Raw genomic sequence first — 52,080 nt, forward strand, 5'->3', positions numbered from 1 at the left:
TTATTTCTCCCAATGCCAAGGCGCAAATCTTATCCTATGAACCAACGGAGGAAAACTATGCTAATGGCACTGCAGACGAAAGAAAGTGGAAAATCTATGGTTTAGGACAGAAAGCAAGTCTGGAAGGTGTTATTTTCGAAAAGGGTATTCATTGGGATATCGTTAAAGAAGTTCCAGAATACGCTAAAAAGGTGCATAGGTACGGACTTGACTTTGGTTATACGAATGATGTAACTGCAATTTCGGATATCTATTGGGGTAATGACACACAGAATGTTTACATAGATGAAATCGTCTATAAAACGGGAATGCTCAACCCTGATATTGGAAGGACTATCATTCAAGAAGGTCTTTCAAGAACCAAGGGATGGGCGGATCGAGCGGAACAAAAGAGTATCGATGAAATCCATTTGATGGGGGTAGACATCCATCCGGCTGATAAACCTCCTGGTTCTGTAAATCTCGGTATCGATATTATGAAACGTCATAAGATTTGGGTAACGGAACGATCAGAGAGATTCATCAAGGAGTTTAGGAATTACACTTGGAGACAGGACAAGAACGGCAAATGGCTCAATGAACCAGTTGATAGGGATAATCACGGTATGGATGCCACACGATACGTTTTCTTCATGGAAAAAGGTCAGGAAATGAGCCAAGAAGTCAAAGACAGAACAGCTAAATCACTCCAACGTTTACGGATGGGCGGTAGAAGATCAGTAAGGAGGTAATATGAGACCTAGGACAGAACAATTTGCTCTATATTATGAAGAACATCCAAGGGCTAAGGAATGGTTTAAGCGAGGAAAGTTTAAATCTTATTATCGGAAAAAGTGGTATAGGTATCTATTTAGGAATCATGAAAAAGAGTAAAGGCGAAAGACTGAATTGGCAAAAGGAAAGTGAAGTCACAAATCCACAAATCAATTTTAAAGAATTGAAGCCTAATAAAATTAAAATTCTTAAACGTAAAGGTTATAAATATTTGATACCATGAAAAAACGTAGATACAGGAGCATTAAGATGCGAAACTTCAATAAAGAAGTATTTGACCATATCAACAAGGATTATATCGATTGGGAAAAGAAAAGAAGGAGTTTATACACCACAGGAATGGCAATTGTCTTTGTAAGTGCTATTCTGTTCATTGGTTTTATTGTTCACTTGCTAAATAAATAAGATTATGAAAAAAGACATAACAATCTTAGGCAGAAAACAGGATGTTATCCTTGGAAAAGTCCAAGACATAATTGCGGAACGTGGGATTGATGAGTTATCGGATATCATTGTTGAGGATACAATAATTATTTAGTTATGGAAGATTATACACATTTAGCAGAAATATATGGAGTCCGCTGCTACTTCAACGAAGATAACAATGGAGTAAAAGGCACAAACTGGATTAATGAAAAATTGATTGATTTCTTTGTTTGGTTTGATACCATTTTCAGCATGAATGATGGATTTTATATTAAATTAATTAAACGGCTATGAAAGCGATACATTACGCAGGAATACCCTGTAAGACTGAGGAAGTAGGCGGATTGACCTACACTTATGTAAACAAATTGGTTACCTGTAAGGAATGTAAGAGCATCCTCAATGGAGAAACCAAAGAAATCAAAGTTGAACAACCCGAAATAGTGAAGGATGACAAGAGAGGAAATAAACGCAGTAGGATCAAGCGATAATTTTAAGGAAATCAAGAATAAGATGACCAAGAAACGGATCATTAAGGTTGGGAAAACTGAAATGACCGTCGAGGATATCCTAAAACAGTACAATCCATATCAGCACGATGTAAATGATCCATCCAAGAGACCTGACAAAATATTATCTGAAGATGGTGAGGAAATCCATGATGCCGTAAACAATACTATTCGTAGGACTGTTGACCATGCCATTGTTAAGGTTAACCGGCTACCTATTCCTATTCAAAAGAGAATCGTTCTCATTGCTTCAACATTCTTGGTAGGTGAGCGTATCAACATTGAATCAGATGCAGAAAGTGAAATTGACAATAAGCTTGAGCAACTTGTAAGAAAGGTTTGGAAAGATAATAAGCTTGATTACCGTAGCAAAGAGGTTGCAAAGCTCATGAAGTCGGAAACCCATTGTGCAGAACTTTGGTATGACTTCGAGAATGCCGATTATTGGAAAGGTACAATAATTTCTGAATCAAAAAAGAAGCTTGGTGTTAAAGTGTTGGCAGAAAGCAAAGGTGATAAGCTCTACCCTATCTTTGACGAATACGATGACCTCGTAGCCTTTGGGCGTGGATATGACGTTACTGGAGAAGATGGAAAGAAGATTGAACACTTTGATATCTATACCGAAACAAAGATCATCTACGGTGAGAAAAATGAGCAGGAATGGACAAGCAAGACAATCGACAATCCATTTGGCGCAATCCCTGTTATCTATTATTCCCAAGATGCACCTGAATGGGCGGATGTTCAGCCATTGATCGATAGAAAGGAAAACAGGCTATCAGACTTTGCAGATACGAATGATTATTTTGGAGATCCTGCTTTGGTAGCTGAAGGAACGGTTGACAATCTTCCGAGCAAAGGTGAGATCGGGAAAACATTCCAGGTAACTAATGGCGGACAGGTCAAATACCTGACATGGGATAGCGCACCTCAATCTATCAAGATGGAATTTGATATGCTCGAGCAGGAAATCAATGCCGGTACTCATACTCCTAATATCTCGTTCGACAGCATGAAGAACATTTTGGGCAATACAAGTGGTATTGCACTTAAACTTTTGTTCATGGATGCACAGATAAAGGCAACTGATCAACAGGAAGCTTTCGGAATGCTTATCCAACGGAGATTGAATTTGTTAATCAAGATGGTAGTTTCATTGGCTAAAGGACATTTTGCAAATCATACATTGAGCCTTTACCCTATATTTAAACCTTATATGCCTGTTAACGATGTTGAGTATAATAACTTATTGCTATCAGCTTATAATGGTGGAATGATCAGTAAAAAGACGATGGTAAGTAAATCTACCCTTGTTCAGGATGCCGAAAGGGAAATGGAAGAAATGGATTTGGAAGCAAAGCAATAAAAATACTGAATAAATTATGTGATATTCACATTTTTTACATACTTTTATAAAAGTGGGAATGGTGAAGTTTTGATAATTTATTTTGTTTGGTAGAAAGCCGTTTGATTAAGTTCAGACGGCTTTTTTAATCTTATTTATTCCCGAAATTTTTTTCAATTTGATAGTATACATCATTTGTTGTAGGGTAAAAAGAATACAAGGTTTCAAAATTTGGGTTGTATTGCATTGTTACCCTATTAGATTTATTATCATCAGTAAGGTATGCTTTAAAAGTGATATTCTTCTCAACAATTTCTAAGAACTCGGTTTGAAAAGGAATGATTAATTCAACTTCTGGATCAGAAAAATTAATATTTACTTTAGCATCACATTCACAAATATTTTCTTCACCACTTTTTTTAACGGTAATTATCCTATTAATTTCAATTGAATTGTTTAACACATCAAATACCTTATTGTAAAACTCTGAATCTTTACCTTTTGATATGTGATTACTATATATATATTCATTATAGAAATCTTTCCGCTTAAATAGTGGTATTTCGTCAATGCAAGGAAAAGCACTACCTTCCGCATAACACCCCTCCCCCATTAGATTTTCAAACCAAATAATTGAATACTGTTTGGTTATTTCATGTTGTACGATCTGTTTGACTAAGGATAATACATTTTCATCTGTGCATTGAACTTTTTTTTCTTCTTCAGAACATGATAAAAATAAAAATGGGAGCATTAAATATGCTACTGTGGTTAAAAATTTCATTGTTTTGGTTTTGTGTCTGCTAATATAGAAAAATAGATCTTAAAATAATTTGAAAAAAAGTTAAACTTTGATTTGTTTTATTGTTTAACATTGTTTAACTTTGATACATCAAAAAAGAGGAAGTTATTTTAAACTTAAGATCATGAAATCACTAATCATTCTATTCATTTCGGCACTCATATTGAGTTCCTGCGGATTTAAGGAGTATAAACCTTTTGACAATGCTATTAATGTAGGACTTGCAAAGGAAAGTACAATCAAGTTAAACAAAGAGGTTAACAACAGTTCAAAATCTAAAATGGCTTCATTAAGATAATCACTCCCCCACCAGCGAGAAGCTAACCCTGCGAAAGGGGGATGGAGTTATCAAACACACACAGTTATGGCGCAATACAGAAACAGCTTTCACGACTCAATGAGCCACGATAGCAAAGAATTTATTACTACAGAGGCAAGTCCAATCGAATATAAGGATCATTTGATTTACGAGCGTATTAAATCAGTATGCTTTGATGTAGTAAAAGACGGAGTTTGCATCGGAATGTATGCGGGGATAAATGGGGCAAAAGGTTTTATTGATAAGATAGCTTAAGATGGAATACGTTAAAACAATTCTCACAATGAATCTAGGAGGCATTCAAAAAGAAAGAGAAATTCTGCTCGCAGGAATAGAGCTAAGCCCTTGCAATAATGATTTTCAAGAACATTTAGAGGTATTGGATAATCGGTCTAAAGAAATTGTAGCTGTATTGAATATGCTTGATGAACTCACAAGAGCAACCACTATTTAAATAGAAGAGAGATGGAAAACACACTAGAAAATAAAGCGAAGTTTTTCGCTCTTTATTGGGGATTGGAATTCACAGGAAGCGACCACTATGGCGAATACATGCCTGATACATGGTCAGAGTTCCCTAAGTATGTCGATAAACAGTATTTAATATTAAAACCTCTATCCTCAATAAGTGATGAGGATGCTATTGAGGTTGCTAAGATTATGACTTTCCACGATGGCAAAGGACTAATTATCGAAAGGAAAAAGAACGGTGAAATAGAAATGTATGATAGGTATAATGACGAACCGCATTTTTTAAACACTCTGTTTTTTGTTCCAGATCCTTTTGAAATTTTTTCAAGAGATGATAACCGAAATTGGTTTCAGTATGATGCTGAAAGAATTTCAGAAGCTTGTGATTATTTACGCTCAAAAGGGTATGCGCTTAAATGGTTGGATAAATCTGTTGAAGATCAATTATCAGACGGTTGGATTAAACTAAAGGAGGACTAACCATGCCAAACACCGCAAAGCAAGAACGAAACGAAGATTCAAAACTGATAGAAAATAGAAGGTATTTTCTCATTTCCTATGTACATGAAAAAGGTTTCGGAAACTCATTTTGGACAGGTCAGTTTCCTAACAATAAAGATGTCTTGAATTTTTTAACTAAAGAACAAGGCTTTGGGAATGCTGTCATTATAAATATTCTTGAGATGTCCAAAGAGGATTATGATCAATTCAGACAGTAACCCATTGTAAAACCCGAAAAGCCTATATACTAGGCAAGTTCTTTGAAGATATAAAGCAAGGTGGCGGAATAGAGACGCTAAAGCACGCCTTTAATGAGGTCAGTTCATAGATAGAGAAAATAGACTTAGGCTGGACGATTACTATCATGCAGGTATCAAACCCTGTCCTTGCTTTTAAAAATATTGAGGTGTGGCTGTTGGTTGCATTTGGGTATATGGAGTGCGCACGAAGTATATCACGGAAGCGAAAGTATTTTGGTTGCTCTTAATGCCGTAGTTTATAAAGGAATCGTCCTTTGACGTGGGGTCAGAACCCGCCGCCTCAACGATGACAGCACGGAAAGACGTGCAATTTGGAGAGATGGCGGAATGGTAGACGCAGGTCGGCAGGCGGTTCGCCAGTCGGCTGTACGATAAGGTAGTACGTGAAGGTTCGAGTCCTTCTCTTCTCCACATACAACCCCAAGCAGGATTGGTTTCAAATCGTTCTTTATTCCTGCTTTGGAAAGATATACGCCCCACGTGGGCATTTGGTTTGGTTAGATCCCCCGAGATAGGACAGTCAGGGGGATTTTTTAAACAATAGCACAGAACAATATGAAACTAAAAGTAAAGCGCGCCTTTTGGAAAATTAGCAAAGATGGATATTTCCATGCGCCAATCATTGGATTTAGTTACGGATCAACTGGATTTATCATCACGCTTCCGCTTATTGTGGTTAGTGTGGTTTGGAAGGAGGTGGAATAACAATGGAATTCGCATCAATAACAGCAGTAATAGCATTAGCACTATTCCTCTTGTTCGGAGACGATACACCAACACCTAATAATTTTTAATACCGGCACGGCATGAAACGTTTACTAACACTCGCCCTTCTCGCCATCCTCGTGACAGCGCAGGCCTGCACAGACAAAGACGATCCTCAGCCTTGCAAGGACCGCAAGCATATTGACGAACAACGTGGTCCTGGATTGCCGAGGTTGCGTAGGATTGGATGAACTTTACAGAAAAAAAATCAAACTTCTTTGCCTGTAGTTTGTTTAAAATACAAAACAAATAAATTTTAAACACTATGGCTACTGAAAAGAAATCATCATCACAAGGATCAAAAGTAAAAGCAAAATCAGATGCAGCAAAAGATCTTCAAGCATTATTTGAAGATGGATTGAAGGATATTTATTGGGCGGAAAAAGCCTTAGTTAAAGCACTTCCTAAGATGGAAAAGAATGCTACTTCAAAAGAACTGAAATCTGCCATCCAATCGCATTTAGAAGAAACAAAAGAACATGTATCCAGATTGGAGGAAGTTTTTAAATCAATTAAAGTTAAAGCAGAAGCGGAAAAATGTGATGCAATGGCTGGATTGTTAGAAGAAGGCGAGGGAATAATGGAAGAAACCGAAGTTGGATCTGTTAGAGATGCGGGAATCATTTCCGCTTCTCAAAAGGTAGAACATTATGAGATTGCCACCTATGGAACTTTAGCAGCGTTTGCAAAAGTATTAGGTCATAAGGAAGCGTTAAAATTATTGTTATCTACCCTTAAGGAAGAAAAAGCTTGTGATGAAAAACTGACATCAATTGCTGATACCAACTTGAATAGTAAAGCTGAATAAAGAATATCTATTCAATAATTCTATTTCTTTTAAACCATCCTTAGGGGTGGTTTTTTTGTTATTAAAATACCTAAAAGCGAAGGGAACCAAAAACCCCTCGGGATGGAGGGGATGGATTGCAGTCCATTATACTTTATTAAAAAAGAGTTCCAATAAGTTGGTTAAGTGATACAGATAAGTCAAAGTAATTAAAGCTTAACATACCATTGTTTTGAAGCGGTTTATACATTTTATTATAAGCCTTTGCGTCTTTGGAAATAAAAGCGTCAATTCCTCTTGATTGAATTTGAGCAAAAATCTTTAAATCGTTAATTATAACTTTTCTTTCAATCGTATCTCTAAGAGTGTTATCACCCTTTAAATAGCTATAAAATTCTCCAGATATTTTTGCATCATTATAATCAAATTCTAATAATCTGAATGTTTTTAATGATAATAGGTTGTCTGGGTCATCAGCAACAGAATATTCACTTACAACAATTGAGGATAAATACATTACAATCCCTTTATTTAAGAAATATTCATAATATTTAACTACATTATCGTGATATTCATCATCCCTTTTAAGGAGACGTGTAACAAATGAATTGTCTAACAAAATGGATTTTATATTATTTATCATTGCCTAAATTCCATCTGTTTTTAAATTCTCGATCCATTTATCAAGGTTTTTAATTTTTTGAAGATTTTTAGATGCGTTCTTAATTGCCCTTTCTAATAAAGTTTGGTCAAAGACTGGCTGATAAGCTACAAACTCAATTAAATTTAAGTCATATATTTTACCATCCTCTAAACTCTTCTTTCCACGAACCTTTACACCATAAGGTTTGTAAGCCTTCTTCTCCCCGTCAACTATTTGCTGTTTAGTGGCAGAAATAGCTAAATTTCCATATTCACTGGTTGTTATATGGATATTAGGTTTTTTGCCTCCCTCTTGATAGATCTCGCCATATAGATAAAATTCACTCTCAAAAAATTTAGGAATGAATAATTGAAAATCTGTTTTATTATCAATTATAAGAGTAGGATTTTGATTTATAGATGAATTAAATTCAATAGTTAATCCATTTTTAATAGCTGTTCGTTGAAATTTATCAATAATTTCTTGGCGTTTATAATCAAGAAAATCAATAGAATCTCTTTTATTTATTTCGGATGTTAAGCCGTTAAATAAAATGACAGCTGAAATAGGCAAAAAGAATTTATGTTTTGCTGATCCTTTTTCAATATCATAAGAAACATGTGGCCTGGTACGCTTATCTTCTTTGGTTGGATACAAAAAAGTCTCAATATCACTGATAATTGATTTTATATCAGTAATATCAATATCTTTTGGATCAAGATTTTTTTGAAAATTCTCAATCCTTATTTCTATATATCCTTGCTCTTCCACAATGCAAAATAACAAAAATACGTTCGAAAGACGAATAGTTTAATTAAAATATTAGGATCAAAAAATCCCTACACCTGGGAGATGTAAGGAAATGTTTAACAGATTATTTACCTGAGAAGGTTTATGCAAATATATAAATATTGTGAATGGTTGGTAATTTTATTTATTTAATTAATATCGTCTAATGCTATGCTATCCCAAGTCCACTTCATAAGAAATGACAAAATAAAAACTCTCATTATCCGTAACCTCACCATGTCCATTTTCCAACTGGTGATCTAAGTACTCAATAGCCTTATATCCATGAACTTCTTTCAGATCCTCTGCTATTACATCTATCTGACGCTGCAGATAACTCAACCCACCTTTCGCTAAAAATATGCTACTGGGGATCGTTATTTTTGCTGTAATTATCTCGCTCATATACCTATAACATTCAATTAAGCAATTTTGTTGGCAGAGCATATCATTCCACTTTGAAGTAAATCGAGTATATATAATGGTTATATTCCGGATGGAAAGAATAATCTTCGATTCGGTGATCAAGGTATTCTATATAGTGGTAGGAATGTTCATTTCTAAGATCCTCCTGTAAGTTTCTGATCAATGACTTGATGTTGGTGGAATCTTCACCATGTCCGTATGCATCCTTTTCAACTGAAATGGTATAAGTTATAATGCTTTTCATGTATGAAAGGTATTGTTTATTTTCCGGAATGGATTAATGACTGTAAATAAATATTAACGAAGCTCCACCTCATAACTAACCACAAAACTCAAATGATCAGCATCAGCCGTGTCCAAGTAACCTTCCTCTAGCTTGTGGTCTAAGTACTCCACGCTGGTATACCCATGCTCTTCCTTCAGATCTTCCGCAACTGTGTTGATCAGTGACTGTAAATAAGCATGGCCACCTTCCTCGGAAAGAGATGCTGTTGGGACTGTGAGACGGGTTGATATGGTTTGTTTCATGATGTAATATAAAAAATCCCTCCATTTATGAAGGGAATATGTATTAAAACTAAATATCTAAATCTTGATATTTGAACTCAACATTATATTCGCCAAGCATTTCCCAGGCTTCCTTAATTTTTCTTTCAATAAAATTCTGCTGTCCCTTGTTAGTTTCAGAGTTTAAATAAGATATTATAACATTATCCATCGTGACCTCAAGATCTCCTTTATGATCAATAATTGATATTATTGCTTTCATATCTATTGGAGATAAAGTTACAGACAATGTCCATAAAAGTCTTTGCAATCTGTGGTCTGGAAAATCCGCTCCAGTTTTTTCGTAATGAATATGATCAAATGTTTCCATAAATATTGATTTAATTTGTTTATAACAATTTACAAATTTACCTTTCATGTTTCAACAAATAGAATTTATTTGATAAGAAAGATTTTTCTATTAGTTTTTTTTAAAGCGTATTTATGGAGCTTTCTTTTTTCTTTCAATATTTTCAATCAAACTTTCAAAATATAACACTTTAGTGAATGATGAATCAATTATAAAAACATCAGAATTTAAAATTTTAGCTCCAAAACCATTGTTAATTCTATATTTATGCAGAACCTCAAATTGCTTTTCCTTATCACCTACCGCATTTAATCCAGTTGATGATTTAATGTTAAGTATTTCTATTGGTTCATAACTTTCCGGGTCATTCGCATTTTCAACAATAAATTCTTTGATCAATTCCTGAGCTTTTTCTTCTTGTGATCTCTGACATCCAAAAAACATAAGCAATAATATTATTTTAGCACAATACAATTTCATAATTTATTTTTTTTCGAAGTTAATACATTTCTCCGAAATAGAACGGCCGTTAATTTTCGTTGCACGACCCGCAATGAAGTATCAACAAAATCAACTGTTACTTGTAAATTGTAAATGTACTACGTTGTAGTAGTAAGCGACTAATACTAAATTGATAATTTGAGATTATCAAGTAAATAGTATTAAAATTCCTTAAACAACCTTTGGTAAATATGCACTTTTGTTTATGTGTTTATCACATATTTAACATAATCAACTACTCACTGTGAAAAGTGTATTAAGGGGAAAAATGAAAGAAAAACTATTATCAGCACTTAAAACTAAGTACTCAAACTTAGGGTTCAGTGATAAGGCATTTTCAGGGGTTGCGGAATATCTTGCATCAACTGTAACAGAAGAAGATCAGATCGACAACGGTATTTTAGGGGTCGAACCATTGCTAAAAGCTTTTCAAGGCGATGCAGATTCAAGAGTGAACAACGCAGTAGCCAAAGCCAAGGCGGAAAACAAAGGGGGCAATCCAGCGCAACCTGAAAAAAAGGAAGAAATCAAAGGGGATGAAACTCCTGTGTGGGCAAAATCTTTACTTGAAAAAGTGGAAAGATTAGAAAACCAAAAACAACAGGAAACATTAGTTCAAAAATGGAACAAAGCAGTTTCAGAAAAGGGAATCAAGAATGAGAAACTTTCTGAAAAATGGATGCCAAAAAATGAAGATGAATTTGAATCAAGTTTAAACGACTTAGTAGAATTCAACAAAACAATTTCCATCCAAGAAGCTAACGGGAACACTACCGGAAAACCTGCTAGTGCTTCAACATCTACTGGAAAGATTTCTAAAGAAACACAAGGTAAAATTGACGGATGGGTTAATAGCAAAGACCCCGTAAAGAAGGACTAAAAAAGAAAAAATGAGATCACAAAAAACAGATTATGCAGGATCTATTCCTGTTTTTCAAATTGATGATGCTACTCGTTCCGTTCAAGGCGGTTTCACTTTAGATAAGACTAATGTGGCTGTCGGTGATGTTATCGGACGTGGTTATGTAATCCAATTTGATGAGTTGACTCGCTCAGCCAAGCTGGTAAAAACAGCGAGAGTAACTGAAGCGGCCAATGGTACTGCTGTGGCATATAAAATCGCAAAAGGCAGCTTGTTTGCTGTTGGTGGAAAGTTTGGAGGAAAAACAATCGCTTCAATCGATAAGACCAATGCAGATTACGATCTGGTAACCGTAGATGCAACAATAGGAACCGCTCAGCCAGTTGGCGCAGTTGTAGTAGAAGAAGCAACAACGGATTATTTAGGTTTGAATTACCATGAGTTCCGTGTCCATGAGGGAGACAATGAGGTTACCCTTTTGAATAGTTGCACAGTCTATGAAAGACGTACTCCAGGTATCGGACCGGTTTTAGGCGCAAAGATGCCTAGGGTAATTCGTTCACAATCTTATTAATAGAAAATGGCAGAAGTAGAGAAATTAGATGGGTTTTTGGCAGAACTAGGGGTGCCATTATCCGTAATATTGGAAAGAGTAAAAGCTGAATTAGAAAGTCCTTTATGGTTTACTAATTACTTTTCATTCGCTCCAAAGCAAGTGTCGTTGGACTTCACTACAATCTTTGGTGAAGAGACGATTGAAGAAATGGCGGCAGTTATCCATGATGGTTCAGAAATTCCTTTGATGGGTAAAGATGCGATCAGCAAATTACAGGGTGAAATGCCTACAATTGCGATTGCCATCGATATGACCGCAAAAGAATACCGTGATTTGATTACATTGCGTTCATTAGCAAACGTTAACGATCAGGTAGCTTTCAATGCAATCTTAGATAAGATCTATGAGAAAGCAAGTAAGGTTGGAAATTCGGTGTTGAGACGTTTGAACGGTATGGCTTTACAGGCGGTTTCAACAGGAACTATCATTATCAACAATGACAACAACCCAAACGGTGTTGCATTCACTTTGGACTTGGGAGTTCCTGCGGAAAACAAAAAAGTTGCAGTCAAAAAATGGAGTGATCCTACTGCAAAAATCGTTACCGATATCAAGAAAATCAACAAAGATTTCCGCAACAAAGGTAAGGTGCTGTCCAAAATTTTGGTTAGCGACACATTGTTTGACAGAGTTCTGGAAAATGATGAGGTTAAGACATCATTGAAACAGTTTTTGAGACTGGAATCGGGTGATAATGTCGACTTCTTGACTACTTTCGAGTCGGTTAATAAGGTTTTTGAAAAATTACGTTTACCTGTATTTGAAATCGTAGAAGCAGTAACACCTATTGCGAAAGATGGTGTTAAGTCAGTTGTAAACTCTTGGGAAGAGGATAATGCTATATTTGTGCCAGCTGGTAAATTAGGTTTGGTTCATAGTGCCTACAACAATGAGGTGTTATTAGGAAATCCTTCAGTTTATCAATATGGTGAATATTTAGGAGTTCAGATCATGCAGTGGTTCCAACGTAGACCGTTGACCGAATACACTGCGGCTGAATTTATCGGTATTCCAGGACATCAGCAGGTCAAGAATGTGGTAATCCTTAATACAGAACCTGCATAATGACAATTAAGGAAGCTTTTATAATAGAATTGGGAGGCTTGGAAGTATCGGGTGGTTCAATAGACCGCTCTTTACTCCGTGCTAAGATTTCCGATTCCCAAGCTGATTATCAGCCGAACTTGCACGATGATGCAATCGAGGTTGCTTATATGTTTACTCTCTTCTCCATTTGGGGTACTTTCAAAAGTCTTTCAGAAGGAGATAAAAGCGTAACATTCAGCGATGATATGATGAAAAAGCTTCTATACTTGGCTAAGAAATATGGTCGTGACGACATCCTAGATGCGTTGGATGACAGGCCAAAGGTCAACTCGATAAGAAAATGGTAGGTGATGTTGGATTTCAGGCCTCATAGACTTATAGCAACATTGATTGACGGAGAGGGTGTTTACGATCCTGATTTGGCAGAAATGGTTTCCGGGGAAGAAAGAGTGATCGAATTTGACTGTCGTGTATCTCCAAATGGAAAAGGTGCTGAAGTCAAAAGACAGGACGGAAAAATGGTTGTCTATTCATACCTTATCCATGCATCAAAGGAAGTTGAGAAATTGCCGTATGGCACAAAAGTTAGGGTTTTTGAAGGAGATGTACTGAAGGCGGAAGGTGAAGTTATTCAATCATTCTCAAACCAAATGAATACAAGGATATGGGTTTAAAATTTTCTATAAAGATCAACAAAGGGGTTATCAACAAAGCTTTGAGTAAGGCGGTAGATGAGGTAATTGAAGTTGGTTTAAACCACTTGATAGATACTGGTAGAGAATTTATTAGATATGCAAAGGCTAATAAGCAGTTTCAGAATCAGACCCATAACCTTGTCACTTCAATGGGATTTGGGATTGCTCAGAATGGAAGGGTAATTTACATGGAGTTTGACGGAATTGGAGAAGAAGGAATGGCTAAAGGGGAAAGTCTGGTCAATGAAGTTGCCTCAACACTGATTGATCCTTCCTTGATTTGTGTGGCAGGAGAAAATTATGCTGTTCATGTAGAGAAGAATGGATTCAATGTCATGTCAAACTTTGAGCCTATGTTTTTTGATTTATTAAAGAATAGCAGATAAGGGTGAGGACTAATGTAGATGTAATCCAGGCTGTAGCAAGAATATTGCACAAAAGCAATGTTAAGAACATTATTTCAGGTGTAATACAGCCTCGTAGGCCTATCAACAGCACTAAAGAGGATGTAACCATCAATTCACTGTTCGTAACGTTAGATCAACTCCAAAAAGGATTGATAAATGTCAATGTGAACATTCCAAATATTAGTGTAAGGCAGAATGGCCTTGTAGATTCAGAAGTTCCTGACCTAAAACGATTGAACATCGTGACCAAAGAGGTGATAAATGTGGTTGAAGGTTATGCCGGAGAAGATATATACCTTGATATCGAACAAACTATATTGATAGAAGAAAAAGGCAGCTCATGTATGAATATCCGTGTAGCTGTTAGGGCAAAGAACTTATAAAAAAAGAACAAAATGGCAAAGACAAAATCAAGTCTTGGACTAAAGAAAATAGAGATTGCAGATGTTCCAGCAACTGGACTCCCAACCTCATGGACAGAATTGAAGGCCACAAAAATAGGCACGGCAGTTCTTACGGAAGAAGATGATAATATTACGAATATCTTCATTGAGCAGTCTGATGAAGTTTACCGTACCATAACAACAGAAAGGGGGGCTACCACTTTCGCTTTTGAAATGTACGAGATTACTGCAGCGAACCTTGCCAAACTTAAAGGTGGAACTGCAACAACCGAAACGGGATCAGTTGGTGCAACTTGGGATAAATCTGTAAATTCCGTCGAACTTTTCCAATCTGTAAGGATCACAACATTGGATGATTACCAGGTCATAATTCCTAACGGAAATGTGAAAGCGCGTATTACTTGGACAATGACCAAAGAGGATCTTGCGACTGTATCAATTACCATTACGGTGAACACTCCATTGGATGAAACATTACCTCCTTTGAGGGTCATTGAACCTCTTTCGGTGTAAAAAATTATGTGATTTTCACATAATGAACATAATTTTATTCTGTGTCTTAACATCGTCGAAAGCCTTGTAAGGTGGGTTAGTAGACGATGTTATTTTTAAACCTTACAAAATGACCGAAAAAGAAATAAAGCAACTTCAGTACGAGAATGCCCATCGAATTGCAAAGAAGCAGTCCAAAGTAATAGAGATTGATATTAAACCAAAAAATTGGTTTCAAAGGATAAAAATGAGATTGGGGTTATCTAAAAAGCTATATAAACTTGAGATGCCCTACCCTACCCTATCCACAAGATCAAAGTTCACTTCCTATATATCTGGGATTGATATTGAAGATTCCAAGGTTCTTTACAAATCGGAAACATACGAAAGGCTGATCATGGGTATATCTATCCTATTTGATGATAGAAAAGAATATTCTTTGGAGAAGATCCAAAAAATAATCAGTGAATTGGACGAAGAAGAGTTTGTTTTTATGGTAACCTACATTCACGAAGTCATAAATGATGATTTTTTTTTGACCTGTACGGAATTGATAAAGACCAAGGAGCTTCCGAAAATGAATTCAGCATTTTCTCTTTCGTAGGGAATTTATGCAGGTACTGGAGGCTGGAGCCACACTATGTATGGAATGAGATTCCAATGATTGAGCTATTAATGCTCGGGGCAACAATAGACAGGCAAAAAAAGGAAAATGGTGCAGAAGAAATCAATAAAGGTGAATTGACGGGTAAAGATTTGATAAAGAAATGGCAATAAAAGTAATTGACGGCGGTCTGGTTATCAAGGCAATTTTGGATGCAACCGAAGCAAAGAAAGAGGCAAAGGGGTTGGCTGATGAACTTGAATCACTGACTAACGTAAAAGTTTCGCCTGATAAACAATACCAGCTTAGGTTTATTGAATCCATACGACAGGCAAGGTTGGAAGCTGCAAAGAGCAGGGCTGAATACGAGTCATTAAGTGCAACCTATGTCAGAGGAGAGATCGATGCACAACAGTATAGGCAGGAGATATTGAAGCTCAATCAGCAACGTAAAGAAGAGGCCAGACAGGCAAGGGAAGTAAAGAAAGCCCTGTTGGAGAATAGTGCCTACAAACAGCTTGACAATGAGCTGAAATCACTTAGGGGCGCATCCAAGGATCTATTGGCGGAAATGGTCAAACTTGAAAGACAAGGGTTAAAGAATACCCAAGCCTACCGAGCATTATCAAACGAAGCCAATAGACTGACGAAGGAAACAAATGTTTTAGACCGTCAGATGAAATCCATTGATGCTTCAGTAGGACAGCATTATAGAAATGTTGGAAATTATGGAGATGCAATTTCTATGGTCGCTCCACAGATTTCGCAATTTGCCGGGAGATTGGGATTGTTGGCCGCAGGAGTTGCTGCAGTTGGGCAGTCATTTTCATCAAACCTTAGGTTGGAACCTGTCGAACGTGCTTTACAGGTTGTTAGTGGCAGTACCGATGAATTTAATAAAAACCTTGAATTTCTAAGGGAAACCTCAGATAGATTGGGGCTGAACTTTATTGCTTCTGCCGAATCATTTAAGTTGTGGCAAGGGTCTGCAAGATTATCCAATCTTACTGCTGATGAATCACGTAAGATTTTTGAATCAGTTGCTAATGCTTCTGCCAAAATGAAGCTTTCAAACGAACAGGTTCAGGGAACTTTCCTTGCTCTTAGCCAAATGATGTCAAAAGGAAAGGTTCAAGCTGAGGAATTGCGAGGCCAATTGGGGGAACGTATTCCAGGAGCGTTTGAAATGGCGGCAGAGGCTATGGGTGTAACAACAGCCGAGCTTAACAAAATGCTTGAAAAGGGAGAAGTGATCGCTCAAGATTTCCTTCCTCGTTTCGCAGATCAGCTCGACAAAACTTTCGGAAACGATAAGAACGAGCGAATACAGGGAATGTCCGCTTCCATTGAACGTCTTAAGAACAATTTTGAGGCATTATGGCAAAGTGAAAAGGCCACCAAATTCTTTACTGCTGTAACGGACGGTCTTTCCGGTCTTCTTTCGGAAGCGAACAGATTGATCGGTTCCAATTCATGGAAGGAACTTTGGAGAAGATTGGGGGAATACGGACAGAGTGCAGGAGGTCAGTTGATGACCGTGGAAGATTTCAGAAACCAATTCCTTTCAACTAAGGAATTTACTGGCAATAGGGCAACCCCTAAAAGAAATGAATATTATTCCAAGATTTCAAAAAAAGAATTTGATGAAGAACTGAAACTGGCCAAAGACCATGCTAAAAAAATGGAAAAGGCCTCAACAAATTTTCAAGCTGCTGTTTTGAATAACCGTATTAATGGAAGTAAAACTATGGTTAGCCAATACAAGCAGCAGGAGTCATTGACCAAGCTACATCTTTCAAGATTGGAAAGGATAGGCAGGGATAGGGGTTTTATAGCGATTCCAAAGTTTGTTGCTCCTGAGAAAAATACTTCCGATAAAACAACCACAACTTCCAAAAACAATTCAAGCGCTGAAAGAGCAGCAGAAAGAATTAAAAGGGAAAATGATGCCGAAGAAAAGGCACGTCAACAACAGCTCCAAGAGCAGTCAGATTTTCAGAAGAAGATATCAGATATCAAAGAATCAATTAGAAGAGATTCCCTATCCAAAGAGGAACAGGATATCCTCAAGATACGAGACAGGTATGTGGAACTTTGGAAAGAAGCTGAAGAAAAGAGAGCAAAAGGTTTGAAGGTCGACACCAGTGACCTTAAGCAGCTTGAACAGACCGAGATCGATAAGTTTTACGAAAACAAAAGAAAAGAGGAAAAGAAAAAAGAAGAGGATAAGTATAAGGAGCTTATCGATACTTTAATAACATATGAAGGAAAACGAGAAAAAATCCTTAAAGAACACGACGCTAAGCGTACACAATTAACAGCAAAGGGTAACTTTGAAGAAGCACATCAGTTAGATCTAAAGACAACTGAGGAACTCAATGCTCTTGATGATGCTAATATACAAAAACTACAGTCTTACAGGGATCTTTTTGAAGGTGTCGAGAAACTAACGGATGCCAGTGCAAGAAAAGTCCTAAAGTCGGCTAAGGATGAACTTCTTGGAATTACCAATATATCCCCTGAACTAAGAAAGAAGATTGAGGAAGTTATCAGGGATACTACAAAGGCAATCGATAATAGATTACCTCAGAGGATTTCCCTGATGTCAGATGCTTTCTCGGAAATGGCAGGATCTGTTTCAAATGTGAACGAAGAGCTTTCTTCCATGCTCCAAGGGGTTTCAAACCTTTTGAGGTCAATCACTCAGATAAAGTCTGGATTCGATGACCTAAAATCGGCATTGAAGAATTACACTGAACAAAAGAATAGTGGTGAAGGTGGACTTTTGGGATCTATTTCCGCCATAGCTGGAATAGGCGGTGCTGTGGGTCAGGTCGTAGGGGCAGTTGCCCGTGTTGTTGGGGGTATAGTCGGTTTCTTTAAACAGGCGAAAGAGTCCGCGCGCAAAGCTCGTGAGGAAATGGAAATATACCATGCATCCGTTATTGCCGGAGAAAAGGAATACAAACAATTGTTGAGGGAAAGAGCACGTGATCAGGAGAATATCAACGAGCTTACAAACAAAGAGCTTGAAACAAGGAAGCAGATTTTATCCCTTCAGGGAGGAGATTCAAACAAGGATTTTTTAAGCCTTCTGAGGGAAATCCAAAAAAGCGGACAGCAGATTACAGGACAGAAAACCGAAAAATACGGTGGTTTCCTTGGAATCGGTAAAAAAACTCGGGTTGTAGATGTAACTGCTGGATTGGCAGGATATACGTACGAAGAACTAGAAAGGCTTTATACAAGTAACAAACTTACAGAAGCAACTAAAAAACAGTTCGAACAGCTACAGAAGCTTAAAGGTGAGGTTGATGATATCGCCAAAGAGTGGGATAATGCACAGGAAATCCTCAAAGACCGAATGAGCGGAAACATTTCTTCAGATTCATTACTGAACAACCTTAAAAACAATCTTAGGGAAGGCAAAAGGGCAATAGAGGATTTTGGTGATGATATAGAAGGAATAATTCAAGACGCCCTCCTATCTGGCATGGCATATCAATACCTTAATGAACCTTTAAAAAAATTGGTAGATCAATTCAGGAAGGATTCATTGGATGGATTGGACGAAAAAGAGATAGCAAATTTTAAGGATGGTTATGAGGCAATCGTAAAGACTGGAATTGACCTTGCAAAAAAAGCAGAGGATATTTTAGGGAATCCGATTGGAACAGCAACATCATCCAACGCAGGAGTTTCGGGGAGGGTAAATCCAAGCATCAAGGAAACAACTGCAAGCGAGATCCTCGCTTTTGAGAGGTCACGTTATGAAATAGCAACTAAACAGCTTGGGGTGTCGGATAAACTGCTCGTGGTAGCAAACGATAACCTTATCGCACTTAATTCCATACAGGTCAATACTGCTAATACGGTAGAGAGGTTGGACAGGGCAGTTGTCGAACTACAAGCGATAAACAGGAACACATCACCACAATCAACAAGGCAATATACAGGATAATGTATTTCATCAACAACATACCGTTCTCGGATTTCGGACTTGTTCCGGGCAGGGCAAGCAATAGCAATATTGCGATATCCGGTTGTTGGGATATGCCGGAAAGGATTGGCAAGACTCACCATGTGTGGGAGGAATCCAACGAGATTGAACCATACCTGAGGGCGGATGAGATATTCTTCGGTGGACGTGATATAAATGTATTCTGCTGGCTGAACGAATTGGATAGACCGCGCTTCATTGAGAAGATACAGTCTTTCTATACGGTGGTGGATGATCTGCAGAACGGATTGTTCCCATTGCGCTGCCCATTGGGCGAGTGGATGGTGCAGATCGTGGACGCGCAGCCCGTGAACTACCTGAACAAAGGTTATGGCAATATCCAGCTAAAATTCAGGCAACCTGTTGTGGAGATGGGCGGTAGCCTTCCCGTAACCTCAAGTGGCGGAGTGGGTATAGATGGATATTCGTTCGGAGACCTTAGTTTGGTGAAGAAACTTACGAAGAACCAGGCTGATAGAGCATCATCAAGAAAGCTTGAAACGGTATCATACAGCAGGGAGGCGATCGGAAGGGTAAGAAGGCAATCAAGGGAATTCACTTTGGATTTCTTCATTGATCAACCGAGTTATCCGGCGTTCAAAGCCTGTGTAGGAAATTTTGCATACCTGCTATCAAGGCCGAACGCAAGAACTCTACGATTGGACGACAACACCACGCGTGAGGTATTTGCAAAGGATGGTTTTCAGGTGAGTAACGTAAGGGTTGCAACAAATAGGGTGACGGCATTCCTTTCGGTAAGGTTCACCGAGATAAGGATGCTCGAAAACTGGAATTTGTTGGTGGACAACGGGGGATTGGTCCTGGTGGACAAATATGGTCAACCATTAACGGAAATATTAAAGAGATTTTAGAAATGGCAGAAGGAACAAAAGACGTAACACAGGCAGAACAACGGACAGATGCATTGGCAACGGACACCGTTTTGCTCATTAATTCTGTTACCCAAGAGGTGCAGCAATTGCCCATTAACGAATTAGGAAAAGCGGTTGCAGGACAGACCATGGTTGCCCCTGCTGATTTTGATGAAGTTTTTGGGGTTTAGGATATGGAAACAGTTACAAAGATGGTGCCTATACGAGCCGAGTACAATGACGGTACGGTTGTTATATCAAATATCCGTGATCCACGGAGCAATGAAATGGCTTCATACACCATAGTCAACACATGGTTCGACGGTACAACTATGGACGATGGTAAGGTGGATGCCCATGGAGTTTATACGAAGCTGAAGGACACAGGCGAATATGTCAGGAAGAACCTCCCAAACTGGGGGGAGAATTTCCTTGAGGTAGACTCCGTGACACAACTCAGGAGCTTAGATCCTTATTTCAGGTTATTGATCCTTGTCGGATACTATAAGGGCGTAAAGCTGAATGGGTATTTTTCCAAGGACGATACACCTGCACCGATCATCTATTTTGTATCAGCCACTACATCCCCTGATGATGGTGGGTCGATATTCTCATTGGGATATTTTAAGCTTGAACATAAGTTCGTGGGAGAGATATATTCATCCTATTATGGTGACAATTATAATAAATTGATACAATACGTCAATTCCAATTCAGCGGTCACTAAGCTGTTTTTCGATAAGGAGATAATATTTTCGATGACTTCCACTTTTGCTGCCATCGTGAGGAACAACCTTGTGATCGAGTTCAATAACAAGCTTATTTCAAATACATCCAGCGGTAACCAGTTCACGATCCTTAGGGTGGCGGGCACGGATATCACATTGAACAACATCAATCTTACAGCGCCAAACTATTCCGAGAGGTACCCGCTACTGACCATCCTATACGGAAAGAACATAAAGATAAACGGTGGGTATATTGGTGATAGCATAAAATCCGTTGAGATCGCAGCCAAAGGATTGGATGATTCCGCACAGAACGTAGACGGTGTATTCATAAACAACCTAAAGGTGAACAACGTTGTGGACGGGATCTACATCGGTGAAAGCACGAATGCACCCCGGGGAGCGATCAATAATGTTGTTATCAATGGGTGTCCCATTATTGGAGGGAAGGGTACAACGGAGGAAACTGGAGGTGATGGAATAAAGACCACGCGGTTCTGCACGAACATTACAATTACCCACAACACAATTGACAGGTTCGGAAGGGATGCGATAGATCTTTACGCTTCCGGGGACAAAATAAAGGTATTGGGAAATGCACTTACTAATTGCCTGGTCAAGGCCATCGATATAAAATCTGATACGGACGCTTATCCGGAAGATATGTTCGGCAGGCATGGTATTGATATACTTATATCCGACAATCAGATACTCTATAATAGGGAAGGTATCTCGATCGATAGAAGCTTAAGCAATGTGCTCTCCTACAACAAACAGATACAGATACACAACAACAATATTTCCTACAACAAGGACCTCGGTGTTTTTCTTTGTGGTCAGTATGTGAACATAAAGAACAATATGTTCGTAGGGAATGGCAAGTTGACCGATAGGGTCGGTGATTACGCAGTTATCAGACTTGGCAACGACCAATTGATCAGGATAGCAAAGAACAACGATATCAGCGGTAATACTTTCATAAACAATGGAAGGAGTATTTCGGATACGAATTATGCGGTTAGGGTTGGTGCCCATTCAATAGGGAATACAATTTTCGATAATAGGGTTTACAACGAGCCTGACCTCGACAACGCAGTCCAGACACGGGGAGTATATGTAAACGCCTATACCAAGAATAAGGTTTATAATAATTCAATAAAGGTAATCGGGGAGAGTTATACCATAATCGATGGTGCAGATATAGAAACAGCCAACAATGTCAGTCTTAATGTGCCTTTGGTGGAAGGGGATTCATTCCTGTATAGGGCAGCAGAAGCTAAGCAGATAAATACCATTACCCTCACAGCGAACGAGGATTGGGCCATTGATGCGGACGACAACTATGTGATAGCAATGGTACGGATAAGCGGCTCAACGGAAAACACCATAGCTTTCTTCAATCAGGGGACACACAGTCTTTTGAGGGCGGTAGGTAAGGTATTGCCATTGACCATCCCCGATTCGATCATGAAGGAGAACGATGTTTTAGTGGCCAGGGTGTTCAAAACGGGAACTCCTATCCCTACCAAACAGATAAACATTACAGTAAGTATTTTTTGATAATACTATGAACGAAATCCAGTTATACAGAAACGGAGCTGCAACCATCCTTTTACCAATTGACGAGAACACGGTCTATTTCGATGAGTGCATGGGCAGGTTCGATATTACGGTAAAGGCAGTATCACCAACCCCATTGGATATCAAAATGGACGATTATCTTGAATACAACGGGGTAAGGTTCTCCATAAATATGCCGTTCCAGCTTGTAAGGGGTTCGGTGTTTTCATACAACATCGTATTCGAGCATCCTTCCCGAGCGTTGAGCGATATCATATTCAAGCATGTTGGTGCTATTGAGTTCAGTTTTTTCGGCACCCCTCGGGAGTTTATTGAGCTATTGGTAAACAATATGAACGTTGACGATTCGGGATGGACCTTAGGAAAATGTGATGATGTGGAACCAATGGCCATCGAATTCATATCCTCGGGCAACGGGTACACTTGTAGGGCGGCATTGTCCACTATTGCTCAATCTTTCGGCCTTGAGTTCTGGTTTTCGGGCAGCGGCAAGACAATCAACCTCACCAAGCAGGCAGGAGAGAAAACCAATATCGATTTTGAACACGGCCGTGGTAAGGGACTTTACTCGGTAGAAGTCGGATCGACCGATTCGCCATTGTACAATAGGATAATCGGCTATGGAGGAACCGAGAACATCGGCATTGATTATAGGAACGGAGCAACAAGGTTGACCTTTGATCCTGGATATATCGAGCGTCCGCTTCTGCCTGGGGAAAGGCGCAGGGAGACATCCATCATATTCGAAGATATATTCCCTGAAAGAACAGGGACTGTTACTGATGTTTCGGTAGATAGGTTTACATTGACCGATACGTCCATCGATTTTGATCTGAACGGCAATGCAATTGAAGGAGAAACTGCTAAAGTGATGTTCAAATCGGGGATGCTCGGTGGTAGGACGTTTGACATTTCCTACAACCACAGTTCGAGATCTTTCCGTCTTACCCCCGCAGTTGAGAATGGTTATTCTTTTCCAAATGAATTCTTCTATCCTGTAGTTGGTGATAAATATAGCTTCGTTGGCATCTATCAACCAAAGAGCTACGTCGATAATGCAGAAGGAAGATTGAAAAAGGCAGTTGAGGATTCCTTTCGGAAGGAGCGTCCGCCATACCGTGTGGAGATCGATGAGAAATACATGCGGGAGAACGGATTTTCGCTCAAGTCTGGAGATCGTGTCCGCTTGAAGGATTCCGCATTGGGTATCGATGATATTATCCGGGTGACCTCTGTAAGCTTTCCTTTGGTAAATCCCCATAAATGTACGGTCGTGATCAGTGATAAGCTGACCTACCATCAGGATGTGCAGTTCGTTATCGAGCAGGAAAAAGTCAAGGATGAAGTAAAGGTGGTGGATAAATCCGTTACCGAATTCAACAGAAACCAGAGCTATGCCATGAAGCAGTTCCGCAACATGGTGTTCGATCCTGATGGAGGATTATCGGAGACGCTGCAGGTACTGATGATTGAAGCAATGGCAGGTGTGTTCGGAGCGGAATCACAGAATTTTGACCTGCAGGGGGTTTTCATCAAGGCAAATGTTGATGGGAATCCAAACAAGATTACGTTCACTTCGGGGAAACTTATCCATTACAAATATGAGATCCCTGAAGTTGGAAATGTTTGGAATATGGCAGCGTTCATGGAGAACAGCCTTGTACCCGGTACACCATACTATATTTCTGCAAAATGCTCCAGGACCGAACTTACCGGTACATGGATGGTATCGGCAGAACCTTTCGGTGTTGATGACTTCCACGGATTCTGGAACTTCAATCTCGGTGTAATATCAAGCGTAATAGACGGTCAGAGGTTCACTAATATAACCAAAGGTTTTACATATATCACTGGCGGACAGATACAGACCGAAAGACTGATTGCGCAATTATTGAAGCTTCCGTATATCACCATTGGGAAGAACGGCAGAAACGCGATTGAGATATGGTACGACCTTGCACAGACAAAACTTGCAGTTACCCTTGGGTTGGTGAACGGTAAGCCTCAGATGATATGGTATGATGAACAGACCGGTCAGGAGATATGGAACGCTTCCAAGAACGGGATAGTGTATGTAACATCGGTTTCCGAAAGTTGGAGGGATGAGGGGATGCTGTTGGTGCAGAGCCTTTCAACGAGTGGACAAGAGGCGGATTTGTCGACGATCAGGGCAAACATCCAATTCAATGCTTCCAAGATCGGGGGGGCAGCATCCAGCACAATGGAAATAAAGAGCGATTTCATCGCGAAATATTATGACCCAGGGAACAATAATGAAACCGAGGCAAATTCGGTATATGAGGGGTACCATAACACTAATGTTAAGACCGATCCTTTCATCGCGAACGGATATTATGTGATCACAGGTATCTCTCCAAATTTCGACACATACGCTTCACCCAATAACGATAATAATTTCCAGGTGATGGTGTTAAAGATCTGGAGCGGAAAGTTGGTGGATACCCTCACAGTTGATGTAATGGTTGCATGGTAATAAAAAATAGGATTTAAACAGTAGTAAAATGTTAGTAAAAAATATTAATAGGTTTTTAAAAAAGTTGTTTTGTAAGCATTCATTTATATCATTTGGTATAAGCAAAGTATTTAGACAATCTCCATTTCATGAAAATGGAATTGGTTGGATGCATTATTGTGAGAGGAAAAAATGCGTAAAATGTGGAAGAAGAAAGGAGGTTGTTCTGTAATGAAAACAGGAGAGAAAGGATTGGAATTGATAAAGAGCTTTGAGGGATTCTACCCAAAGCCATATAAAGACCCGATTGGTATTCCTACCATCGGTTACGGTTTTACATACTACTTACCGGATAGACGTAAGGTAACCATGCAGGACAGACCATTGACAGAACATCAGGCAACATGTATGCTGCAGGAGATATTGAAGGGTTATGAAAATGATGTATTACGCTTGGTGAAAAAGCCATTAACACAGAACCAATTTGATGCCTTGGTGAGCTTCACCTTCAATTTGGGGGCGTCAAACCTTGGCAAGTCAACGCTATTGCGTAAGCTGAACGTCAACCCTAATGATCCTACCATCTGCGACGAATTCGCGAAGTGGAATAAGGCGGGAGGCAAGGTTTTCAATGGATTGGTCAGGAGAAGGAAAGCGGAAGCAGATTTATATTTCAGTAAGTAAGGGGATGAACGAGCAAATAAGACTGGCCTTAAAAAGCCCATTAACGTATGCGTTAATCATAATCACTGGAGTTGCAACATATTTCGTCACTGCCTACAACAATAGAAGTGATGATAGCCTTCATGCGTGTAATGCACAGATTGATTATCTAAAACTACGTGTGGACAAATTGGAAAAGCAATTGGATGAATATACAAAGGCGGTTATGTTCAAGGATGCCCAGGTTAAAAATAGAGATCAGGTTATTGATTCCTTAAAGATGGAGGGAATAAAATGAAGAATTTAGGTACATATTTTCTGATAGCGGTAGTAGCTATCCTTATCATTAAGATTGTTTGGTTTCCAAATGAAAAGGAGGTCAGAGTTGAAATACCACCCGAAATAAAGGAGGCCGTAAATGCAACGGTGGACAACGTCAATAAGAATATCAATAAAAAAGGGTATGAACATGCTGTAATTGACGACAAGGAAAATATCATTAAATCCATAAGCCAACTTGACGATACGTCCAAACGTAAGCTGGATAGTGTTATGAACCTCCTTGCAATTGAGCGTAAACAGTTCAAGGAATGGAGACAGTACAATACCACCATTGCGGCAAAGGATCTCCCTGCAGAATCCAACGATACCGGATATTCGTTCAAGGATAAATATGCATCAATAGAATTCATAAGCCCAAAGGATACTTTTGGAAAGGGAACATTCAACTTTACCTATAACGCAGAGATCAACTATGCTGAATACTGGAAAAAGGAGTGGTTTTTAGGGCGTAAGAAGAACTATATTGACTTTTGGATAGCTGACCCAAGGGCAACAATCAATGGTGTTAAAAGGGTTAAGATTGAGCCTAAATCCGATAATGTGAAATTTGATCTGAATGCAAGTGGATTCTATACCGACAGATTGAATTTAGGTGTTGATGGGGGCTTGAGTGTAGGACGTACTCGGATTGGAGCAGGGTATTACTACGATATGGTAAATAAACAGTGGAGGCCTTTGGTAAGTCTTAAATATAGGATATTGGAGTTTTAGAGATGAAAATGGACTGTAGGACAATTTAATCGACAGTCCATTTTTTTATTAATTACCCAATCGAAATAGAATTTCCATTAATAACTAAGCCATTTGTACCTGCGCACGTATTTCCTGCGATAATTGCCTCATTTAATATTAGTCTTTCGTCTGTGGCATAAATGATATTTCCTTCTATTTGGAAAATTCCTGTAATATTGATTACGGCTTCAATACCGTTGGATTCAACATAATCCTTTATCCAATAAACATTTAATATTTTGGATTCTTCTAAGGTCAATTGTTCTACTTTTAGAATCAAAGATCCGTCTTGTTGAGTTACTGTAGTATGCTTTTTATCAAACTCTACTTGGATATCTCCAGAAGATGCTACAGGTTTGCTCTTAGCTAATTTTATCACTCTTTCACCATCGGCATCCTTAATGTCACAATCGACTACCAGATAAGAACCATCACTTCTTTCTCTGAACAATTCCCTAATCCTAAAGAATTCTATTAATTTTCCATCTTTGACGTAAGAAATAACGCCGTCTGTTCCAATAAATTTGTTTGAACCGAAAGTAACTGCAATTTTCATAGTATGTGTGTTTTTCTACAAGTTATATAATAAAAATGGATTTTAATCCGGGGCTTTTCCATTATTAAAAAAATCCCCAACAAATCTCTTTGCTGGGGACTAATCAATAGCAGTATGGTCTTAATAATCTCTTTTAAAAATGGGCAGCACCCGAAAGCGCTACCCTTTACTAATTATATACCTATGATTCATCAGCATTGATCTCACTAACATGATAATGCCTTATAAACATCTAAATGTAGTAAAACTTTTTAAAAAACACAAGCCTACGATCTGGAGATGCAGGCTTGAAAACTAATTATTAACCAAAGTCTTGAGACTTATATTATCATGGGTAAATATATAAAAAAATGATCATAAAAAAGCCCACCATGTTGAGATGGTGAACTCCCTAGCAAGTAATGCTTGAGTAATGAATAAACAAATGTAAATATAATCAAATTAAAAAAGAATTCCCTGCAAAATTTCTTCGGCAGGGAATCGTCAATTTAAAAACTATTGGGTTTTATGAAGTTTTTAAAAAGAGTAGCACTTGAATGTGCTACCCTCAATCACATTTACCTATGCAAATTATCAGTTTTGATACTTCGAGTATCTATTAGACTGACATTTGTTCAAATATATGGAAAATAAATAAAAAAATAATCCCTGACGGGAATGTCCATCAGGGCCAATAGTTAGATATGAAAATATTTTAGTCTGAGTAGATTCCACTTTTGTCTAGGTAGATCTCATTTCTTCCGTTAGGAAAAACTTCATCAATAGGCGCAAATACATCAATCAGATCTTCACGATAACCTTCCAATAGATAATCCATTTTTTCCGGGTCAACAATATACATACTATAAATCGCATCATCATCAAGGAAACTTATGTCTGATTTAAGTATATTGACCTGATATCTTTTGAAAAGTTCATTTGCTGAATCCCTTTCGATCTTTACGAGGTTCTTTGCCGAAAGATCAAAGCTTTCCATTTCCTTATCCAATTTATCTGAATATTTATCTGTTAGATAATTTAGATATAGGTCTCTGTCCCCCGTTCGTAGGGCTTCATTTCTATATGCTATCTTCTCTGGTGAGAGATCGAAATCATAAAGTTCGGGCTGTTCTTTGTATTGGAAATGTACGTTGAATTTTTCCAATCTTTCTTTCAAGGTCATTTTTCTAATTTATTTAGTTTTAGTTCCCAAATTAAATAAAATATAAGTTCAATTTAAAATGAAGCAATCATTTTTTTTGTTAAAAAAAATTCTGTGCGATACAGTAAATTGCCTTGGTGTATCAATTTAAGGAATTGGTATAATACAAAATATTCTCTCCAGTATTAATACTTATTTCTAATTTAATTAACACCAATGCAACTTATTATTGTTTATGAATATATGGAAACGCATAACGAATTCGATCTGAACAAATTTCTTTTGAGACATGCAATTTGGATCAAGGAAACTCAATCGCAAGAAAAGGCAGAATTCTTTATAAAAGAAACATTGAAGGAGCACCCAAAGGACAGAAGGAAGTTACTGTTTTTGATTAGGAAAGTTTAGATAGCCTAACGGCTGGTTAGGCTTATCCAGTTTTTTAGTGAATAACCTCGAAAACTCGGATGTGCATGTGGGGTTTTATTTAAGTAGGTTTGAAACCAAGAAATATCCAATAATAGCTCCCATTATAAAAACTATTCCTAAGCAGATCAAAATTATATCCCTGTTTCTGTTGTCCATACCCTAATATAGTAAAAAAAGCCTAACGGTGGGTTAGGCTTGTAGAAAATTCGGTTTAAATTCTTGTTAATAAGAAATATTAGTGGTAAGGACTTTTCCAGTAGAAACAGCACTTTCCTTAACAACTTTACCATCCACTAAAATCTGTGCTTTCAATGTGGAGTTGTCATTTGGCCCAATTGCATTCGCTGAAATAGCCGGTGTTTTTGAATAAATATTCGCATCACTCGTCCATTCACTACCAAAATTTCCTGTTTTGCTAACTGGAGAATCCCCATCGTAATATACAATGACCGAAATATTCACACCAGTAGATCCAATCAATTTGTACTGTACTTTCTTCGTTCCTGTCCCAGGTGTATCATCATCCTTACTGCATGATGAAAAAGCAAAAGTTAATGCTAATAAAAGCATGGAAAAAATTTTTAGATTTTTCATAGTTTTTTGGGTTTAAATTTAATTGTGAGATTTTTTTTTACGCAAAGATTATACCAAAAATGTTGTTTAAATATAAATCACCTGAGAACCAGTAATCCAAAAAGCTTTAATTCTCAATCCTTTAAACAACTCAATAGCCTTTTCGCTGGCTCTCTCGGTGGCTTGTTGCATCGTTCGTTTAATTTTCAATAAATTCTAAACTAAGAATTATTGATGTTATTTGATACGGTTAAATTTCAATTTTAGTGGATTGCCACCCCCTCTAAAATAAACCTTTTTAATTCGATATCTTTGAATTTTGAAAATACAGACAAAAAACATTAAAATAATCTATTCTTTTTCAGTATGTTTTATGAAAACTGCCAGTAAAGAGGTGGATTACTAGAGATCGGCTGAAATATAAATCTTAAACTTTGCACTATCTATTCAGATATTTCGCAAAGCCACTATTTACTGCCATATTTAAACGACTGGTAAAATAAAGTTTATTTTAATTAAATTTGAAGAAAAAGCAATTATGAACAAATTATCATTTGAAGAGTGGAAAAATAGTATGTCATTTATGATAGATGATGACTTTGATAATAATTTTTTACTTTCCATCGAACCATTGACAAAATATATTAACTTAAATTGTGTTCGTTTCTCAAGTATTGAAGATCTTTCTGCCTTCTTAACAGAAGAAGATAATTTTACTCCTATCGAAAAACTGAAAGCCTTTGTTTCCTTAATTGGTCTATCTGAAGAGAGACTTAAGAGAGTTGTTTCACTTTTAAGGTATCGTTATAATGGTGAGGAATTTAGGACAGAATGGGATGTAAAAAGAATTAGTAAAACCATACAGGATGATGTTGATTTTAGGCTCTTATTAATTGATTTTTTTATCAACGGAAGGAATTCAGAACTTGGGAAAGAGATTCCGCTTTACTATATGAGAAATTTCAAATTGAATGAGCCAAATTTTATTGAGGATTTAAAAGGATTTAAATATGTTGAGCGAATATTAAATGATAACGAGATTATAGACAAGTATTCTAACAGAGTTGGTGCTCACGTTGAGAAAATAATCCAATCAAAACTCGATAGCTATAAAGTTCAAACCAATAATACATTAAAATATGAAATTCAAAAAGAGTTTCCTCTTTTAAATAAGAATATTGACTTTTTAATACCAAGTGTTGATGCTCCAATTATTTTAATTGAATCGTCATATAATATAACAACGGGTAGCGGGCAATCAAAAAGAGCTGACCAATTAGTAGAGTTTTACGGCATTTTGATGCGTCACAATGCGAACCATAGAGCCAATAAAATTATTATGCTCAACTATTGTGACGGTTTTGGTTGGGTTGGTAGACAAAACGACTTACATAGAATTTATGATGCAAGTGATTTTGTTTTCAATCAAAAAACTCTTAATGTACTTGATGAAATTTTGAATCAATATTATCCAAAGCAGTAAGTAGTTGATTTTTAGATTTAGCTAACTTTTCAGCAACAAATTCTACAACAGGGACAGCAACTGTATTTCCTAACAAATCAAAGGCATCATATTCTTTCGTTGGAATTTCGAACCATTCTGGATATCCAAATAATCTTAATCCTTCACGAATTGTTAATCTTCGCAAACCATCTCTATCAGGAACAGCTAAACGGGAAACATCAGTTGCTACTAGAGTAGGGGCAATTCCTTTAGGGTCAAGTACTTTGTTTACTTCAAAACTTAATTTACCTGTAACTATGTTATAGCCTTTTGGTTTTGTTTCGTCATATTGTCGGGTTGTTGCAATACCATTTTGGGTTTGAACTTTCACTAATTTTTTAGGATGTTCTAATTTCAAATACCCCTTTTTGGTCAAGTCATCTAGCAATGATTTCAATTCCTTTTTAGGCAAATCTATAAAGGTATTGATTTGCTCTAAAGTTAAAGCCATTCCGTCCATCCAATCAATACCAATTTCTTCTGCCCACTGTTTTTTACGTCTTTGCTTAAACAATTGATTGAGAATTTTGGCCTGCTGCTTAGATACACTTCCCTTTATTTCAATATCCCAACTATGAATATTATTGACACCACCACGCTTGTCTTTTATTGATTTTCCGTACAAATCTTCGATAGAAAAATGAGACAAAAGTTTATTAATAAAATCAGATTTTAAAGTAGGCAATCCTTTTTCCAATATACTTTCCAAGGCATTAAAGCGAGGTTCATTACCATTCAAATCTATCTTCTCATCTTTCGTACCAACGATAAAAATTCTTTTTCGCGATTGTGGCAAACCAAATTCCAAACTATCGAAAACTTTCCAAGTTGTTTTGTAACCCAATTCGTTTTCGAGTGTGTGTAGAATTGTTTTCAGTGTTCTACCTATTTCGTCATTCTTATATTCTAAATCGTGTTTTACCAACCCCTCAACATTTTCAAGAATAAATCCGTAAGGTTGTTTCTCCCGCAATATTCGTTCTATTTCAAAAAACAAAGTACCTCTAGTGTCTAAAAAACCTTGTCGTTTTCCACCTGCACTAAAAGGCTGACAGGGAAATCCACCCAAGAGAAAATCAAAATCAGGAATAGATTCATTTCTGATTTCAAAAATATCGCCAGCCAAAAATTCGTGTTTGAAATTATGTTTTAAAGTTTTTAAGGCATAAGGTTTTATTTCGGACGTCATCACACATTCGGTTTCTATTCCAGCATCTTTAAATGCTTTTTCAAAACCTAAACGGATACCGCCAAGACCAGCAAAAAGGTCAATAAATTTTACAGAATTTTTTTTCATTTTTTGGACGTTTTATTATGTTCGCTTGGCTCGGCAACCATCAACAATTGGCTTTCGTAATCTTTAATTTCCAAACTATGACAACCTATAACGGTAAGACATTGCAACAAAAAAGTAGCACTAAAACTGCCCCGACTAATTTTACTATCGATGCTTGCTTTCGTTTCTTCGATGCCAATCTCGTTGAGTAACCCAACCAAATCTGCATTTGTAACACCACGCTTTATCATTTCCGACTTTAATAGTCTTTTTGCTTTATCGTCCCAGTTTGACATAATTAACATAGATTACTTTTGCAATATTCAACAATAATTATCATATTTGCAAATAAAATAACGAAAATAAATTAATATCGCAGGTAACAACCATACATGTTATGACTTATATCTATTATATTCGGGATTTTGACCGTTTTTGGTCATAATGCACTAACCTAGATTGTATCTTATCCGCTAAGCTTCTGAAATGCTTGTCAGTAGCGTATAAGTCTTTGTACTGCTTAATCTGATAGATTACTGTGCTGTGATCGCGACCTCCGAACACCTGACCAATCTCTAGCAATGACATCGATGTATCACGTCTCAGAAAATAGGAGATAATGCACCTAGCTACTGACAGCTTACGAAATCTTGATTTGCTTGCTATTTCTTCCTGTGTGACGTTCATCAGTTCGCATACAGTATAGACTATAGGATCTTGGTATCTGTTGGTGAAGGCCATTCTAAATGGCCTGTCTAGTCCTGCGTATATTAGTGGGGTCATTCCTCAAATATTTTAATCTGCTTATTCGGTTTGTTCAATTGCTCCTCGGCTTTGATTGCTTCGAGTTTCTTTCTTGCTAATGAAATTACCTCTAGCATCTGATCGTGATTCAACCCATTCTCCTGGAGATAGGCTATTATCATATCTGCTTGTTCTTGGATGGTCATTACGAAGCCTTCCTTTCTGATTTCATTAAGTAATTGCCCCATTGCTTAGCCATAGCTTCGGCAATTCCCTGGTAGGTTTTTGATCTCAATTTTGCTCTTTCTTCTCCTGGTGGGAGCTTCCATATTCTTTTCTCGCGGCCTTCAACAATGTTTGTTGGGGTAAGTTTTGGTAGGTTGTAAAGCCATAAACAAGTAGCTTTAGTTTCTCCATGACCAAACATCCAAGGTTGAATAATCTGGCTATATTCGCCGATGTATTCCTTAGCATATTTATGTGGTATTGGATTCTCTATTGCTACTGGAGTACCATTTTTAGCCACGGATTGGAATAAATTGAAAAACTCACAGGCTTGGTACATATCATCCCAAAGGTTACGTTCTGCAAGCCATCTAACTCCGCTATTGGATAAGCGAGTACAAGGAGGGTGAGCAATAATCAAATCCCATTCTCGATATAGCTGATGGGTAATATCTCCTTTTATATGCCACTCCGGATAACCACCGCTACAATCTTGCAGATCGCAGGAGATTGCTTCAAATCCTAATTTTCTAAATTCTATTGTTACCGCCTGGCTTTCTTCGCAGGCTATCAAGATCTTTTTCATCCCTCTTGCCCTCCATCTTGGGTGTGGGTACTGCCGAAAACCGTAAATCCTTCTTCATCGATATGTTTTTCGGCATTTTCAGAAACAATCCATCCGCTCCATAGTCCGGAAATCATATCTTCTCCACACTCTACCCAAACACCATCCTTATAATAGTATTGTTCATTTTTTGGTGGATAATACCCTTTTTGACCTGGGAAGTAAGGGCAGTTGTAATTTGGGTCTGACTTTTCTTTAAAAAGTGGTTTAAAGTTTTCCATTTGTGTTTGATTTTAAGTGGTTGTATTTGGTTAATAGTTCCTCCAATTCTTCAATAGATATAAAGTCCTCCACCCGTTGGAACTTTTTGAAATCCAGAATCTTTTTAAGGGCGGAGACAAGCTCCTTATTCTGCTCAATAAGCTCCTGTGTTTGGGATTGGGCATATCGTTCGGCTACTTCGTCAGTTATCATAATGAAATCACTAATTCCATTTTCGCTTTCAGCGTAGCTCCATAACATATCTTCAAAGGATGCCCTTTCAAAATCCTTAGCATACTGCTCTTTTATTTCCTCTAAAGTTTGACCTAGAACGGTCTTTGTTTTACTCATTTTTAGTCCTCCTTAACTTTTAATTTATCCGCGATACTTTTAAACTCCTTTTCAATCCTTTGTTTCTTTTCTTTTAAAGATTCAGGACGAATATCTTTTGATGCATTAGGATCAACAGTTGTTGCTATTGCATATTCAAATGGTGATACTATTGTTTTACTCATGGCTTAACCTCCTTTCTTGCTTTTAGCATAGCGTCGGCTATTTGGTAGGACTTCTTTGCTAAATCATTAAAATCTGAATATGTTCTTCCGTTTCCATTATACGCTATTCTCGAAAGTTCACCGTTCATAGCCAATCCTGCGAAGTGGTCACGTAGTTTTGATTCCTCAATCTCTGCGTATGATGTTGTTTTGTTACTCACCTTCCACCTCCTTTTCATCAATAGGTAGGGCGAGGCCTCTGTCGATTAAACCGAATACATCGAAGTGTAAACTAATTAACCAATTAACAGTTTCGTAATCCCATCTAAGAGGGTCTGATTGCCATTGAGTACCGTCTACCAATACGTAAAGTGTACCGTTTTCATCAACTTTAGTGTAGTTGTGAATTTTGTCTTTAGGCACGAACATTTCTCCATTATGCTCTATTTCCTTTGTAAGAGAAGATAGGTGACGAAGGAGGGGTTTACCTTCGTCAATTCTGCACTTCCCGTAGTCACCGTAAGGCGAGAATAAGTGAACGCCAAAGTCTGTAATATCGATACCCATTACTTCGTGCACTTCGTCTGACCCTTCGAATTTCCATTGCAGTTTGTACGGCAAATACGGCGCTAGTTCCTTTATTGTTAATCTTTCCATTTGGTTGTATCTCTAAGTCCATGACATTTTTTAAACTTCAATCCGCTTCCACATTTGCAAGATTCGTTTCTTCCCTGTGGTTTATCGGTATCGGGGTTGTAGTAGCCTAAAATTCTACCTGGATTTCTACTTCCAATCATAGCCACTGGTAGCTTTGCATGGTAGTTTATAATCCTCATTGCTCTATCGCTGACTGATGCACTCATATCAAGATATTTAGGCTCTTTTGGTTTATCTATATCCGCTAAATCAAAAACCTCGAAATCATTGTCTTTATAGAATTCTGCTTTGGATGTATCTTCGATATGCGCAACTTCGTGTCCATGCTGTCTCATTTCATCCATTATGCTTATTAAGTCTTTTAGCTTTTCACCTTCTAAGGTTCCGATTATTGCTATCTTTCTGCTTTCCATTCTCTTAGTGTTTTACGAAGCCAATGACCTCAGTTTCTTTTCCTGTTCTACTTTCCATGCGGTGCGGATTTCCTCGTTGCTACGTGGGTCGTCAAGGTCTACGAACTTTATGGTGTTCTTGCTGTCGTACATGGGTACGGAACGCTGTGCCTTGGGGATACGGGTGGGGAGGATGGTTTCTCCCTTTTGTAGCTTTACATGGCCTTTCTGCATATCAGACTGATCAAGTTTTATAGGTGGTTTAGGTGATTCCTTTTTCTTTTTGCCTGGTCGTAGATCTGCTGTATATTTCTGGGCAGTCATATAATTTATCCCTAAAGTTCTTGCCGTCTCTGAAAGGTTTTTGATTCTGATAAAGGTAGAGCGAATTAACTCTACCTTTTTTATGTCAAATTGATTGTGCTGTATTCTCATGATAATAACGATAAAAAAGTTTCTAACTGATTTGGTGTCTTAATCCGTTCAAGTCTAACCTCTTCCCTGCCCTTTTCAAGCCAAACCTCTTTAAAATCTACTACACAGATACCACCTATTTCCGTGTCGATTTGGTAATAGTCTTGCCCCCTGTTGCCCCATGCACTACCCATGTACTTGAATCCGTTAGATATCAGCCAATCTGGAAGGAATTTAGCCTCTCTTTCCCCTCTTATAACTTGGAAAACCATTTCCCTGTTATATGTATTTGGAATCATATTAAACATAGAGCAACCATTAAAATAACCAAAAATGATAACAACAATAATAGCTTAGCCATTTCAATTGATGCGGATCTTAATGTGGGGAAGAATTCTGAATCCCTCCTATTGATACTTTCAAAAATCCTTTTCATAACTAAAAAATATGAATATGTATAATATGTGATATTCACATATTATTAATTGTAAAAAACTTTTGTTTGAAAATTACGAAGCTTCTCTATCTTGAGAATTTCTTTAGCTTTGATTTCGGAATTCTCCATTCCCTCATTATCAATATAATTGATCCATTGATAAGTGATTACACCATCCACTATTCTGAAGTCGAATGGTCTTTTACCGTGATGATTGATGATTGCTGTTTTCATGATTATCTCTTATTTGTTAAACAAAGTTAAACAATAAGTTTTAATTTTGCAAATATTTTTAAACAAAATGTTTAACTTTTTATTTTATCAATTTATACCATGAACAAAAATGAATTACATCAGATTTAAATTCCTTATAGAGCATTAGATTCATACCAGCCTTCAGTGATTGGTTAAGATTAGCTGAACCAAGCTTAGTAACTAATTTCAATTCTTTAGCTATTCCAAGATTTAACTGCTCGTTAGTTATTAATTTTCTTGGTTGGAATAGATAAAGTACACAGCATATGAATTTATATCTTAACTTCAAGAACTTACCTATTCTTATTTCCTGGATATCCCGAATTTCAATTCCATGGTATTCACAAAATTTATCGGCAACTTTGCGAATCTCAGATAAATCTGATTGAAAATTCCTTTCAATTTCATTGACTATTTGTGGATAATTTTCATTTAGGAATGCTAATACGAATGAATTGTAAAGTCTGTTCATAATCTATCTTTTAAAGGCCAATAATCCTGCAACCCTTTTTTCTGGGTTTGTTGATTTTTTTATATCCCAGCATGTTATTTTGCAGAACTGTTCATGTTTAATGCTTGATCCCCCGAAAGGATTTACAAGCTCATAGGGTATATTGTATTTTATAAGGAACTTTTCTATTTGAGAACCGATTTCATTGTTACGACCAACATTTTTGATAGTTCCTACAGTTCTTTTTTGCCAGGTTTGTGCAACTTTATGCCCACTTTCAAGCCTTACCAATAAGCTGTAATCATTTTTTTGACTTTTGAAATGTTGATTAAGTAATTGTTGGAATAGATCCGAAAGATCATATTGATATAAATGGAGTTGGCTATCTTCATAATTGAAAATAGCCATTCCGGATTTGTCAACATCAGGATCAATCCCTATGGTTACTTTATTCTTTAGCATTAAACTGCTTCTTTCAATTCTCTGTTAAAATAGTTCTCCTGACTTCTTTCCAAATCATCCATCACCTCATTGATAACTTCAGGATTAAGTCTTGAGAAAAAGTCCATAACACGATATAATGCACTTGGAGCTTCATATTTAACCAGATCACTATTCAATGGTTTAAAGTGATTGTTGAAGCCTTTCAAAAGCTCGTTTACAGATTCCCTTGCTTTGCGCAAATGATTGTTCATTGTTGGATTCCAGAACTTCAATTTATCAAAGAAACATTTGTCAACGTTTTCTGCAGATTGAAGGAAAAGAAAGTATTGATTTATTTGATAATACATTTCCCTTGCATCAGCTTCCGACATATGTATCAAGTGTTTACTCATACTAAATCCTCCAATTTTACTGGGATATAATTTACATTCTTTAAAACCTTACCATCTTCTTTACGATAGACAACGGTTTGTTTCTCACACAACGTGGTGGTTACATCAATACCTTTGTCTTTGTAATATTGGATGGTAGCATCAATCTCAGCTTGATTGTGACAGAACTTGCTCATATTGCTTAAATGAACTCGGTTAAGTGCTTCCTTGAAGTTTTCAAGGGTGAAACCAAATGTTGACGTCAATATTCCCACTATTGCATTTGCCATGGCAACATCGTAAATGTCCAATTCTTTTAATGAATCTACCAGTTCACTTATAGGTTTGGTTATAGCTGAATTATGCCAGAATACATCTTCCACCGGTTCTGTTTCTTCTCCAATCATATTTGCCGTACCATCATTTACATATTTAATGTCACATAGCGCATCCAATATCTCAACTCGGTTATTGTCTACGATAGCATACTGTAGCTCACGGATCTCCTCACGCAAGAGGTTATCACGGAAGTCGTATTCATCCTTTGTAAGTTTACGTGAAGTGTCACTTACAGGCTGTCCGCTTGCTAATTGAAATTCTTTGACTAATTCTTGATAATTCATTTTGTTTGTGTGTTTAAATTCTGCTTAGTGAGTATTTATTATCTTTTGCCCATTCAGGGTTTAATTCAACTTTTTGGTGACATGGTCTACATAGTGCCATGAAGTATTTTTTGTCAGTTAGTAATTCTTCTACTCTACCTTTTTTGTGGTGGATATCGGTTGCGGAATTTCCGCATATCTCACAGTTTGGGTGTTCGTTTAAGTATTCTAGCCTTGCCTTGAGATAAACAGCAGTTTGTTTTGCCCTTTTCTTGCTTATCTTTTTGATAGGTTTTCTTTCCTTATTCTCTGTTGGCTTTCTCCTGCTTTCCCAATAATGGTTTTTACACATTCCACCAATCAAGGGAACTTCCCTCCTATTTTCACATTTCGGACAAACACCAGTTTTAACCTTGATTGATGAATTATGTAATTTATGTGTTTTCCACATATTTTTAAATATTATTTTTAGTTGCTTAATGAATATGAAGCAAATCTTTTTACTCCTCTGTTCAAGATGGTTGTCTTGATGTCGTAACCTTCCTTTCTTAGATCGGCTATCCTTGCCCCTAATCTGAAGCAATCGAATAGGGATAATGCTTCTATTGGAGTAATGCTATTTCCTTGTTGTAAATGGGTTAATATTCGCTCCTTTTGACTGTCAATAGCAGACACTTGTTGTGGGTGAATTGTATTCATAACTAACTATTTTTGGGTTTAGTTAACAGATAACCAAAATTAAACAATGTTAAACATTTAAACAAATAAAAATCAAACTTTGTTAAGCTTTATTGTTATGTTTATTGAAATAATCTCTGTAAACTTTATTTGATTGCTTAAGCGATTCGTTTCTTTCTCTTAGAATTTTCGCATCCTGTTCCAGGCAATTGATCTTGTAATGTAGGTTTTCGGATTCCCTCACTTCCTTAGTAGTGATTCTATTTTGGATATTCTTTGCAATGAATAGCCAACACATCCAAAACCCCCGTACAAAATCTGGATTAGGTTTTTGTATTGACTTTAGCGACTGAATCGCTTCCATCATTATTCTGCTTATTTTGTTCATAATAATTTCTTAATTGGGTAAAATAATCTTTAGCGTAATTTGGTAGGTCTAATCTTCTGATTTCTGTATAATCATTAGTAAATTCATACTCACTATATCCAAAATCGATAAGCTGTTTAACAGTATCTCTAAACTTTTCAGGATCTTTTTTGGCTATTGACCTAACCTTCAAATACTGTCCTATTCTTAGTTTTTGTAGAATATCTAAAGTGACTTGTTGGACTTCGTTAAGAATTAAACTTTTCATACTGTTTCAACTTTTCTTTTGCTTCAAATAATGCTTGTTTATATCTGTCCCTTTCCCTAAAAGCAGATTCAGCTAATAAAGTCAATTGGTCGTTTTCAGATTCAAGTAACGCCATTTCATCTAAGCAAATTTCAATATTTTCATTGAGAGCCATCCTTTTTTCAAGTTGCTTTGATGTTCCCTTTTTAATTAGATGAGATTTAAGCTCAATATTGCTTTCGGTCAAAGATAATCTTGCAGATAACAGACGAAAAGACCTATTAATCCTTGGTTGAAATTTAAGTTCATAATGCCTTAATAGTATTTCATTGTTGTGAGCGATATATTTCCAATCCATTTCTTGCAGTTAAAATAATACACTTGGTTTTATCGCAGTTGGAAAATCTTCATTACTGGGTTCGAAATAACTCTTTCCTTTTTCGTGATCAAAAGCATAAAATAAATTCTGACCATCCAAGCTTTCTTCAAAATATCTATTTCTCTTCCAATCCCAATACAAAATACATGATCCCTTTTTCCCTATTCCTTTTGGTTTAGCTTTTTCAATATCGATTATTACGGCATTTTCTCCATAAGGTTCACCATCAACATCTGCAATACCATTAGGAGGTCTCCACATATTTATCCATCCCATGGCTTTTCTGAACCACGCCTGACCTCCTGCAGCCATCCTTGCCTTTGGCATATCGAAATACCTTTTGCCGGTATCTTTATCAATACTTACCTCCTGCTTGGCCGGGTGCATAGTGATGATAACATGAATTTCATTTTTCTTACAGAATCGTCTAATATCTGCTGTTACATTTTCGATGTAGGTATCTTGTCTGTCTGTGTAGTTATGGATTACCTCATTGTTTGGATCGACAAAAATCAAATCTTCATTTGTTCGGAGTTTCATAATGTCATAATATGAATATCCTTTATCGTCAGAATCTATAATGGAAAACATCTCATCAATATACTGGATGGCTGAATAAATATCCTTTTCGCTAAGCGCATTGGGAAGTTTCTGCATGACTGGCCTGCCTGTAAATTTATGGATAAGTTCTGCGTATATGTCCGCAACACTCCCCGTTTCGGGAGAATATACCAAAGTTCTTTTCCCGTACTTTTCCGCCTGATTCAAGCATAATTCAAAACCAAATTCAGACTTACCACTGTGCGGTTCTGCCAATATGATGGTATATGAACCATATTTTATGGAATAGAGCTCGTCTAAGCTTTCAAATCCTGTTGAATTACCTTTTGGATTTCCATTCTCAATAAGAAAGTCAAACTCTTTTAAAATATCCTTATGCTTTTTTATCATGATTAATTTGTCATAAACCGTTGTGACCTCGCATTTCGTTTTTCTTCAGGAGTCATTATCGATGGTAATTTATCACCTGCCTTTAACCTAATCCTTAACCAACTCGTAAAATGCTTTTTAAGCTCATTTACGGAAACATCAATCTTCCCTTGGGTTTGGATATGAATTAAGAACTTATCAAGCCATATCGGGATTTCTTTAGTTTTAATTCCGTTTGACATTGCGGTTGTGTTCTTCCATTCATCAAATGTTTTCAATGTTTCAATGTTGGATGTTAATTTGCTTTGGTAGACTGGATCTTCAGAATATGAACCGTCCAAAACTTTTTTGCCGTAGTCGCCTTTATCTACTACGTTAGTAGTAACATCTAACAATTTACAATTAACAGTTGATTTTGTTGATGGTTCGTTCAACGAATTTGAACGGTCGTTGATTTCCGTTGCTTCCCGTTCCTTTTTGATTCTTCTTGCTTCTGCTGATGCTTTTCCAGCTTCTGAACGTTGTGTTTTTTTATCTTCCCATTTAACCAAATCTCTTTTTAAAGTTGTCTTAATTTGAGAAAATAGAGCATTAATCACAAAATCATCAGTAGATGGATTTTCATCATTTACATATGAAAATATATGTTTTATGAGTTTTCCTGCAAATTCATCAGGTAGGGCATCAAACATTTCCTTCCAATCAGCATAAGCTAAAAAAGACTTTTTTCCTTCTGCCATAACAATCAGGATTAAAATGGTAAATCATCATCATCATCATCATTATTATCATCTGATGAATTATTGACTACAGGTTGTTTATCATTCGATTTTTTCCCGTTTGGAAGGAACTCGAAGTCATTAGCTAAGATTTCGGTCTGAAAATGCTTCTGTCCATCCTTTTCCCAACTCCTCGTTCTAAGTTTCCCGGATAAACGGATCAAGTCTCCTTTATCAAAATATTTTGAAATAACATCTGCAAGTTTCCCATTGAATACAATGTTATGCCATTCTGTTTTTTCTATCCTCTGCCCATCTTTTTTATAGCTCTCGTCTGTTGCAACTGATAAGGTTGTCATATTCCCATTTTCAAATGATCTTGAATCTATCTTCCCGATCCGTCCTAAAATGTGTACTACATTCATAATTATTTTATTTACGTTGTTTAACTTCCAATGATTTTAACGCCTCGTTATAATTGAACAGGTAACGAGATCCTGCTTTTTTGTGGGGTATGGTTTTCTCTTTTGCCATACTCATGACCTTTGCAACGGATAATCCTAATCGTTTTGAAAGTTCGTTTGCTGATATCATATTAGATGTATCATTTTTTGATATAATAACATCTAAATCTTTCCTAATACCTCTAATTTCAGAGGTAAGCAAGGCCACCTCAAATACTAAATTATCTAAGGTTGTTTCATTCATAACAAATATGTTTAATATGTGATTATCGCATATTTCTAATCAAAGCTCATCATCATTTCTTCTCCTGGGTTGGGTATTATCAACTGCAGCTTCTCGGATGCCCATTGTTGAATGTCTGCAAAATATTCCATCATCTGTACAGTTGAAACATTTGTAGTTGTTGGGGGAAGTGTAAGAATCTCTCCTGTCTCCTCATTAACCACTTCTACTTTTGGACAGAACATTGATTTAAGAAATTCATGGACAACGGAAGTACTATTTATTATCGACCTATCAAAACCATTATCTATCAGGCCTTGCTTCACGATTGGAATAACACATCCCCAATAGTATGAATTCTGGTTCAAGCTCCTTGTTTTCTTTTTCCTGCTAATTTTTATTTCTACATCTTTCCCCTCTAATGATTTAAGATCTAAAATCAATGAATTCCTATTCCTGATCTTAAGACTTCCGTTTTCAACTGATCCAAAATATGTCAAACTCATTGTCCTAATGCTTCTTTTACTTTTTGTAGATCATAGAAGTATCTTTTTCCAACCTGGATGAAAGGTATAATATTCTTATCCCGATAATAGAAGATAGCTTCCTTTGTTACTCCCAATTCATGAACCAAAGTTTTCGTGGGGACTAATCCCCTCTCCAATGGAATCTTACTTAATCCTTTACTCATTTAAATTTCTCTCCTTTCTATTTAATTATTAATGTTTTACTTTCTTTTAAAACTACACCTTTAACCTTTTCTCCACTTTCTAAAGCTTCCTTGATGGCAACCTTATCCGGTACTACATCTATTTTTTTGTTGAGGAACTTTTTAGGAATGATTGCCTTTTCGACTATCTCAACAGATGATTTTGATTTTTGAAGCCTTACGGTTATCAAGTCGCATTTTATTTCTGATATGTCCATTTGCTCCATGTTGGTTTTTAGATAAGATTTTAGTCGTTCTTTTGAATTTGTTTTGACCTTTAACATATTCTTCAACCTTTCTATTTCATTATAGATATTATCTTCCTCTACACTCCATTTTTTGAGCATGAAGGCTATATTTGATGCTTTGACCTGCAATGCTTCTGTATTGGCATTTAATTGTTCTTCGATTTCGGGCGTAAGCTCGCCCCCATTTGATTCCAAAATGTTAGCTAATTGAAGGTACTCTTGGGAAATATGGAATAACGACTGTGTCATTTTGAAACCTCCTTCCCGAATAGCAAGTCAATTGCTTCTTGTTTGTTTAGCGTTTTAGCGTTTTTTGCGAAGAAATAGTATCCACTGAAATGAGTGCCTTTTCGAAATTTAACTTGGAATTCTCCGTGACTTGTTATTTCGTGAACTATACCAATGAAATATTGACCCTCATCATCGTTCCAAGCCTTGACCACATCCCCAACCTTTGGTTTTTCTTCGGGTTTGATACGGTATTCGTAATTATCACCATCCCATATAGGATTAGTAGCTATAGTCCAATCACCAATCCATTTTTTAGGCATTGATTCAATTACCGCCCCATTCCTATGAGCTTCTTTAAGTTCTGCGAATTTGTCTTGTTCGATGATGGTAGCCCATTGACCGTATTGAAAGATGCAATATGAGTAAAATGGCGACTTTTTTGAGTTAAAGTAAAGGCAATTGTTCTCAAGAGAAAAACTATCTAGCTCAAAAAACCTATTATCGTCCGCGTGGTCGTCACGAATCTTACTCAATCTATCGCCAACATTATACCTCCTCTTAGCTTCCTCAATCAAGGCTTTTTCTACTTCTTGGGGAGTGGCATCTACGCATAGTTGATTTACCACTGTATCCCATTTATCAAGCCAATTACCGTTGCTATCAAACCCGTAAACCTCAACATAGTTGTGCTTGGCAAGAACCTTGGTGACATGAACAAGATAGTTGCTGGATGGGTCTTTATACCACTTCCCAATCACTATTTCCGGCTTATCTTCTTCGTTTTGCAATCCTAAATGCTTTTCAATCACATCTAATCTGTTTGCCAATTTTGTTAATTTACTTCCCATCTTTATGATTTCTTTTATAATCGTAGTAGCCGTAAGAAAACGATGCTACCACGACAATTAATAACTTAATTAAGAACAACGGCACTATGCTGATTTTTTAGATGATTTCTCTATTTCGCTCTTGATTTTTTCAAAGTCAGCTTCACTGATAATGTAGCTTTCCTTGATTTTCTCAATCCTTTGCTTAGTTCCCTTTTCCAATGCCCATACCTTGACCTTATTCCATAGCACTTCATTGGAAGGCATCAATGGAATTGTAGGAACTGGACTTTTTTGTTCAGCCTGTGGTTGCTCTTGAGGTTTCCTTTCAGGATTGTCAATATCATCTTCATCAGTAGCAATGTGAAAAAATTTAAGAAGGAAATAACGTTCAGCATACGTCAATGCACTACCCACACCTTTGTCCCAATCATTTTGACCATTTGCACCAAATAGGTTTTCGTCCTTTTCTCCTGTTTCAATATCGATCCATGTAAATCGCATATCAACTTTTGAAAGTATCTCAGATTTAGCACCATTTTTAGTATTATAGTCTTGTCTTGAATTATCAATACTCAAAACTTCTTGCTTCAACAATAAACCCAACTCATTCATCATTGGCTTAACATGTTCCAGAACTTTATCGCCAGTAACATATTTATATCCAAATGCCTGCTTATCCTTTCCTAAACCATTTATTTTCTTTTGAATTTTGTGTAGTTTAGGATATATACCTTTAATTTGAGTTTCCATTTCTTAAAATTCTTTTTGCTTCTAAAAGAGTTAATACCTGCCATTTTGCATCCTTGACCTGTTCCTCAATCGACTTTGTAGGAACAATTGGTTTTATTCCGTGCTCTTCAAAGTACATTCGTTTGAGTTCATCGCTTATATGCTTTCTCCAATCGAGGTATCCTTGAATAGAGTTCTTGTCCCAGTCCAAGGGGATCAAGCTCTTTGAAACGTTAACTGACATCTCTGACCTCCAAGTCTTTTGTGATATCCATCAGACCGTTCAGGAACCGCTTAAAACTGATAAGTTTCGCAGGTGCAAAAACCTGTACCTTGTCCCCATCAATTGTGTAATTGTTGCCATCGATCATTACATTGACATAATTACGTCCCGACATGTTTATAAAGCTCATGGTAGAACTAACGTGACCAATATCGGATAGGTCTGCAAGCACGAGTGCAAGCGTTGAAATTTGTTGATTTCTCATTTTTAAAAGTTTATGTTAAAGATTCTGTTAATTGTTCACTTTTATTTTTCTGTTCTTCGGATTTACAATTTTATTCCAATCCCAATATTGTTGCGATAGCCTTCAGCTCTGCATCTTCCAAGGCTTCATCCAAGTTAAATGCCTCATGGCCGTTGTCTATCATTTTGTATTTTTCCCCAAGAATTATCCCACGTACATAATCATATTCTTCCCTGTACAGGCGCTGTTCCTCAAATTCAACAAAGATTTCTTTCATTTCGCTTTCTTTCCAGGAATCGTCAAACCACTTATCAAATGGCGCAAAGAAGAATATAGCGCCACCACCAACAACCTCATAATCCACATAGGCATAATCATTGACCTTTAAGGTCTCCTCTTTTATCTCAATCCTATCCAATAAGTTACCTAAATGGCTATCTGTTTTTAGTGCCAATGATTTGCTTTTCATAATTGTATCATTTAAGTTTGTCATACGTGTTATTGGTTTCGATCATTAACTTTTATTTGTTAAACCCTGTCACTTCATTGGCAGGGTTTGTTATTCATACTTGCCTTACATTCGAGTTAAACAAAGTTAAACAACTTAAACATAACTACCAAATATTTTTTTATTTTTGTTTAACTTTTTGTTTAACAACACTTTATACTTTATATCCATTATGTCATATTTGTTTAACCTTATACTGCCATATTAGCACATTAAATGCATTTTATGATGACATTTTGCTATTTGGCTTCCTAATTGTTGTAAAAAGTTAAATAGTTAATTAAAAAATGTTTAACATAGTGATGATTAAACAATAATTAAACAAAAAGTTAAACAAACACCTTACACACTAATGGAGTACAAAAACAACAATTTCGAGCTGATCCGAAATGAAATGGGATTGACGAACAGAGAGTTCTCCGCATTGCTTGGAATCCATGAGCAGGTTTACTCAAGGATGAAAAAAGGGGTGTACCCAATTGGAGAAAAGATGACCGCTCGATTGATGAATGCGCTTCCTGGCATAAGCATCGATTGGTTATTGCATAACAAAGGCGATAGGGAGCGTAGCCAAACAACAATTAACCAAAACAATACCGCTATCAATTCCAATGGAAAGTACATCGGTCAGTTCACCGACGAGGTAATCTACAAAGATGAAGACGGGAACAACATATTTTATGAAATAAGTCCAGGAAGATATTTAATGAAAACCAAATTAATCACGGAGAAAGCAAAAGCTGGTTATCTATTGGGGTATGATAACCAGGAATTTATTGAAGAGCTGCCTTCACACACCATTACCGTAACTGAGTTTCATAGAGGTCAATATCTTTCTTTCGAGGTATTCGGAGATAGCATGGACAACGGAAAGAGGGGAAGTTTAGGCCATGGGGATATAGTTACAGCAAGGAATATAGATAGAATCTATTGGAGAAGTAAATTACACACCCACACATGGGATTTTTTCGTTTTTGTTACCAGATCTGAAGGAATCTTGATCAAGCAGATTGCTAAACATGATGTTGAGCATGGAAAGGTTATACTGGGATCGTTGAATGAAGATAAGGACAGATATCCGGATATTGAAATATCGTTGGATGATGTTGAGCAGATATTCAATGTAGTTGATATACACATGAAACTTTAATATAATGACACAGGAATCAAAACGGTTCAAGGAGTTCAGGCAGATCATTGGTCTTACACAAATAGAGCTTTCTGAGGAACTTGGAATTAATCAGGACGTTGTTTCACGGTACGAGAGCGGCACTTATGTCGTGCCGATAGACATAGTGAAAGAACTGTACAAAAAGCACAAGTTAAACTATATTTGGTTCTTCCATGGATTTGGGAAACCCAGGGTAGATGAAATTGCAAAATCTACTATCACAACGGATCTGAAGGAAGTTCTACTGGAGAACAAGATATTGAAGGAAAAAGTAAGAGTCTTGGAAGATCGATTTGAAAAATTGGAAAAGATGATTTATACCACAGAAAAATCATAGATCCAGTTTTTTCATCATTTCCATCATCATTCTTGCCTTATCTTCATTGGTAGCTTTGATATATAGCAGGAATGATGATTCGGTCTTATGACCTGTAACAGCCATTATTAAACTTGTAGGCAAGCCCAGTTTGAACATATTAGTGGCATATGTTCGCCTTGCAGTATGAGAGGATATTAATTCGAACAACCTTTTTTCTTCAACGATAACATGACCTCCGTTTGATCTTCTTATCTGTACAAATTTATCGAGACCAGCAAGTTTCGCGACCTTCCTTACCTTCGTATTGTATGCATGGAGTCCAAAATCGATTTTTGGGAATTTGTTTGGATATTTTTCAAAAATCGGTTCAACTCTCTTTGAAATCGGTATGGTAACAAAACCGTCTGTCTTGATTTGCTTCACCCGAATGTAACCATTGGAAACTTTTGCATCCGTAAGGTTCATAAGATCTGAATATCTCAATGCCGTATAGCACCCTATTAGGAAAAAGTCCCTTGCCTTATCCAAGCTTTCATCTTCAAGATGCACCTGGTGGATCAACTCCAACTGATCTAAGGTCAAAGCAACCGAATCCGATTCATATGTTGGAGATATGAATTTGCGCAGGCTGTATCTCCGTTCCTGTATGAATCCATCTTCAATAGCTTCATTAATTACCGTCTTTATATCCTTGACAAGATTACTGAATGTACTGATTGATTTTTTTTCGACATCAAAATTGAATTTCTTATATCTTTCGTAGAATACGTCATTTATTTCCTCGAATTTCAGGTCTCTTTTTTTTAAGTGCTTGATGAATCTATATAGTGAGGAACGTAGGGTTTTTGCCTTCCGGATCGTAGCCCTTTTGAAAGACTTTCCATTTTTGTTAAGTTTCTTACCTGACTCCCGTTGGGATATCCATAATTCCAGATAATCAATGAAAGTTGATGGACTATTATTATCCATTCTTTTTGGTTTGAATTTCTGATCCAGCTTCGATTTGAATTCCTTTGTGCTCACTTCCTCTCCATTTACCCGAATGATCTCCGACAGTCGAATAGCTTCAGACTTCATAGATGAAAGCAGGGAATTATAATGGTCTGATTCGCTTGCTGAATTTTTTATGGGTTCTTTCCCTTTAGAAAGGTACTCCTTATCAAAATTCTTTGAATCAACTTTTATTCCTGTTGAATACTCTACCCTCCCATTCGGTATAGTAACATACATCCTGATCATACAATCCTTTTGAATTGGCTTACCATCCTTATCTTTCCTTTTTTCTATGTAGAATTTAGGTATCGTACTCATGCTTATTCTGTGTGTTCAAATATAATATTTACCACACACACCACACACAAAATCACAATAAATTATTTAAGATATAATATGATTCTTTATTTATTTTTATTTAACTACAATAATTAGACTTTGATATAATATCAATTGAAAAATAAAAAAGGGTCGAATAGAATATATTCGACCCTACATCTACCTATGAAAAACATGCCCTTGGGGAGGGCATTACAAAAGTAATTATAAGTCTAAAAATTTAATAAAAAATATAGTTTTATTTATGGTTTTGTAGCTAAATAGCTACAAATATAAAATGATGTTCGTTAACATTAAAATTAATTAGTAATAAAGACATAAAATTTAACCCGTCAATTTTAACGTGCTGTTTAAGAATTCCTATTAAGGAATTATAAATTTAAGTTTTTTTTGCTTAATTCGTAACATAAAAAGTAAGAGTGTATGAGTCTATCTGTCTTGGAAGAATATATTGAAACGGGAAACCATCAGGATCTGGATTTATTGTTGAGTAGAAATCCGGAATTGGTAAAAGAACAAACTTCGCATGAAATCTCGCCTTTGATGCTTGCCTGTTATTATCAGAAAACACAGATCGTTCAGACCATTTTGAAATATATTACTAGCATCACGATCCATGAAGCTTGCGCTGCTGGACTCACAGAACAGGTACAGCTGATGCTGGATCAAAAGCCGGAAGTGATCAACGAACTATCTTCACATGGGTTCTATCCATTGGGTCTAGCTGCCCATTTTGGAAAAGAGGATATTGTGAGGATCCTGCTTAGAAACCACGCCAATCCGAATGCCTACTCCCAGAACGGATTTCAGAGCTACCCTATACATGCTGCCTTATTGAATCAGCACGACAACATTGCAAAAATGCTGATCGAAGCAGGTGCGGAAGTCAATGTGGTACAGAATTCCAGGATATCACCATTGCACATCGCTGCCCAGCAAGGAAACATCGACCTGATCATCATCCTTTTGGAAAATGGAGCACATATCCAGATTCAGAACGACCAAGGTAAGACCGCATCGGATCTAGCTGCCGAAAAGGGATTTCACGAAATTGCGGAAATCCTGAAAGCCTAAACATCGATAGGTTGCTGGAGAATAAAAGCTTAAACGTCGATAGGCTGCTGGAGAATATATGCCCCTATTGGGCAATTAAGGCATTTTTTTAGATCACAGTAATGGGTTTGGAGATGAAGTAGACCTTGACTTTCCATGGCACTGAAGGAAGGCAAACCGGACTTTCTGTATTTCCGCGTCACAACATTTTCTTCTGCTCCTATACTTTCCAACCATTCCATGGCCAGATCCATATGACCTGTCTTTCGAATATGTTTTCCATAGGCAAATAACAAGGGCGCAAAACAATTGATGACCAAAAGATCCGTAAAAGTTTCTGAAAATTCATTGCTATGGTCCTCCGTAGTTTTTTCAAAGTGATAATGTGTTCGCCAATATTTATTTATCGTTGTGTTTCTGAGTTCCTGTTTGATGTCTTCCACATAATGGCTGGAAACTATTTTTGAAAACCAGTTGGTTCGAATGTGGTAGAGGCCCGCCAACTGCGCTAATCTGATAGTAGGGAAATTTGCCGGTCTCATCCGGAGGAATTTCCACTGATAAACTGACATTTCCGCTAAACCGAATCCCTGTTTTATATACTCATATTCTTTCTGCAATTGTGTCGGATAGCTTTCCTTCCCTTTATAGGCTGTTAAAAAACCCGCCTGACCAAAGAACATCGCTTGGATGCTTTTTGGCTTATCGGCGAACTTGGCGAGCAATTTCAGGTTGATCAGTTCCGCCCAATCCAGAAAAGCTTGTTTATTTACCTTAAATCCAAACGATCCAGCCAGCATGCTCAAGGTTATCCTTTCCCAATCGCCTTTAAAACGTTTATTTTGAAGCATGATCTGTTGATACCTCCCTTCCAAACGTTCAACCGCAGCCCGCTGAACAGTTTGGAGCTTGATATGCATGGGGATCTTTTTCATTCGATAGGCACAAGACAACCAATGCCCATTATGAAGCAGATCCAAGGCTTTTTCCAAGACTTCTTCATCCACTAACTGCTGAAGGTTGAGGTTGGGGATCCAAGTTCCATCCGAAAGATAACAGGCCATCTCCCCTTCCCAGATGACATGCAGAATAACAGCATTATAGGCTTCGTCCTGATGATGACGATGCACCATCCAATCTTTCGCATCCACATGAAGTTCAATATGTCCAAACCATTGCTGACCAGCAATCTTTAATTCGGCAAAAAGGAAATCAGGACCTGCGTGTTCGTTGAATTGACCTGGTTTAATAACCTGAACCTGCTTTCCACAAGTGGTTTTCATCATTAATGGCTTGAATAGCCGGAAACGCCAGATAAAATGCAATAGCTCTTCGGGGATTCGCATCCCTAAAACTAAAAATAAGGTAATAAGAAATTATTAGTTGATTATTAAGGTTTTATAAGGATTTCCAAGGTATCAGATCCTACCTTTAATTTTTCTTTTATACTGCCGTTGATCTTCGGCGCTTCCATGCCTGCTCCCCAGTTTTCGGAAGATTTAAAAATGCGCGCTTCATCCCATAAGCCAGCCTGGATAAATTGTTCTAAGGTTTTCTTGCCACCCTCTACAATCAAGGATTGTATATCCATCAGATATAATTGATATAAGACCTGCTGGGGAAGATATAGGTCGAAATTTTCGAATGCAATCAATTTGATGTTTCCTTGCCAATCGGTTTGTTCGGCATTGAAAACGATGGTATCGGCTTCCGTGGAATAAAGATTAGCCGCTCTGCTGATTTCCAAACGCTTATCGATCAAAACGCGTTTTGGATTTCTACCGGACCATTCTCTGGCAGTAATGGAGGGATTGTCGGCGAGCGCAGTTCCTTTTCCAACTAATATCGCATCTTCTTGGGTTCGCCATTGATGCACCAATTGTTTACTGGCCGCATTGCTGATCCACTTTTGGGAACCATCCGCTGGTGCAAAATAACCATCGTTGGTCTCTGCCCATTTTAGGATGATATAAGGTCTAAAATCTTTTAGT

Annotated in this window: 80 protein-coding genes and 1 tRNA gene (2 of these 81 running past the window's edge); 34 read left to right on the forward strand and 47 right to left on the reverse strand. The window is 37.1% G+C overall.

Going from position 1 to position 52,080, the window contains the following annotated elements; genetic code table 11:
• From CRJ00_RS17630 to CRJ00_RS17655, 6 genes are all read left to right on the forward strand, one after another.
• Positions 1–731, forward strand: the 3' portion of a protein-coding gene (locus CRJ00_RS17630; RefSeq protein ID WP_099368044.1) for a PBSX family phage terminase large subunit. 544 nt of this gene lie to the left of the window's left edge; 731 of the gene's 1,275 nt are visible here — the last part of the coding sequence; its start codon lies off the left edge, out of view; it ends in the stop codon at positions 729–731.
• Between the two features lie 35 nt (positions 732–766).
• Positions 767–997 (forward strand): hypothetical protein, encoded by a 231-nt coding sequence (locus CRJ00_RS17635; RefSeq protein ID WP_099368045.1) that lies wholly within the window; start codon positions 767–769, stop codon positions 995–997.
• On the forward strand, positions 994–1,179 hold the full coding sequence (locus tag CRJ00_RS17640; protein WP_099368046.1) for a hypothetical protein: 186 nt from the start codon (positions 994–996) through the stop codon (positions 1,177–1,179). Before CRJ00_RS17635 ends, CRJ00_RS17640 begins: the two co-directional genes overlap by 4 nt.
• Before the next feature lie 4 nt (positions 1,180–1,183).
• Positions 1,184–1,312 carry a hypothetical protein gene (locus CRJ00_RS19260; protein ID WP_257213837.1) on the forward strand — a complete coding sequence of 43 codons (129 nt, stop codon included), beginning with the start codon at positions 1,184–1,186 and terminating at the stop codon, positions 1,310–1,312.
• Between the two features lie 178 nt (positions 1,313–1,490).
• Entirely contained in the window at positions 1,491–1,691 is a 201-nt protein-coding gene (locus CRJ00_RS17650; protein ID WP_099368048.1) for a hypothetical protein, read from the forward strand.
• Positions 1,651–3,078, forward strand: a complete 1,428-nt coding sequence (locus CRJ00_RS17655) for a phage portal protein (RefSeq protein ID WP_099368049.1) — start codon at positions 1,651–1,653, stop codon at positions 3,076–3,078. The genes CRJ00_RS17650 and CRJ00_RS17655 overlap by 41 nt, the downstream gene beginning before the upstream one ends.
• A 130-nt stretch (positions 3,079–3,208) precedes the next feature.
• Here the strand turns inward: CRJ00_RS17655 and CRJ00_RS17660 are convergent, their stop codons facing one another.
• Complete coding sequence (locus tag CRJ00_RS17660; RefSeq protein ID WP_099368050.1) at positions 3,209–3,841, reverse strand: hypothetical protein; 633 nt, start codon at positions 3,839–3,841, stop codon at positions 3,209–3,211.
• A 382-nt stretch (positions 3,842–4,223) separates the two neighbouring features.
• On the opposite strand from CRJ00_RS17660, the gene CRJ00_RS17670 reads away from it, so the two are divergent.
• From CRJ00_RS17670 to CRJ00_RS17690, 7 genes are all read left to right on the forward strand, one after another.
• Positions 4,224–4,433: a hypothetical protein gene (locus CRJ00_RS17670; protein ID WP_099368052.1), complete on the forward strand. Its 210-nt coding sequence runs from the start codon at positions 4,224–4,226 to the stop codon at positions 4,431–4,433.
• Position 4,434: 1 nt separating this feature from the next.
• On the forward strand, positions 4,435–4,632 hold the full coding sequence (locus CRJ00_RS17675) for a hypothetical protein (RefSeq protein WP_099368053.1): 198 nt from the start codon (positions 4,435–4,437) through the stop codon (positions 4,630–4,632).
• An 11-nt stretch (positions 4,633–4,643) separates the two neighbouring features.
• On the forward strand, positions 4,644–5,129 hold the full coding sequence (locus CRJ00_RS17680) for a hypothetical protein (RefSeq protein ID WP_099368054.1): 486 nt from the start codon (positions 4,644–4,646) through the stop codon (positions 5,127–5,129).
• A 2-nt stretch (positions 5,130–5,131) separates the two neighbouring features.
• On the forward strand, positions 5,132–5,368 hold the full coding sequence (locus CRJ00_RS17685) for a hypothetical protein (protein ID WP_099368055.1): 237 nt from the start codon (positions 5,132–5,134) through the stop codon (positions 5,366–5,368).
• Positions 5,369–5,723: 355 nt separating this feature from the next.
• Positions 5,724–5,821 (forward strand) — tRNA-OTHER (locus CRJ00_RS18895).
• A 144-nt stretch (positions 5,822–5,965) separates the two neighbouring features.
• Positions 5,966–6,115, forward strand: a complete 150-nt coding sequence (locus tag CRJ00_RS18900; RefSeq protein WP_180268528.1) for a hypothetical protein — start codon at positions 5,966–5,968, stop codon at positions 6,113–6,115.
• Positions 6,116–6,440: 325 nt separating this feature from the next.
• The gene (locus CRJ00_RS17690) at positions 6,441–6,983 is read left to right on the forward strand and encodes a YciE/YciF ferroxidase family protein (RefSeq protein ID WP_099368056.1); all 543 of its coding nucleotides are present in this window, start codon (positions 6,441–6,443) and stop codon (positions 6,981–6,983) included.
• Positions 6,984–7,119: 136 nt separating this feature from the next.
• Here the strand turns inward: CRJ00_RS17690 and CRJ00_RS17695 are convergent, their stop codons facing one another.
• The 7 genes from CRJ00_RS17695 to CRJ00_RS17725 all read right to left on the reverse strand — a co-directional run bounded on the left by CRJ00_RS17695 (position 7,120) and on the right by CRJ00_RS17725 (position 10,156).
• Positions 7,120–7,605, reverse strand: coding sequence for a PIN domain-containing protein (locus CRJ00_RS17695; protein WP_218962244.1), 486 nt, complete (start codon positions 7,603–7,605; stop codon positions 7,120–7,122).
• Between the two features lie 3 nt (positions 7,606–7,608).
• Positions 7,609–8,376 (reverse strand): hypothetical protein, encoded by a 768-nt coding sequence (locus tag CRJ00_RS17700; protein WP_099368057.1) that lies wholly within the window; start codon positions 8,374–8,376, stop codon positions 7,609–7,611.
• A gap of 192 nt (positions 8,377–8,568) precedes the next feature.
• Entirely contained in the window at positions 8,569–8,799 is a 231-nt protein-coding gene (locus tag CRJ00_RS17705) for a hypothetical protein (RefSeq protein ID WP_144038195.1), read from the reverse strand.
• Positions 8,800–8,842: 43 nt separating this feature from the next.
• Positions 8,843–9,064, reverse strand: a complete 222-nt coding sequence (locus tag CRJ00_RS17710) for a hypothetical protein (protein WP_099368059.1) — start codon at positions 9,062–9,064, stop codon at positions 8,843–8,845.
• A 53-nt stretch (positions 9,065–9,117) separates the two neighbouring features.
• On the reverse strand, positions 9,118–9,348 hold the full coding sequence (locus CRJ00_RS17715) for a hypothetical protein (RefSeq protein WP_099368060.1): 231 nt from the start codon (positions 9,346–9,348) through the stop codon (positions 9,118–9,120).
• Between the two features lie 49 nt (positions 9,349–9,397).
• Positions 9,398–9,697: a hypothetical protein gene (locus tag CRJ00_RS17720; RefSeq protein ID WP_144038196.1), complete on the reverse strand. Its 300-nt coding sequence runs from the start codon at positions 9,695–9,697 to the stop codon at positions 9,398–9,400.
• A gap of 111 nt (positions 9,698–9,808) precedes the next feature.
• Positions 9,809–10,156, reverse strand: a complete 348-nt coding sequence (locus CRJ00_RS17725; RefSeq protein WP_144038197.1) for a hypothetical protein — start codon at positions 10,154–10,156, stop codon at positions 9,809–9,811.
• 289 nt (positions 10,157–10,445) lie between these two features.
• Between CRJ00_RS17725 and CRJ00_RS18905 the strand changes: the two genes are divergently transcribed.
• The 17 genes from CRJ00_RS18905 (at position 10,446) to CRJ00_RS17810 (ending at position 26,674) form a co-directional block, all read left to right on the forward strand.
• A complete protein-coding gene (locus CRJ00_RS18905) occupies positions 10,446–11,057 on the forward strand; it encodes a hypothetical protein (RefSeq protein WP_180268529.1) in 612 nt (203 codons plus the stop codon).
• Between the two features lie 10 nt (positions 11,058–11,067).
• Positions 11,068–11,613 (forward strand): hypothetical protein, encoded by a 546-nt coding sequence (locus CRJ00_RS17735; RefSeq protein WP_099368063.1) that lies wholly within the window; start codon positions 11,068–11,070, stop codon positions 11,611–11,613.
• Positions 11,614–11,619: 6 nt separating this feature from the next.
• On the forward strand, positions 11,620–12,720 hold the full coding sequence (locus CRJ00_RS17740; protein WP_099368064.1) for a major capsid protein: 1,101 nt from the start codon (positions 11,620–11,622) through the stop codon (positions 12,718–12,720).
• Complete coding sequence (locus tag CRJ00_RS17745; RefSeq protein WP_099368065.1) at positions 12,720–13,049, forward strand: DUF6706 family protein; 330 nt, start codon at positions 12,720–12,722, stop codon at positions 13,047–13,049. The genes CRJ00_RS17740 and CRJ00_RS17745 overlap by 1 nt, the downstream gene beginning before the upstream one ends.
• A gap of 3 nt (positions 13,050–13,052) precedes the next feature.
• Entirely contained in the window at positions 13,053–13,376 is a 324-nt protein-coding gene (locus CRJ00_RS17750; protein ID WP_144038198.1) for a hypothetical protein, read from the forward strand.
• The gene (locus tag CRJ00_RS17755; protein ID WP_099368067.1) at positions 13,367–13,783 is read left to right on the forward strand and encodes a hypothetical protein; all 417 of its coding nucleotides are present in this window, start codon (positions 13,367–13,369) and stop codon (positions 13,781–13,783) included. The genes CRJ00_RS17750 and CRJ00_RS17755 overlap by 10 nt, the downstream gene beginning before the upstream one ends.
• 2 nt (positions 13,784–13,785) lie before the next feature.
• Positions 13,786–14,187, forward strand: coding sequence for a hypothetical protein (locus CRJ00_RS17760; RefSeq protein WP_099368068.1), 402 nt, complete (start codon positions 13,786–13,788; stop codon positions 14,185–14,187).
• 12 nt (positions 14,188–14,199) lie between these two features.
• Positions 14,200–14,721, forward strand: coding sequence for a phage tail tube protein (locus CRJ00_RS17765; protein ID WP_099368069.1), 522 nt, complete (start codon positions 14,200–14,202; stop codon positions 14,719–14,721).
• Between the two features lie 109 nt (positions 14,722–14,830).
• Positions 14,831–15,304, forward strand: a complete 474-nt coding sequence (locus CRJ00_RS17770; RefSeq protein WP_099368070.1) for a hypothetical protein — start codon at positions 14,831–14,833, stop codon at positions 15,302–15,304.
• A 163-nt stretch (positions 15,305–15,467) separates the two neighbouring features.
• Entirely contained in the window at positions 15,468–19,265 is a 3,798-nt protein-coding gene (locus CRJ00_RS17775) for a tape measure protein (RefSeq protein WP_099368071.1), read from the forward strand.
• Positions 19,265–20,176, forward strand: a complete 912-nt coding sequence (locus tag CRJ00_RS17780) for a hypothetical protein (protein ID WP_099368072.1) — start codon at positions 19,265–19,267, stop codon at positions 20,174–20,176. Before CRJ00_RS17775 ends, CRJ00_RS17780 begins: the two co-directional genes overlap by 1 nt.
• A 2-nt stretch (positions 20,177–20,178) precedes the next feature.
• Positions 20,179–20,367: a hypothetical protein gene (locus CRJ00_RS17785; RefSeq protein WP_099368073.1), complete on the forward strand. Its 189-nt coding sequence runs from the start codon at positions 20,179–20,181 to the stop codon at positions 20,365–20,367.
• Positions 20,368–20,388: 21 nt separating this feature from the next.
• On the forward strand, positions 20,389–22,464 hold the full coding sequence (locus CRJ00_RS17790) for a right-handed parallel beta-helix repeat-containing protein (protein ID WP_180268530.1): 2,076 nt from the start codon (positions 20,389–20,391) through the stop codon (positions 22,462–22,464).
• A 7-nt stretch (positions 22,465–22,471) separates the two neighbouring features.
• Positions 22,472–24,979, forward strand: a complete 2,508-nt coding sequence (locus tag CRJ00_RS17795; protein ID WP_099368075.1) for a phage tail protein — start codon at positions 22,472–22,474, stop codon at positions 24,977–24,979.
• 180 nt (positions 24,980–25,159) lie between these two features.
• Positions 25,160–25,642: a lysozyme gene (locus CRJ00_RS17800; protein ID WP_218962245.1), complete on the forward strand. Its 483-nt coding sequence runs from the start codon at positions 25,160–25,162 to the stop codon at positions 25,640–25,642.
• Between the two features lie 4 nt (positions 25,643–25,646).
• On the forward strand, positions 25,647–25,919 hold the full coding sequence (locus CRJ00_RS17805; RefSeq protein ID WP_099368076.1) for a hypothetical protein: 273 nt from the start codon (positions 25,647–25,649) through the stop codon (positions 25,917–25,919).
• Complete coding sequence (locus CRJ00_RS17810) at positions 25,916–26,674, forward strand: hypothetical protein (RefSeq protein ID WP_099368077.1); 759 nt, start codon at positions 25,916–25,918, stop codon at positions 26,672–26,674. Before CRJ00_RS17805 ends, CRJ00_RS17810 begins: the two co-directional genes overlap by 4 nt.
• A 52-nt stretch (positions 26,675–26,726) precedes the next feature.
• Here CRJ00_RS17810 and CRJ00_RS17815 read toward each other — a convergent pair whose 3' ends face one another.
• From CRJ00_RS17815 to CRJ00_RS17830, 3 genes are all read right to left on the reverse strand, one after another.
• Complete coding sequence (locus tag CRJ00_RS17815; protein ID WP_099368078.1) at positions 26,727–27,251, reverse strand: hypothetical protein; 525 nt, start codon at positions 27,249–27,251, stop codon at positions 26,727–26,729.
• Between the two features lie 694 nt (positions 27,252–27,945).
• Positions 27,946–28,413: a hypothetical protein gene (locus CRJ00_RS17820; protein WP_099368079.1), complete on the reverse strand. Its 468-nt coding sequence runs from the start codon at positions 28,411–28,413 to the stop codon at positions 27,946–27,948.
• Between the two features lie 630 nt (positions 28,414–29,043).
• The gene (locus tag CRJ00_RS17830) at positions 29,044–29,391 is read right to left on the reverse strand and encodes an MmpS family transport accessory protein (protein WP_180268531.1); all 348 of its coding nucleotides are present in this window, start codon (positions 29,389–29,391) and stop codon (positions 29,044–29,046) included.
• Positions 29,392–29,932: 541 nt separating this feature from the next.
• Here CRJ00_RS17830 and CRJ00_RS17835 point away from each other — a divergent pair.
• The gene (locus tag CRJ00_RS17835; RefSeq protein ID WP_099368082.1) at positions 29,933–30,877 is read left to right on the forward strand and encodes a DpnII family type II restriction endonuclease; all 945 of its coding nucleotides are present in this window, start codon (positions 29,933–29,935) and stop codon (positions 30,875–30,877) included.
• On the opposite strand, the gene dcm is transcribed toward CRJ00_RS17835, so the two are convergent.
• The 33 genes from dcm to CRJ00_RS18000 all read right to left on the reverse strand — a co-directional run bounded on the left by dcm (position 30,831) and on the right by CRJ00_RS18000 (position 46,175).
• Positions 30,831–32,195, reverse strand: a complete 1,365-nt coding sequence (dcm, locus tag CRJ00_RS17840) for a DNA (cytosine-5-)-methyltransferase (RefSeq protein WP_099368083.1) — start codon at positions 32,193–32,195, stop codon at positions 30,831–30,833. The genes CRJ00_RS17835 and dcm overlap by 47 nt on opposite strands.
• Positions 32,192–32,470 (reverse strand): DUF6471 domain-containing protein, encoded by a 279-nt coding sequence (locus CRJ00_RS17845; protein ID WP_180268532.1) that lies wholly within the window; start codon positions 32,468–32,470, stop codon positions 32,192–32,194. Before CRJ00_RS17845 ends, dcm begins: the two co-directional genes overlap by 4 nt.
• Positions 32,471–32,585: 115 nt before the next feature.
• On the reverse strand, positions 32,586–32,957 hold the full coding sequence (locus tag CRJ00_RS19415; protein ID WP_099368084.1) for a helix-turn-helix domain-containing protein: 372 nt from the start codon (positions 32,955–32,957) through the stop codon (positions 32,586–32,588).
• On the reverse strand, positions 32,954–33,124 hold the full coding sequence (locus tag CRJ00_RS18695; RefSeq protein WP_180268534.1) for a hypothetical protein: 171 nt from the start codon (positions 33,122–33,124) through the stop codon (positions 32,954–32,956). Before CRJ00_RS18695 ends, CRJ00_RS19415 begins: the two co-directional genes overlap by 4 nt.
• A complete protein-coding gene (locus CRJ00_RS17855) occupies positions 33,124–33,729 on the reverse strand; it encodes a hypothetical protein (RefSeq protein ID WP_099368085.1) in 606 nt (201 codons plus the stop codon). The genes CRJ00_RS18695 and CRJ00_RS17855 overlap by 1 nt, the downstream gene beginning before the upstream one ends.
• Complete coding sequence (locus CRJ00_RS17860) at positions 33,726–33,989, reverse strand: hypothetical protein (RefSeq protein WP_099368086.1); 264 nt, start codon at positions 33,987–33,989, stop codon at positions 33,726–33,728. Before CRJ00_RS17860 ends, CRJ00_RS17855 begins: the two co-directional genes overlap by 4 nt.
• Positions 33,976–34,320 (reverse strand): hypothetical protein, encoded by a 345-nt coding sequence (locus CRJ00_RS17865; protein WP_099368087.1) that lies wholly within the window; start codon positions 34,318–34,320, stop codon positions 33,976–33,978. The genes CRJ00_RS17860 and CRJ00_RS17865 overlap by 14 nt, the downstream gene beginning before the upstream one ends.
• Positions 34,321–34,322: 2 nt before the next feature.
• Entirely contained in the window at positions 34,323–34,484 is a 162-nt protein-coding gene (locus CRJ00_RS18910; RefSeq protein WP_180268535.1) for a hypothetical protein, read from the reverse strand.
• A gap of 192 nt (positions 34,485–34,676) precedes the next feature.
• The gene (locus CRJ00_RS17875) at positions 34,677–35,120 is read right to left on the reverse strand and encodes a hypothetical protein (protein WP_099368089.1); all 444 of its coding nucleotides are present in this window, start codon (positions 35,118–35,120) and stop codon (positions 34,677–34,679) included.
• Positions 35,108–35,533: an SEC-C metal-binding domain-containing protein gene (locus CRJ00_RS17880; RefSeq protein WP_099368090.1), complete on the reverse strand. Its 426-nt coding sequence runs from the start codon at positions 35,531–35,533 to the stop codon at positions 35,108–35,110. The genes CRJ00_RS17875 and CRJ00_RS17880 overlap by 13 nt, the downstream gene beginning before the upstream one ends.
• 12 nt (positions 35,534–35,545) lie before the next feature.
• A complete protein-coding gene (locus CRJ00_RS17885) occupies positions 35,546–35,947 on the reverse strand; it encodes a hypothetical protein (protein ID WP_099368091.1) in 402 nt (133 codons plus the stop codon).
• Complete coding sequence (locus CRJ00_RS17890) at positions 35,944–36,225, reverse strand: hypothetical protein (protein WP_180268536.1); 282 nt, start codon at positions 36,223–36,225, stop codon at positions 35,944–35,946. Before CRJ00_RS17890 ends, CRJ00_RS17885 begins: the two co-directional genes overlap by 4 nt.
• Before the next feature lie 182 nt (positions 36,226–36,407).
• Positions 36,408–36,596: a hypothetical protein gene (locus CRJ00_RS17895; RefSeq protein ID WP_099368093.1), complete on the reverse strand. Its 189-nt coding sequence runs from the start codon at positions 36,594–36,596 to the stop codon at positions 36,408–36,410.
• A 79-nt stretch (positions 36,597–36,675) separates the two neighbouring features.
• Positions 36,676–37,089: a hypothetical protein gene (locus CRJ00_RS17900; RefSeq protein ID WP_099368094.1), complete on the reverse strand. Its 414-nt coding sequence runs from the start codon at positions 37,087–37,089 to the stop codon at positions 36,676–36,678.
• 3 nt (positions 37,090–37,092) lie between these two features.
• Positions 37,093–37,530: a hypothetical protein gene (locus CRJ00_RS17905; RefSeq protein ID WP_099368095.1), complete on the reverse strand. Its 438-nt coding sequence runs from the start codon at positions 37,528–37,530 to the stop codon at positions 37,093–37,095.
• Positions 37,530–37,904, reverse strand: coding sequence for a hypothetical protein (locus CRJ00_RS17910; RefSeq protein ID WP_144038201.1), 375 nt, complete (start codon positions 37,902–37,904; stop codon positions 37,530–37,532). Before CRJ00_RS17910 ends, CRJ00_RS17905 begins: the two co-directional genes overlap by 1 nt.
• Entirely contained in the window at positions 37,901–38,506 is a 606-nt protein-coding gene (locus CRJ00_RS17915; RefSeq protein ID WP_099368097.1) for a nucleoside triphosphate pyrophosphohydrolase family protein, read from the reverse strand. Before CRJ00_RS17915 ends, CRJ00_RS17910 begins: the two co-directional genes overlap by 4 nt.
• 13 nt (positions 38,507–38,519) lie before the next feature.
• The gene (locus tag CRJ00_RS17920) at positions 38,520–38,936 is read right to left on the reverse strand and encodes an HNH endonuclease signature motif containing protein (RefSeq protein ID WP_099368098.1); all 417 of its coding nucleotides are present in this window, start codon (positions 38,934–38,936) and stop codon (positions 38,520–38,522) included.
• Positions 38,937–38,953: 17 nt separating this feature from the next.
• Positions 38,954–39,184 carry a helix-turn-helix domain-containing protein gene (locus CRJ00_RS17925; RefSeq protein WP_099368099.1) on the reverse strand — a complete coding sequence of 77 codons (231 nt, stop codon included), beginning with the start codon at positions 39,182–39,184 and terminating at the stop codon, positions 38,954–38,956.
• A 302-nt stretch (positions 39,185–39,486) separates the two neighbouring features.
• Positions 39,487–39,798: a hypothetical protein gene (locus CRJ00_RS17935; RefSeq protein ID WP_099368101.1), complete on the reverse strand. Its 312-nt coding sequence runs from the start codon at positions 39,796–39,798 to the stop codon at positions 39,487–39,489.
• Entirely contained in the window at positions 39,779–40,135 is a 357-nt protein-coding gene (locus tag CRJ00_RS17940) for a hypothetical protein (protein ID WP_099368102.1), read from the reverse strand. The genes CRJ00_RS17935 and CRJ00_RS17940 overlap by 20 nt, the downstream gene beginning before the upstream one ends.
• Before the next feature lie 9 nt (positions 40,136–40,144).
• Positions 40,145–41,107, reverse strand: a complete 963-nt coding sequence (locus tag CRJ00_RS17945) for a DnaB-like helicase C-terminal domain-containing protein (RefSeq protein ID WP_099368103.1) — start codon at positions 41,105–41,107, stop codon at positions 40,145–40,147.
• A 2-nt stretch (positions 41,108–41,109) separates the two neighbouring features.
• Positions 41,110–41,826 carry a DUF6291 domain-containing protein gene (locus tag CRJ00_RS17950; protein ID WP_099368104.1) on the reverse strand — a complete coding sequence of 239 codons (717 nt, stop codon included), beginning with the start codon at positions 41,824–41,826 and terminating at the stop codon, positions 41,110–41,112.
• An 11-nt stretch (positions 41,827–41,837) separates the two neighbouring features.
• On the reverse strand, positions 41,838–42,230 hold the full coding sequence (locus CRJ00_RS17955; protein WP_099368105.1) for a single-stranded DNA-binding protein: 393 nt from the start codon (positions 42,228–42,230) through the stop codon (positions 41,838–41,840).
• A 7-nt stretch (positions 42,231–42,237) separates the two neighbouring features.
• Positions 42,238–42,513 carry a helix-turn-helix domain-containing protein gene (locus CRJ00_RS17960; RefSeq protein WP_099368106.1) on the reverse strand — a complete coding sequence of 92 codons (276 nt, stop codon included), beginning with the start codon at positions 42,511–42,513 and terminating at the stop codon, positions 42,238–42,240.
• 35 nt (positions 42,514–42,548) lie between these two features.
• Positions 42,549–42,998 carry a hypothetical protein gene (locus CRJ00_RS17965; RefSeq protein WP_099368107.1) on the reverse strand — a complete coding sequence of 150 codons (450 nt, stop codon included), beginning with the start codon at positions 42,996–42,998 and terminating at the stop codon, positions 42,549–42,551.
• Positions 42,995–43,183, reverse strand: coding sequence for a hypothetical protein (locus tag CRJ00_RS17970; protein ID WP_099368108.1), 189 nt, complete (start codon positions 43,181–43,183; stop codon positions 42,995–42,997). Before CRJ00_RS17970 ends, CRJ00_RS17965 begins: the two co-directional genes overlap by 4 nt.
• A 17-nt stretch (positions 43,184–43,200) precedes the next feature.
• Positions 43,201–43,698 (reverse strand): siphovirus Gp157 family protein, encoded by a 498-nt coding sequence (locus tag CRJ00_RS17975; RefSeq protein ID WP_099368109.1) that lies wholly within the window; start codon positions 43,696–43,698, stop codon positions 43,201–43,203.
• Positions 43,695–44,528 (reverse strand): hypothetical protein, encoded by an 834-nt coding sequence (locus CRJ00_RS17980; RefSeq protein ID WP_099368110.1) that lies wholly within the window; start codon positions 44,526–44,528, stop codon positions 43,695–43,697. The genes CRJ00_RS17975 and CRJ00_RS17980 overlap by 4 nt, the downstream gene beginning before the upstream one ends.
• A gap of 84 nt (positions 44,529–44,612) precedes the next feature.
• On the reverse strand, positions 44,613–45,260 hold the full coding sequence (locus CRJ00_RS17985) for an ERF family protein (RefSeq protein WP_099368111.1): 648 nt from the start codon (positions 45,258–45,260) through the stop codon (positions 44,613–44,615).
• Positions 45,244–45,483, reverse strand: coding sequence for a hypothetical protein (locus CRJ00_RS17990; protein ID WP_099368112.1), 240 nt, complete (start codon positions 45,481–45,483; stop codon positions 45,244–45,246). Before CRJ00_RS17990 ends, CRJ00_RS17985 begins: the two co-directional genes overlap by 17 nt.
• The gene (locus CRJ00_RS18915) at positions 45,473–45,637 is read right to left on the reverse strand and encodes a hypothetical protein (protein ID WP_180268537.1); all 165 of its coding nucleotides are present in this window, start codon (positions 45,635–45,637) and stop codon (positions 45,473–45,475) included. The genes CRJ00_RS17990 and CRJ00_RS18915 overlap by 11 nt, the downstream gene beginning before the upstream one ends.
• A gap of 160 nt (positions 45,638–45,797) precedes the next feature.
• Positions 45,798–46,175, reverse strand: coding sequence for a hypothetical protein (locus CRJ00_RS18000; protein WP_144038202.1), 378 nt, complete (start codon positions 46,173–46,175; stop codon positions 45,798–45,800).
• Between the two features lie 391 nt (positions 46,176–46,566).
• On the opposite strand from CRJ00_RS18000, the gene CRJ00_RS18005 reads away from it, so the two are divergent.
• Entirely contained in the window at positions 46,567–47,364 is a 798-nt protein-coding gene (locus tag CRJ00_RS18005) for a LexA family transcriptional regulator (RefSeq protein ID WP_099368115.1), read from the forward strand.
• 4 nt (positions 47,365–47,368) lie between these two features.
• On the forward strand, positions 47,369–47,722 hold the full coding sequence (locus CRJ00_RS18010) for a helix-turn-helix domain-containing protein (protein ID WP_099368116.1): 354 nt from the start codon (positions 47,369–47,371) through the stop codon (positions 47,720–47,722).
• Here CRJ00_RS18010 and CRJ00_RS18015 read toward each other — a convergent pair.
• On the reverse strand, positions 47,717–49,015 hold the full coding sequence (locus tag CRJ00_RS18015; RefSeq protein WP_099368117.1) for a tyrosine-type recombinase/integrase: 1,299 nt from the start codon (positions 49,013–49,015) through the stop codon (positions 47,717–47,719). The two genes, CRJ00_RS18010 and CRJ00_RS18015, sit on opposite strands and share 6 nt — an antisense overlap.
• A gap of 444 nt (positions 49,016–49,459) precedes the next feature.
• On the opposite strand from CRJ00_RS18015, the gene CRJ00_RS18020 reads away from it, so the two are divergent.
• The gene (locus tag CRJ00_RS18020) at positions 49,460–50,110 is read left to right on the forward strand and encodes an ankyrin repeat domain-containing protein (protein WP_099368118.1); all 651 of its coding nucleotides are present in this window, start codon (positions 49,460–49,462) and stop codon (positions 50,108–50,110) included.
• Positions 50,111–50,139: 29 nt separating this feature from the next.
• Here CRJ00_RS18020 and CRJ00_RS18025 read toward each other — a convergent pair whose 3' ends face one another.
• Both CRJ00_RS18025 and ribD read right to left on the reverse strand, forming a co-directional pair.
• Positions 50,140–51,435: a DUF2851 family protein gene (locus tag CRJ00_RS18025; protein ID WP_099368119.1), complete on the reverse strand. Its 1,296-nt coding sequence runs from the start codon at positions 51,433–51,435 to the stop codon at positions 50,140–50,142.
• Positions 51,436–51,479: 44 nt separating this feature from the next.
• Positions 51,480–52,080 carry the 3' portion of a bifunctional diaminohydroxyphosphoribosylaminopyrimidine deaminase/5-amino-6-(5-phosphoribosylamino)uracil reductase RibD gene (gene ribD / locus CRJ00_RS18030; protein WP_099368124.1) on the reverse strand. Its footprint extends 449 nt past the window's final position, so the window shows 601 of its 1,050 coding nt (coding positions 450–1,050); its start codon lies beyond the right edge, outside the window; the stop codon is at positions 51,480–51,482.

It is taken from the genome of Sphingobacterium sp. 1.A.4, from assembly GCF_002734245.1.
Lineage (GTDB): Bacteria > Bacteroidota > Bacteroidia > Sphingobacteriales > Sphingobacteriaceae > Sphingobacterium > Sphingobacterium tenebrionis.

Bases quoted from the DNA above. Each gene is read 5' to 3' on its own strand.
- CRJ00_RS17635 (WP_099368045.1), top strand. From the start codon at position 767: ATGAAGAACATCCAAGGGCTAAGGAATGGTTTAAGCGAGGAAAGTTTA.
- CRJ00_RS17640 (WP_099368046.1), top strand. From the start codon at position 994: ATGAAAAAACGTAGATACAGGAGCATTAAGATGCGAAACTTCAATAAA.
- CRJ00_RS19260 (WP_257213837.1), top strand. From the start codon at position 1,184: ATGAAAAAAGACATAACAATCTTAGGCAGAAAACAGGATGTTATCCTT.
- CRJ00_RS17650 (WP_099368048.1), top strand. From the start codon at position 1,491: ATGAAAGCGATACATTACGCAGGAATACCCTGTAAGACTGAGGAAGTA.
- CRJ00_RS17655 (WP_099368049.1), top strand. From the start codon at position 1,651: ATGACAAGAGAGGAAATAAACGCAGTAGGATCAAGCGATAATTTTAAG.
- CRJ00_RS17660 (WP_099368050.1), bottom strand. From the start codon at position 3,841: ATGAAATTTTTAACCACAGTAGCATATTTAATGCTCCCATTTTTATTT.
- CRJ00_RS17670 (WP_099368052.1), top strand. From the start codon at position 4,224: ATGGCGCAATACAGAAACAGCTTTCACGACTCAATGAGCCACGATAGC.
- CRJ00_RS17675 (WP_099368053.1), top strand. From the start codon at position 4,435: ATGGAATACGTTAAAACAATTCTCACAATGAATCTAGGAGGCATTCAA.
- CRJ00_RS17680 (WP_099368054.1), top strand. From the start codon at position 4,644: ATGGAAAACACACTAGAAAATAAAGCGAAGTTTTTCGCTCTTTATTGG.
- CRJ00_RS17685 (WP_099368055.1), top strand. From the start codon at position 5,132: ATGCCAAACACCGCAAAGCAAGAACGAAACGAAGATTCAAAACTGATA.
- CRJ00_RS18900 (WP_180268528.1), top strand. From the start codon at position 5,966: ATGAAACTAAAAGTAAAGCGCGCCTTTTGGAAAATTAGCAAAGATGGA.
- CRJ00_RS17690 (WP_099368056.1), top strand. From the start codon at position 6,441: ATGGCTACTGAAAAGAAATCATCATCACAAGGATCAAAAGTAAAAGCA.
- CRJ00_RS17695 (WP_218962244.1), bottom strand. From the start codon at position 7,605: ATGATAAATAATATAAAATCCATTTTGTTAGACAATTCATTTGTTACA.
- CRJ00_RS17705 (WP_144038195.1), bottom strand. From the start codon at position 8,799: ATGAGCGAGATAATTACAGCAAAAATAACGATCCCCAGTAGCATATTT.
- CRJ00_RS17710 (WP_099368059.1), bottom strand. From the start codon at position 9,064: ATGAAAAGCATTATAACTTATACCATTTCAGTTGAAAAGGATGCATAC.
- CRJ00_RS17715 (WP_099368060.1), bottom strand. From the start codon at position 9,348: ATGAAACAAACCATATCAACCCGTCTCACAGTCCCAACAGCATCTCTT.
- CRJ00_RS17720 (WP_144038196.1), bottom strand. From the start codon at position 9,697: ATGGAAACATTTGATCATATTCATTACGAAAAAACTGGAGCGGATTTT.
- CRJ00_RS17725 (WP_144038197.1), bottom strand. From the start codon at position 10,156: ATGAAATTGTATTGTGCTAAAATAATATTATTGCTTATGTTTTTTGGA.
- CRJ00_RS18905 (WP_180268529.1), top strand. From the start codon at position 10,446: ATGAAAGAAAAACTATTATCAGCACTTAAAACTAAGTACTCAAACTTA.
- CRJ00_RS17735 (WP_099368063.1), top strand. From the start codon at position 11,068: ATGAGATCACAAAAAACAGATTATGCAGGATCTATTCCTGTTTTTCAA.
- CRJ00_RS17740 (WP_099368064.1), top strand. From the start codon at position 11,620: ATGGCAGAAGTAGAGAAATTAGATGGGTTTTTGGCAGAACTAGGGGTG.
- CRJ00_RS17745 (WP_099368065.1), top strand. From the start codon at position 12,720: ATGACAATTAAGGAAGCTTTTATAATAGAATTGGGAGGCTTGGAAGTA.
- CRJ00_RS17750 (WP_144038198.1), top strand. From the start codon at position 13,053: ATGTTGGATTTCAGGCCTCATAGACTTATAGCAACATTGATTGACGGA.
- CRJ00_RS17755 (WP_099368067.1), top strand. From the start codon at position 13,367: ATGGGTTTAAAATTTTCTATAAAGATCAACAAAGGGGTTATCAACAAA.
- CRJ00_RS17765 (WP_099368069.1), top strand. From the start codon at position 14,200: ATGGCAAAGACAAAATCAAGTCTTGGACTAAAGAAAATAGAGATTGCA.
- CRJ00_RS17770 (WP_099368070.1), top strand. From the start codon at position 14,831: ATGACCGAAAAAGAAATAAAGCAACTTCAGTACGAGAATGCCCATCGA.
- CRJ00_RS17775 (WP_099368071.1), top strand. From the start codon at position 15,468: ATGGCAATAAAAGTAATTGACGGCGGTCTGGTTATCAAGGCAATTTTG.
- CRJ00_RS17780 (WP_099368072.1), top strand. From the start codon at position 19,265: ATGTATTTCATCAACAACATACCGTTCTCGGATTTCGGACTTGTTCCG.
- CRJ00_RS17785 (WP_099368073.1), top strand. From the start codon at position 20,179: ATGGCAGAAGGAACAAAAGACGTAACACAGGCAGAACAACGGACAGAT.
- CRJ00_RS17790 (WP_180268530.1), top strand. From the start codon at position 20,389: ATGGTGCCTATACGAGCCGAGTACAATGACGGTACGGTTGTTATATCA.
- CRJ00_RS17795 (WP_099368075.1), top strand. From the start codon at position 22,472: ATGAACGAAATCCAGTTATACAGAAACGGAGCTGCAACCATCCTTTTA.
- CRJ00_RS17800 (WP_218962245.1), top strand. From the start codon at position 25,160: ATGTGGAAGAAGAAAGGAGGTTGTTCTGTAATGAAAACAGGAGAGAAA.
- CRJ00_RS17805 (WP_099368076.1), top strand. From the start codon at position 25,647: ATGAACGAGCAAATAAGACTGGCCTTAAAAAGCCCATTAACGTATGCG.
- CRJ00_RS17810 (WP_099368077.1), top strand. From the start codon at position 25,916: ATGAAGAATTTAGGTACATATTTTCTGATAGCGGTAGTAGCTATCCTT.
- CRJ00_RS17815 (WP_099368078.1), bottom strand. From the start codon at position 27,251: ATGAAAATTGCAGTTACTTTCGGTTCAAACAAATTTATTGGAACAGAC.
- CRJ00_RS17820 (WP_099368079.1), bottom strand. From the start codon at position 28,413: ATGACCTTGAAAGAAAGATTGGAAAAATTCAACGTACATTTCCAATAC.
- CRJ00_RS17830 (WP_180268531.1), bottom strand. From the start codon at position 29,391: ATGCTTTTATTAGCATTAACTTTTGCTTTTTCATCATGCAGTAAGGAT.
- CRJ00_RS17835 (WP_099368082.1), top strand. From the start codon at position 29,933: ATGAACAAATTATCATTTGAAGAGTGGAAAAATAGTATGTCATTTATG.
- dcm (WP_099368083.1), bottom strand. From the start codon at position 32,195: ATGAAAAAAAATTCTGTAAAATTTATTGACCTTTTTGCTGGTCTTGGC.
- CRJ00_RS17845 (WP_180268532.1), bottom strand. From the start codon at position 32,470: ATGTCAAACTGGGACGATAAAGCAAAAAGACTATTAAAGTCGGAAATG.
- CRJ00_RS19415 (WP_099368084.1), bottom strand. From the start codon at position 32,957: ATGACCCCACTAATATACGCAGGACTAGACAGGCCATTTAGAATGGCC.
- CRJ00_RS18695 (WP_180268534.1), bottom strand. From the start codon at position 33,124: ATGACCATCCAAGAACAAGCAGATATGATAATAGCCTATCTCCAGGAG.
- CRJ00_RS17855 (WP_099368085.1), bottom strand. From the start codon at position 33,729: ATGAAAAAGATCTTGATAGCCTGCGAAGAAAGCCAGGCGGTAACAATA.
- CRJ00_RS17860 (WP_099368086.1), bottom strand. From the start codon at position 33,989: ATGGAAAACTTTAAACCACTTTTTAAAGAAAAGTCAGACCCAAATTAC.
- CRJ00_RS17865 (WP_099368087.1), bottom strand. From the start codon at position 34,320: ATGAGTAAAACAAAGACCGTTCTAGGTCAAACTTTAGAGGAAATAAAA.
- CRJ00_RS18910 (WP_180268535.1), bottom strand. From the start codon at position 34,484: ATGAGTAAAACAATAGTATCACCATTTGAATATGCAATAGCAACAACT.
- CRJ00_RS17875 (WP_099368089.1), bottom strand. From the start codon at position 35,120: ATGGAAAGATTAACAATAAAGGAACTAGCGCCGTATTTGCCGTACAAA.
- CRJ00_RS17880 (WP_099368090.1), bottom strand. From the start codon at position 35,533: ATGGAAAGCAGAAAGATAGCAATAATCGGAACCTTAGAAGGTGAAAAG.
- CRJ00_RS17885 (WP_099368091.1), bottom strand. From the start codon at position 35,947: ATGAGAATACAGCACAATCAATTTGACATAAAAAAGGTAGAGTTAATT.
- CRJ00_RS17890 (WP_180268536.1), bottom strand. From the start codon at position 36,225: ATGATTCCAAATACATATAACAGGGAAATGGTTTTCCAAGTTATAAGA.
- CRJ00_RS17895 (WP_099368093.1), bottom strand. From the start codon at position 36,596: ATGAAAACAGCAATCATCAATCATCACGGTAAAAGACCATTCGACTTC.
- CRJ00_RS17900 (WP_099368094.1), bottom strand. From the start codon at position 37,089: ATGAACAGACTTTACAATTCATTCGTATTAGCATTCCTAAATGAAAAT.
- CRJ00_RS17905 (WP_099368095.1), bottom strand. From the start codon at position 37,530: ATGCTAAAGAATAAAGTAACCATAGGGATTGATCCTGATGTTGACAAA.
- CRJ00_RS17910 (WP_144038201.1), bottom strand. From the start codon at position 37,904: ATGAGTAAACACTTGATACATATGTCGGAAGCTGATGCAAGGGAAATG.
- CRJ00_RS17915 (WP_099368097.1), bottom strand. From the start codon at position 38,506: ATGAATTATCAAGAATTAGTCAAAGAATTTCAATTAGCAAGCGGACAG.
- CRJ00_RS17920 (WP_099368098.1), bottom strand. From the start codon at position 38,936: ATGTGGAAAACACATAAATTACATAATTCATCAATCAAGGTTAAAACT.
- CRJ00_RS17925 (WP_099368099.1), bottom strand. From the start codon at position 39,184: ATGAATACAATTCACCCACAACAAGTGTCTGCTATTGACAGTCAAAAG.
- CRJ00_RS17935 (WP_099368101.1), bottom strand. From the start codon at position 39,798: ATGAAAAGTTTAATTCTTAACGAAGTCCAACAAGTCACTTTAGATATT.
- CRJ00_RS17940 (WP_099368102.1), bottom strand. From the start codon at position 40,135: ATGGATTGGAAATATATCGCTCACAACAATGAAATACTATTAAGGCAT.
- CRJ00_RS17945 (WP_099368103.1), bottom strand. From the start codon at position 41,107: ATGATAAAAAAGCATAAGGATATTTTAAAAGAGTTTGACTTTCTTATT.
- CRJ00_RS17950 (WP_099368104.1), bottom strand. From the start codon at position 41,826: ATGGCAGAAGGAAAAAAGTCTTTTTTAGCTTATGCTGATTGGAAGGAA.
- CRJ00_RS17955 (WP_099368105.1), bottom strand. From the start codon at position 42,230: ATGAATGTAGTACACATTTTAGGACGGATCGGGAAGATAGATTCAAGA.
- CRJ00_RS17960 (WP_099368106.1), bottom strand. From the start codon at position 42,513: ATGAATGAAACAACCTTAGATAATTTAGTATTTGAGGTGGCCTTGCTT.
- CRJ00_RS17965 (WP_099368107.1), bottom strand. From the start codon at position 42,998: ATGAGTTTGACATATTTTGGATCAGTTGAAAACGGAAGTCTTAAGATC.
- CRJ00_RS17970 (WP_099368108.1), bottom strand. From the start codon at position 43,183: ATGAGTAAAGGATTAAGTAAGATTCCATTGGAGAGGGGATTAGTCCCC.
- CRJ00_RS17975 (WP_099368109.1), bottom strand. From the start codon at position 43,698: ATGACACAGTCGTTATTCCATATTTCCCAAGAGTACCTTCAATTAGCT.
- CRJ00_RS17980 (WP_099368110.1), bottom strand. From the start codon at position 44,528: ATGGGAAGTAAATTAACAAAATTGGCAAACAGATTAGATGTGATTGAA.
- CRJ00_RS17985 (WP_099368111.1), bottom strand. From the start codon at position 45,260: ATGGAAACTCAAATTAAAGGTATATATCCTAAACTACACAAAATTCAA.
- CRJ00_RS17990 (WP_099368112.1), bottom strand. From the start codon at position 45,483: ATGTCAGTTAACGTTTCAAAGAGCTTGATCCCCTTGGACTGGGACAAG.
- CRJ00_RS18915 (WP_180268537.1), bottom strand. From the start codon at position 45,637: ATGTCGGGACGTAATTATGTCAATGTAATGATCGATGGCAACAATTAC.
- CRJ00_RS18000 (WP_144038202.1), bottom strand. From the start codon at position 46,175: ATGAAAAGCAAATCATTGGCACTAAAAACAGATAGCCATTTAGGTAAC.
- CRJ00_RS18005 (WP_099368115.1), top strand. From the start codon at position 46,567: ATGGAGTACAAAAACAACAATTTCGAGCTGATCCGAAATGAAATGGGA.
- CRJ00_RS18010 (WP_099368116.1), top strand. From the start codon at position 47,369: ATGACACAGGAATCAAAACGGTTCAAGGAGTTCAGGCAGATCATTGGT.
- CRJ00_RS18015 (WP_099368117.1), bottom strand. From the start codon at position 49,015: ATGAGTACGATACCTAAATTCTACATAGAAAAAAGGAAAGATAAGGAT.
- CRJ00_RS18020 (WP_099368118.1), top strand. From the start codon at position 49,460: ATGAGTCTATCTGTCTTGGAAGAATATATTGAAACGGGAAACCATCAG.
- CRJ00_RS18025 (WP_099368119.1), bottom strand. From the start codon at position 51,435: ATGCGAATCCCCGAAGAGCTATTGCATTTTATCTGGCGTTTCCGGCTA.